The 56,103-nt window shown below is 64.1% G+C and carries 53 protein-coding genes and 1 pseudogene (2 of these 54 running past the window's edge); 30 read left to right on the forward strand and 24 right to left on the reverse strand.

Features of this window, described 5'->3' with window-relative positions:
• The 5 genes in view from LB520_RS21855 to LB520_RS21875 are tightly spaced (at most 1 nt apart) and all read left to right on the forward strand, a layout consistent with a single transcriptional unit that may run on beyond the window.
• Positions 1-296, forward strand: the end of a protein-coding gene (locus LB520_RS21855) for a carbohydrate ABC transporter permease (protein ID WP_095769195.1). The gene continues 610 nt to the left of window position 1, outside the view; only the last 296 of its 906 coding nucleotides appear in the window; the start codon falls outside the window, past its left edge; the stop codon is at positions 294-296.
• Position 297: 1 nt separating this feature from the next.
• On the forward strand, positions 298-1,254 hold the full coding sequence (locus LB520_RS21860; protein ID WP_095769196.1) for a carbohydrate ABC transporter permease: 957 nt from the start codon (positions 298-300) through the stop codon (positions 1,252-1,254).
• Positions 1,251-1,472, forward strand: a complete 222-nt coding sequence (locus tag LB520_RS21865) for a hypothetical protein (protein WP_095769197.1) — start codon at positions 1,251-1,253, stop codon at positions 1,470-1,472. The genes LB520_RS21860 and LB520_RS21865 overlap by 4 nt, the downstream gene beginning before the upstream one ends.
• Complete coding sequence (locus LB520_RS21870; protein ID WP_224639167.1) at positions 1,469-2,575, forward strand: ABC transporter ATP-binding protein; 1,107 nt, start codon at positions 1,469-1,471, stop codon at positions 2,573-2,575. The genes LB520_RS21865 and LB520_RS21870 overlap by 4 nt, the downstream gene beginning before the upstream one ends.
• Positions 2,575-3,678 carry an ABC transporter ATP-binding protein gene (locus tag LB520_RS21875; RefSeq protein ID WP_224639169.1) on the forward strand — a complete coding sequence of 368 codons (1,104 nt, stop codon included), beginning with the start codon at positions 2,575-2,577 and terminating at the stop codon, positions 3,676-3,678. The genes LB520_RS21870 and LB520_RS21875 overlap by 1 nt, the downstream gene beginning before the upstream one ends.
• A gap of 131 nt (positions 3,679-3,809) precedes the next feature.
• On the opposite strand, the gene LB520_RS21880 is transcribed toward LB520_RS21875, so the two are convergent.
• Positions 3,810-4,157 (reverse strand): GFA family protein, encoded by a 348-nt coding sequence (locus LB520_RS21880; RefSeq protein WP_224639171.1) that lies wholly within the window; start codon positions 4,155-4,157, stop codon positions 3,810-3,812.
• A 119-nt stretch (positions 4,158-4,276) separates the two neighbouring features.
• Here LB520_RS21880 and LB520_RS21885 point away from each other — a divergent pair, with 119 nt between their 5' ends.
• Complete coding sequence (locus LB520_RS21885; RefSeq protein ID WP_224639173.1) at positions 4,277-5,572, forward strand: amidase; 1,296 nt, start codon at positions 4,277-4,279, stop codon at positions 5,570-5,572.
• An 80-nt stretch (positions 5,573-5,652) separates the two neighbouring features.
• On the opposite strand, the gene LB520_RS21890 is transcribed toward LB520_RS21885, so the two are convergent.
• The 4 genes from LB520_RS21890 to LB520_RS21905 all read right to left on the reverse strand — a co-directional run bounded on the left by LB520_RS21890 (position 5,653) and on the right by LB520_RS21905 (position 9,635).
• Complete coding sequence (locus LB520_RS21890; protein WP_224639175.1) at positions 5,653-6,633, reverse strand: hydroxyacid dehydrogenase; 981 nt, start codon at positions 6,631-6,633, stop codon at positions 5,653-5,655.
• 179 nt (positions 6,634-6,812) lie between these two features.
• Positions 6,813-7,529 (reverse strand): FadR/GntR family transcriptional regulator, encoded by a 717-nt coding sequence (locus LB520_RS21895; RefSeq protein ID WP_095769202.1) that lies wholly within the window; start codon positions 7,527-7,529, stop codon positions 6,813-6,815.
• A gap of 2 nt (positions 7,530-7,531) precedes the next feature.
• Positions 7,532-8,701, reverse strand: coding sequence for a mandelate racemase/muconate lactonizing enzyme family protein (locus LB520_RS21900; RefSeq protein WP_224610806.1), 1,170 nt, complete (start codon positions 8,699-8,701; stop codon positions 7,532-7,534).
• A gap of 46 nt (positions 8,702-8,747) precedes the next feature.
• A complete protein-coding gene (locus LB520_RS21905; RefSeq protein WP_224639177.1) occupies positions 8,748-9,635 on the reverse strand; it encodes a sugar phosphate isomerase/epimerase family protein in 888 nt (295 codons plus the stop codon).
• 400 nt (positions 9,636-10,035) lie between these two features.
• On the opposite strand from LB520_RS21905, the gene LB520_RS21910 reads away from it, so the two are divergent.
• The 3 genes from LB520_RS21910 to LB520_RS21920 all read left to right on the forward strand — a co-directional run bounded on the left by LB520_RS21910 (position 10,036) and on the right by LB520_RS21920 (position 13,442).
• Entirely contained in the window at positions 10,036-11,091 is a 1,056-nt protein-coding gene (locus LB520_RS21910) for a sugar phosphate isomerase/epimerase family protein (protein ID WP_224639180.1), read from the forward strand.
• A gap of 145 nt (positions 11,092-11,236) precedes the next feature.
• Positions 11,237-12,424: a Gfo/Idh/MocA family protein gene (locus LB520_RS21915; protein WP_224639182.1), complete on the forward strand. Its 1,188-nt coding sequence runs from the start codon at positions 11,237-11,239 to the stop codon at positions 12,422-12,424.
• A gap of 166 nt (positions 12,425-12,590) precedes the next feature.
• Positions 12,591-13,442: a sugar phosphate isomerase/epimerase family protein gene (locus LB520_RS21920; RefSeq protein WP_224639387.1), complete on the forward strand. Its 852-nt coding sequence runs from the start codon at positions 12,591-12,593 to the stop codon at positions 13,440-13,442.
• A gap of 295 nt (positions 13,443-13,737) precedes the next feature.
• Here the strand turns inward: LB520_RS21920 and phnE (LB520_RS21925) are convergent, their stop codons facing one another.
• The 9 genes and pseudogenes from phnE (LB520_RS21925) to LB520_RS21965 all read right to left on the reverse strand — a co-directional run.
• On the reverse strand, positions 13,738-15,105 hold the full coding sequence (gene phnE, locus LB520_RS21925) for a phosphonate ABC transporter, permease protein PhnE (protein ID WP_224639185.1): 1,368 nt from the start codon (positions 15,103-15,105) through the stop codon (positions 13,738-13,740).
• Between the two features lies 1 nt (position 15,106).
• Complete coding sequence (phnE, locus tag LB520_RS21930; protein WP_140845166.1) at positions 15,107-16,060, reverse strand: phosphonate ABC transporter, permease protein PhnE; 954 nt, start codon at positions 16,058-16,060, stop codon at positions 15,107-15,109.
• A 56-nt stretch (positions 16,061-16,116) separates the two neighbouring features.
• On the reverse strand, positions 16,117-17,025 hold the full coding sequence (phnD, locus tag LB520_RS21935) for a phosphonate ABC transporter substrate-binding protein (RefSeq protein ID WP_095769301.1): 909 nt from the start codon (positions 17,023-17,025) through the stop codon (positions 16,117-16,119).
• A gap of 141 nt (positions 17,026-17,166) precedes the next feature.
• Positions 17,167-18,024 (reverse strand): phosphonate ABC transporter ATP-binding protein, encoded by an 858-nt coding sequence (gene phnC, locus LB520_RS21940; protein ID WP_140845169.1) that lies wholly within the window; start codon positions 18,022-18,024, stop codon positions 17,167-17,169.
• A gap of 116 nt (positions 18,025-18,140) precedes the next feature.
• Complete coding sequence (locus tag LB520_RS21945) at positions 18,141-18,851, reverse strand: DUF1868 domain-containing protein (protein WP_224639187.1); 711 nt, start codon at positions 18,849-18,851, stop codon at positions 18,141-18,143.
• Positions 18,852-18,987: 136 nt separating this feature from the next.
• Positions 18,988-19,602 carry a DapH/DapD/GlmU-related protein gene (locus tag LB520_RS21950; protein ID WP_224639190.1) on the reverse strand — a complete coding sequence of 205 codons (615 nt, stop codon included), beginning with the start codon at positions 19,600-19,602 and terminating at the stop codon, positions 18,988-18,990.
• Positions 19,599-20,306 (reverse strand): phosphonate C-P lyase system protein PhnL, encoded by a 708-nt coding sequence (phnL, locus tag LB520_RS21955; protein ID WP_224639191.1) that lies wholly within the window; start codon positions 20,304-20,306, stop codon positions 19,599-19,601. Before phnL ends, LB520_RS21950 begins: the two co-directional genes overlap by 4 nt.
• Positions 20,307-20,308: 2 nt before the next feature.
• A complete protein-coding gene (gene phnK / locus LB520_RS21960; RefSeq protein ID WP_224610823.1) occupies positions 20,309-21,085 on the reverse strand; it encodes a phosphonate C-P lyase system protein PhnK in 777 nt (258 codons plus the stop codon).
• A 131-nt stretch (positions 21,086-21,216) separates the two neighbouring features.
• Positions 21,217-22,050: pseudogene (locus tag LB520_RS21965) on the reverse strand (alpha-D-ribose 1-methylphosphonate 5-phosphate C-P-lyase PhnJ); the annotation flags it as partial.
• A 59-nt stretch (positions 22,051-22,109) separates the two neighbouring features.
• Between LB520_RS21965 and LB520_RS21970 the strand changes: the two are divergent.
• On the forward strand, positions 22,110-22,292 hold the full coding sequence (locus LB520_RS21970) for a hypothetical protein (protein ID WP_224532070.1): 183 nt from the start codon (positions 22,110-22,112) through the stop codon (positions 22,290-22,292).
• A 2-nt stretch (positions 22,293-22,294) separates the two neighbouring features.
• On the opposite strand, the gene LB520_RS21975 is transcribed toward LB520_RS21970, so the two are convergent.
• Genes LB520_RS21975 through phnG form a run of 3 tightly spaced genes read right to left on the reverse strand, consistent with a single transcriptional unit; the run spans position 22,295 to position 24,484 of the window.
• Positions 22,295-23,410, reverse strand: a complete 1,116-nt coding sequence (locus LB520_RS21975) for a carbon-phosphorus lyase complex subunit PhnI (protein ID WP_224639193.1) — start codon at positions 23,408-23,410, stop codon at positions 22,295-22,297.
• A gap of 1 nt (position 23,411) precedes the next feature.
• Positions 23,412-24,023, reverse strand: coding sequence for a phosphonate C-P lyase system protein PhnH (gene phnH / locus LB520_RS21980; protein ID WP_224639195.1), 612 nt, complete (start codon positions 24,021-24,023; stop codon positions 23,412-23,414).
• Entirely contained in the window at positions 24,023-24,484 is a 462-nt protein-coding gene (gene phnG / locus LB520_RS21985; RefSeq protein ID WP_224639197.1) for a phosphonate C-P lyase system protein PhnG, read from the reverse strand. Before phnG ends, phnH begins: the two co-directional genes overlap by 1 nt.
• A gap of 136 nt (positions 24,485-24,620) precedes the next feature.
• Here phnG and phnF point away from each other — a divergent pair, with 136 nt between their 5' ends.
• Positions 24,621-25,367, forward strand: a complete 747-nt coding sequence (phnF, locus tag LB520_RS21990) for a phosphonate metabolism transcriptional regulator PhnF (RefSeq protein ID WP_224639199.1) — start codon at positions 24,621-24,623, stop codon at positions 25,365-25,367.
• A 301-nt stretch (positions 25,368-25,668) separates the two neighbouring features.
• On the opposite strand, the gene LB520_RS21995 is transcribed toward phnF, so the two are convergent.
• From LB520_RS21995 to LB520_RS22015, 5 genes are all read right to left on the reverse strand, one after another.
• Positions 25,669-26,685 (reverse strand): zinc-binding alcohol dehydrogenase family protein, encoded by a 1,017-nt coding sequence (locus tag LB520_RS21995; RefSeq protein ID WP_224532066.1) that lies wholly within the window; start codon positions 26,683-26,685, stop codon positions 25,669-25,671.
• 68 nt (positions 26,686-26,753) lie between these two features.
• Positions 26,754-27,719 carry an ABC transporter permease gene (locus LB520_RS22000; protein ID WP_224639210.1) on the reverse strand — a complete coding sequence of 322 codons (966 nt, stop codon included), beginning with the start codon at positions 27,717-27,719 and terminating at the stop codon, positions 26,754-26,756.
• On the reverse strand, positions 27,716-29,269 hold the full coding sequence (locus LB520_RS22005; protein ID WP_224639213.1) for a sugar ABC transporter ATP-binding protein: 1,554 nt from the start codon (positions 29,267-29,269) through the stop codon (positions 27,716-27,718). The genes LB520_RS22000 and LB520_RS22005 overlap by 4 nt, the downstream gene beginning before the upstream one ends.
• A gap of 157 nt (positions 29,270-29,426) precedes the next feature.
• Complete coding sequence (locus LB520_RS22010; protein WP_224639215.1) at positions 29,427-30,422, reverse strand: ABC transporter substrate-binding protein; 996 nt, start codon at positions 30,420-30,422, stop codon at positions 29,427-29,429.
• Between the two features lie 338 nt (positions 30,423-30,760).
• Positions 30,761-32,266, reverse strand: coding sequence for a UxaA family hydrolase (locus LB520_RS22015; protein WP_224639227.1), 1,506 nt, complete (start codon positions 32,264-32,266; stop codon positions 30,761-30,763).
• Positions 32,267-32,621: 355 nt separating this feature from the next.
• Here LB520_RS22015 and LB520_RS22020 point away from each other — a divergent pair, with 355 nt between their 5' ends.
• The 6 genes from LB520_RS22020 (at position 32,622) to gndA (ending at position 38,750) form a co-directional block, all read left to right on the forward strand.
• Complete coding sequence (locus tag LB520_RS22020; protein ID WP_095769222.1) at positions 32,622-33,524, forward strand: GntR family transcriptional regulator; 903 nt, start codon at positions 32,622-32,624, stop codon at positions 33,522-33,524.
• A 318-nt stretch (positions 33,525-33,842) separates the two neighbouring features.
• Positions 33,843-34,190 (forward strand): hypothetical protein, encoded by a 348-nt coding sequence (locus LB520_RS22025; protein WP_224639228.1) that lies wholly within the window; start codon positions 33,843-33,845, stop codon positions 34,188-34,190.
• A gap of 88 nt (positions 34,191-34,278) precedes the next feature.
• Entirely contained in the window at positions 34,279-34,833 is a 555-nt protein-coding gene (locus LB520_RS22030) for a copper chaperone PCu(A)C (protein WP_224639229.1), read from the forward strand.
• Positions 34,834-34,863: 30 nt separating this feature from the next.
• Positions 34,864-35,382: a YcnI family protein gene (locus tag LB520_RS22035; RefSeq protein ID WP_224639230.1), complete on the forward strand. Its 519-nt coding sequence runs from the start codon at positions 34,864-34,866 to the stop codon at positions 35,380-35,382.
• 86 nt (positions 35,383-35,468) lie between these two features.
• A complete protein-coding gene (locus tag LB520_RS22040; protein ID WP_411969927.1) occupies positions 35,469-37,073 on the forward strand; it encodes a copper resistance CopC/CopD family protein in 1,605 nt (534 codons plus the stop codon).
• A gap of 189 nt (positions 37,074-37,262) precedes the next feature.
• On the forward strand, positions 37,263-38,750 hold the full coding sequence (gndA, locus tag LB520_RS22045) for an NADP-dependent phosphogluconate dehydrogenase (RefSeq protein WP_224639389.1): 1,488 nt from the start codon (positions 37,263-37,265) through the stop codon (positions 38,748-38,750).
• Between the two features lie 133 nt (positions 38,751-38,883).
• On the opposite strand, the gene LB520_RS22050 is transcribed toward gndA, so the two are convergent.
• Positions 38,884-39,930 (reverse strand): LacI family transcriptional regulator, encoded by a 1,047-nt coding sequence (locus LB520_RS22050; RefSeq protein ID WP_224639235.1) that lies wholly within the window; start codon positions 39,928-39,930, stop codon positions 38,884-38,886.
• Positions 39,931-40,314: 384 nt separating this feature from the next.
• Here LB520_RS22050 and LB520_RS22055 point away from each other — a divergent pair, with 384 nt between their 5' ends.
• The 8 genes from LB520_RS22055 (at position 40,315) to LB520_RS22090 (ending at position 48,298) form a co-directional block, all read left to right on the forward strand.
• Positions 40,315-41,553 (forward strand): ABC transporter substrate-binding protein, encoded by a 1,239-nt coding sequence (locus tag LB520_RS22055; RefSeq protein ID WP_140674079.1) that lies wholly within the window; start codon positions 40,315-40,317, stop codon positions 41,551-41,553.
• 85 nt (positions 41,554-41,638) lie between these two features.
• The gene (locus LB520_RS22060; RefSeq protein ID WP_224548181.1) at positions 41,639-42,532 is read left to right on the forward strand and encodes a carbohydrate ABC transporter permease; all 894 of its coding nucleotides are present in this window, start codon (positions 41,639-41,641) and stop codon (positions 42,530-42,532) included.
• Positions 42,525-43,457, forward strand: coding sequence for a carbohydrate ABC transporter permease (locus LB520_RS22065; protein ID WP_224639237.1), 933 nt, complete (start codon positions 42,525-42,527; stop codon positions 43,455-43,457). Before LB520_RS22060 ends, LB520_RS22065 begins: the two co-directional genes overlap by 8 nt.
• Positions 43,458-43,459: 2 nt before the next feature.
• Positions 43,460-44,560: an ABC transporter ATP-binding protein gene (locus tag LB520_RS22070; protein WP_224639239.1), complete on the forward strand. Its 1,101-nt coding sequence runs from the start codon at positions 43,460-43,462 to the stop codon at positions 44,558-44,560.
• 24 nt (positions 44,561-44,584) lie between these two features.
• Positions 44,585-45,337 (forward strand): sugar phosphate isomerase/epimerase family protein, encoded by a 753-nt coding sequence (locus tag LB520_RS22075; RefSeq protein WP_224639250.1) that lies wholly within the window; start codon positions 44,585-44,587, stop codon positions 45,335-45,337.
• A 5-nt stretch (positions 45,338-45,342) separates the two neighbouring features.
• Positions 45,343-46,485 carry a Gfo/Idh/MocA family protein gene (locus tag LB520_RS22080; protein ID WP_095769230.1) on the forward strand — a complete coding sequence of 381 codons (1,143 nt, stop codon included), beginning with the start codon at positions 45,343-45,345 and terminating at the stop codon, positions 46,483-46,485.
• Positions 46,486-46,596: 111 nt separating this feature from the next.
• Entirely contained in the window at positions 46,597-47,643 is a 1,047-nt protein-coding gene (mgrA, locus tag LB520_RS22085) for an L-glyceraldehyde 3-phosphate reductase (RefSeq protein WP_224639252.1), read from the forward strand.
• A 250-nt stretch (positions 47,644-47,893) separates the two neighbouring features.
• The gene (locus LB520_RS22090) at positions 47,894-48,298 is read left to right on the forward strand and encodes a Fur family transcriptional regulator (protein ID WP_042640862.1); all 405 of its coding nucleotides are present in this window, start codon (positions 47,894-47,896) and stop codon (positions 48,296-48,298) included.
• 240 nt (positions 48,299-48,538) lie between these two features.
• Here LB520_RS22090 and polA read toward each other — a convergent pair whose 3' ends face one another.
• The gene (polA, locus tag LB520_RS22095) at positions 48,539-51,502 is read right to left on the reverse strand and encodes a DNA polymerase I (RefSeq protein ID WP_224639255.1); all 2,964 of its coding nucleotides are present in this window, start codon (positions 51,500-51,502) and stop codon (positions 48,539-48,541) included.
• A 426-nt stretch (positions 51,503-51,928) separates the two neighbouring features.
• Between polA and LB520_RS22100 the strand changes: the two genes are divergently transcribed.
• From LB520_RS22100 to LB520_RS22120, 5 genes are all read left to right on the forward strand, one after another.
• Positions 51,929-53,314, forward strand: coding sequence for a M20/M25/M40 family metallo-hydrolase (locus tag LB520_RS22100; protein ID WP_224639257.1), 1,386 nt, complete (start codon positions 51,929-51,931; stop codon positions 53,312-53,314).
• 136 nt (positions 53,315-53,450) lie between these two features.
• Positions 53,451-54,071 (forward strand): ribonuclease D, encoded by a 621-nt coding sequence (locus tag LB520_RS22105; protein WP_095769235.1) that lies wholly within the window; start codon positions 53,451-53,453, stop codon positions 54,069-54,071.
• 39 nt (positions 54,072-54,110) lie between these two features.
• Positions 54,111-54,317, forward strand: coding sequence for a hypothetical protein (locus LB520_RS22110; protein ID WP_224639258.1), 207 nt, complete (start codon positions 54,111-54,113; stop codon positions 54,315-54,317).
• A 60-nt stretch (positions 54,318-54,377) separates the two neighbouring features.
• Positions 54,378-54,524 carry a hypothetical protein gene (locus tag LB520_RS22115; protein ID WP_095769237.1) on the forward strand — a complete coding sequence of 49 codons (147 nt, stop codon included), beginning with the start codon at positions 54,378-54,380 and terminating at the stop codon, positions 54,522-54,524.
• A gap of 48 nt (positions 54,525-54,572) precedes the next feature.
• A protein-coding gene (locus tag LB520_RS22120) for an acyltransferase family protein (protein WP_224639260.1) crosses the window boundary here: on the forward strand, positions 54,573-56,103 show its 5' portion. Its footprint extends 437 nt past the window's final position; only the first 1,531 of its 1,968 coding nucleotides appear in the window; it begins with the start codon at positions 54,573-54,575; its stop codon lies beyond the right edge, outside the window.

A 56,103-nucleotide genomic window follows, 5' to 3' on the forward strand; every position in this document is an offset into this window, starting at 1 on the left:
CGATCGACCGCGCCGGGTGGTGGTACACCTTCACTCGCATCACCTTGCCGCTGGTCTCGCCGATCCTTCTGATCGCGCTGATCTTCCGCACCATGGAAGCCTTCAAGACCTTCGACATTGCCTACACCATGACCACCCAGCCGACCGCCGAGCTGATCGCGATCCGGCTCTACAAGCAGGCCTTCCAGCAGTGGGATACGGGCAAGTCCTGCGCGCTGGCCTACATCGTGCTGATCATGGTGCTGGCCATCACCAACCTCTACGTGAAGTATCTCAACAAGGTGAAGGAGCGCTGACATGGCCGCCGTCCGCACTTCTTCCGAGGTCGCCTTCAACCGCATCGCCATCGCCGCGGTGCTGATCGCGACGCTGATCTTCCTGGCACCGATCTACTGGATCGCCTCGACGGCCTTCAAGCCGAAGGAGCTCGCCGTCAGCGTCCCGCCCACCGTGCTGTTCGAGCCTGAGGTGACGCCGTTCGTGCGGCTCTTCACCAAGCGCGTGCAGATGCAGAAGCCCGTCGATCCGCAAGTCTACGATGCCGCGCCCTGGTGGGAAAAACGCATCTATGACGGCGGCGAGCGGGTTCTCAAGGTCGGCAAGGACGTGCAGCTTTCGCAATATCCCGACCGGTTCATGAACAGCCTGATCGTGGCTGTGATCAGCACGGTGCTGGCTGTGGGCATGGGAACCTTCACCGCCTATGGCTTCTCACGCTTCAAGATCGCGGGCGAGGCGGACCTGCTCTTCTTCATCCTGTCGACCCGCATGCTGCCGCCGGTGGTGGTCGCAATCCCAATGTTCCTGATGTACCGGATGGTCGGCCTCAACGATTCGCATATCGGCCTGATCATCCTCTACGTTGCCTTTAACCTGTCCTTCTCGGTCTGGCTGATGAAGGGCTTCATGGACGAGATCCCGAAGGAGTATGAGGAAGCAGCACTCGTCGACGGCTATACGCGCATGCAGGCCTTCTTCAAGATCGTGCTGCCCGAGGCCGCGACCGGCATCGCGGCGACTGCCGTGTTCTGCTTCATCACTGCCTGGAACGAATACGCCTTTGCGCTGATCATGACCAACCGGCGCGCCCAGACGGCGCCGCCCTTCATCCCCTCGCAGATCGGCTCCGGCCTGCCGGACTGGACGACGATCGCGGCGGGTACCTTCCTGTTCCTGTTGCCGGTCGCAATCTTCACCTTCCTGCTGCGCAACCATCTGCTTCGCGGCGTGACGTTCGGAGCAATCCGCAAATGAGTTTTCGCTCCACCAACGAAAAGTACCTGCTGCCGGCCTCGCAAATCCTCATGGTGCTGGGCATCGTAGCGCTCTGCCAACCATGGAGCCTCGGCCTGCATTCATACGGTGTGACGATCATTCTGATCGGGCTGATCGGCTTCAACATCACGTCCAAGATCGCACCGGAGCAGAGCGAGGAAACCGGCGCCGCGACGCATGAGGGAGCCCGCCAGTGACGCAGATCGAACTTCGCGGCATCGAGAAATTCTTCGGTGCCGTCCAGGTCATCCATAATCTGAACCTGGCCATCGCCGACAACGAGTTCATCGTGCTGCTCGGCCAGTCGGGCTGCGGCAAGACCACAACGCTGCGCGCCGTGGCAGGGCTGGAGACGATCGACCAGGGCGACATCCTGATCGACGGCAAGCCGGTGCAGCACCTCAAGGCGGCCGACCGCGACATCGCCATGGTGTTCCAGTCCTTCTCGCTCTACCCGCATATGACGGTGTTCGAGAACGTCGCCTTTCCGCTGCGTGCAATGCGCATGAGCAGCGGCGAAGTCGACAAGTCCGTGCGCGAGGTCGCCCGGGTCCTGCGCATCACCGATCTGCTCGACAAGAGACCGTCGGCGCTCTCGGGCGGCGACATGCAGCGCGTGGCCATCGGTCGTGCGCTGGTGCGGCGCCCGAAGGCAATGCTGATGGACGAGCCGATCGGCGCGCTCGACGCCAAGCTGCGCGAGGAGATGCGCGCCGAGATCAAGCGCCTGCACGTCAAGCAAGGGTCGACCACGATTTATGTCACGCACGACCAGATCGAGGCGATGAGCCTCGCCGACCGCATCGTCATCATGCATGAAGGCTTCATCCAGCAGGTCGGAACGCCGGATGAGGTCTATTCGCATCCGGCAAACCTGTTTGTGGCGCAGTTCGTCGGCAGCCCGGTGATGAACATCGCCGAGGCCAGTGTCGCGGATCAGGCGGGCGCTGCCTCCGTAACCGTCGGCGATGCGCCGGCTGGCTTCGAGTTCCCGCGCCAGCTCCTGTCCAGGCTCAACGGGCATGCAGCCAATGGCGGCCTGACGCTCGGCATCCGCCCGGAGGGCGTACTCGTGCGGCACGATGCGGCGCCCGGCTACATGTCAGTCGAGGCGAGCATCATCGAGCCGCTCGGGTCCTTCGACATTGTCGATCTCAGGCTCGGCTCCACGATGCTGCGCGCCCGCACCAAGGCGGGCTACGTCTCGGGCCCCGGTGAGAAAGTCCATGTCCGCATCGATCCCGAGCAGGCGCACTTTTTCGACACGGCAAGCGGCAAGTCGCTGGGAGTAAGGCTGTAATGGCCCATATCGAACTGAAGAACATCACCAAGAAATACGGCAGCCACACCGCGCTGACGGGTCTGAACCTCGACATAGCCGACGGCGAGTTCTTCGTGCTGCTTGGCGAGACCGGCGCCGGCAAGACGACGACGCTACGCCTGATCGCCGGACTGGATAAGCCGACCGAGGGGCAGGTTCTCATCGACGGCGTCGACGTTGCCGACTGGGGCGCGGCCGAGCGCGACGTCGCGCTGGTGCTGCAGCAATATTCGCTTTATCCGCGCTACACTGTGCGGCAGAACCTCGAATTTCCGCTGAAGCCGAAGATCCGCCGGCTGCCGGATGCCGAGATCAAGGACCGTGTCGCGCGCGCCGCCCGCACGCTCAGGATCGAACATCTGCTCGACCGCAAGACCGACCGGCTTTCCGGCGGCGAGATGCAGCGCGTCTCGATCGGCCGAGCGATCGTGCGCAAACCGCGCGTGTTCCTGATGGACGAGCCGCTCTCGGCGCTCGACGCCAAGCTGCGCGAGGCGCTGCGCACGGAATTGAAGAACCTTCAGATGCAACTCGGCGCCACGTTCCTGTTCGTCACGCACGACCAGATCGAGGCTATGTCGATGGGCGACAAGGTCGGCGTGCTCAACCATGGCCGCATCGTGCAGACGGGCACGCCGCATGAGATCTACAACAATCCGCGCGACACCTATGTCGCGAGCTTCGTCGGCTCGCCGCCGATGAACCTCATCGACGGCAGGCTGGTCAACGACCGCGCGGTGATGGCGCCGGTGAATTTCGAACTGCCGCTCACAATTGGCGCCAAGAGCTTTGGCGGGGGCAGGACGAGCGGCGCGGCCGACGGTCGCCCGCTCGTCTTCGGCATCCGTCCGGAGGACGTCTATCTGGAGAGCGGGGCTTCGGTCGAGGCACGCGTGCACGATGTCGAGAACCATGGCGTGGAAAAGATCCTGACGCTCAGGGTCGGCGACACGATGCTGCGGGCCACGGTGCCGGCCAGGACCGACGTGGCTATCGAAGAGCCGGTGCGCTTTGCCTGGAACCCCGACAAGGTGGTGATGTTCGATAAAGGCAGCGGTGTGAGCCTGCGGCACGCCGGATAGAAGTCTTAGCCTGCTGACTTGCTCGCGGCGCTGTGGCCTTCCTGATGGGGCCAAGCAGACCGCCGAGTAGGCCGCTCGCCCTCGCGAGTATCGGCCCCGGCGGCTCTCACGAGCGCCGGGCCGGTCAATCTTCAAGCCGAGCGGCCGTCGAACTCGAACACTTCGATGCCGGCGATGTCGACGCCGTCGAGGCAGTTGATGTTGATATAGGCGGACCGTTCGTTGCCTTGGCCGACGTCCTCGGCAAAGGGGTGCATGCCGCATGTGCGGCAGAATCGGTGCGCGATTTGAGCCTTGCCGAAGGTGTAGCGGCCGAGGTCGTCGCCCCAGGCGACCAGATTGAGCTTTTCGTGCGGCACGGCCCACAAAAGCGCGCCCTTACGTGAGCAGATCGAGCAATTGCAGCGCACGGCTATGCCGAGCTCGCCTTCGACCTCGAACGCCACCTTGCCGCAGTGGCAGCTGCCTTTGTACAGCATCAGCATCTTTCCATCGCTGGCAGGGTGCAAAGGCACACTTGCCGGGTTATCTCTTCGCCGGCCAAGACCAGGCCGCACGGTTAAAAGACGTTGCAATTTTGCAAGGCCCGACATCGAAAATGCAATCCATCCGCGACCGTCTTGAAATCATCCTGTCACGTCTTGCCAATCGGGCGGGGGATGAGAAGGTCTATACGAAGCTCTATGCCGAGGCCGCGCGGGCAGCCGCCGATGCGTCCGATGCCCGCCGCAAGGCCGGCGTCAGCCTTGGGCCGCTCGACGGGCGCATCGTTTCGATCAAGGATCTGTTCGACGTCGCCGGCGAGCCGACAGCGGCCGGATCGCTGATCCGCGCCAGCGCCGAACCGGCGGCGCGGGACGCAGCGATCGTGCAAAGGCTGCGCCAGGCGGGCGCGGTCATCCTCGGCAAGACCAACATGACCGAGTTCGCTTTCACCGCGATCGGCGACAATCCGCATTACGGCACACCGGGCAACGCTGCCGATGTCGGCCTCATCCCGGGCGGCTCGTCATCTGGAGCCGGCGTTGCGATCGGCGAGGGCACAAGCGACATCTCGATCGGTTCGGACACCGGCGGCTCGGTGCGCATCCCCGCCTCGCTCAACGGCGTCGTCGGCTTCAAGCCGACGGCGCGGCGCGTGCCTTTGACGGGAGCCTTTCCGCTGTCGATGACGCTGGATTCGATCGGTCCGCTTGCCCGCAGCGTCGCCGATTGCGCGATCGCCGATGCGGTCATGGCGGGACAAGAGCCCGCCGGTCCTCAGCCGGGCTCGCTCGCCGGCCTGCGCGTCGGCATTCCACGCGGCGTCTTGTTCGGCGAAACGCAGGCGAAGGTCGCCGAAGTTTTCGAGGCCTGCATCGACAGGATCGGACGAGCCGGCGCCCGCGCCGCCGATTTGTCCATCGACGATCTTATCGCCGAGATGCGCGCAGCAACCAGGCGCGGGACGATCGCGTCCATGGAAGGCGCGGAGGTGCATGCCGATTGGCTGGCGGGCGGCGCCTCTGTGCCGGTCGATCCGCACGTCACCGGGCCATTGGCGCGCGCGCTGGCTGTCCCTGCCTCGGCCTACATCCGGACGATCCGCCGGCGCGCCGAGCTTGTGGCGGCCATGGCGCAACGGCTGGAGACGGTCGATGTTCTGGCATTGCCGACCGTGCCGATGGTCGCGCCGTCCATCTCCGCCATGGCCGGCGACGAAGCTCTGCGCGACAAGACGGAAGGACTGCTCTTGCGCAACACGCAGGTCGCCAACCAGTTCGACCTTTGCGCGATCTCGCTGCCGATGCCCGGCACGAACCTGCCGGCCGGATTGATGCTGGTGGGCAAACACGGGCATGACAGTCATCTGCTGCGCATTGCCGCCGCGGTCGAGGCTTTGCTTGGCCGGTGACTGCGCAGGCCATCAGGACGCAAGTCCGGAAAGGCTGGCCCGCATCTCAGGTCTACACCGTCGCGATGCTCGCCGCGGAACTATTCGCCGACCGGAAAACGCCGGCGATAGTGCTCGATAACTTCCGGATTGCGCAGATTGACGGGCAGCTTGCCGGCGAGCACCAGCAAGGCCTCGCCGGCGGCGCCGACACCCATGCGCATCATCGATTCCTCGGTGATGCCGGCCATATGCGGGGTGACGATGACGTTGTCGAAGCCGAAATAGGGATGGTTCGGCGGCAGCGGTTGGGTCGCAAAAACGTCGAGCGCAGCGCCGCCGATGCGGCCGGCACGCAGGGCTTCGATCAGCGCCTCGTCATCCACCACCGGGCCGCGCGAGACATTGATCAGCAGCGTGTTGGGTTTCATGCGGGCAATGCGCTCGCGACTTATGAGGCTGCGCGTTTCCTGCGTCAGCGGGCAGCAGAGCACGATGATGTCGCTCTGCTCGACCAGCGCATCGATCGACAGGAAGCCGACGCGTTCGGGCGCCGGACGCAGGCTGCGCGTGGTCGCCACGACATTGAGGTCGAAGCCGTGCGCGGCGATGTGGCCGACAGCCTGGCCGACCGCGCCGAGGCCGACGATGCCGATGGTCTTGCCGGCCAGCTCGCTGGTCGAGTTGGCGTGCTCGCGGCCGGCAAGCCAGCCCTTGGCGCGCAGGTCGCGGTCCATCACGCGGAAGCGCCGCAGCAGCGCAAGGGCGGTGAACATCACATGCTCGGCGACCGAGCGGGCGTTGACGGCGGGCACGTTCGCCACCAGCACGCCGGCGGCGGTCGCGGCCTCGACCGGGATCATGTCCAGTCCGGCGCCGTGGCGGATCGCGGCGCGCAGGCTCGAAGCACCCGCAAACAGCTCCGGGGGCAGCGGCGCGCGCACGATGATGATGTCGGCGTCGCGGGCCTCGGTGGTCAGTGTCTTGGCATCGAGCGCGGAAGCGATCGCAAGCCTCCCGGCGCCGGCCAGCATCGCCGTGGCGCGTGGGTGCAGCGGATGCGTCGACAGGATCTTGCGCATGGGGTTCCATTTCCGCATTTGTGCGATGCCAAGCTAAACGTCTGGCTGCAAAATGCTCAAGGGCATTTCGCCGTTTCACGGAACGGAGAACTGCCCTGTTCCTGTGGGTTGACGCAGTTTCGGACGAAAGGCTACGGCAAAGGTGCCGAACCTGACCGTCCACACCTTCCTGGAATTGCTTAAGCCTTTTCGAGTGCCGCGCTTTTCGGCTCCATTCCGCGGCCTTCGATGATCCCCTTCCAGTAGCTCTCGGCGCCCTGCAAATGAGCATTCATCAGGGCCTGGGCGAGGTTGCCGTCGCGGCGCAGCAGCGCTTCGTAGATCTGGATATGCTCGGCATGCGAACGCACCGAGCGTTCGGGATCGTTGAAATAGATCGGCAGGCGCTGCTCGCCCATCAGGTAATAGACGCTGCAGATGTTGTGGAAGACGCTGTTCTTGGTCGCGCGCACGATCTCGAGGTGAAACTCGCGATCTTCCTTGGCGAGGCCTTCGCCGGCGGCGATGCGCTCTTCGGAAGCCTTCAGGATCTCGCGCAGGCGCTCGAAGTTCTCCTCGGTGGCGCGCGAGCAGGCAAGCTCGGCCGCCTTGATCTCGTGGATCTTGCGCAGCTCGACGGTTTCGTAGATCTGCACCGGATCGAGCGGCAGGCCGGCGCGGGCGAACAGCGCCAGCGCTTCCACGCTCGCCTGCTTGGTGTCGATATAGATGCCGGATTTGGCGCGCCGCACGACAATGCGCATGGCCTCGAGGATGGCCAGCGCCTCGCGAATTTGGCCGCGGCTGACGCCGAAATGTTCCGCCAGCTCTCGCTCGGAGGGCGTGCGGCCGGACTCCTTGTCCGAGTTGGAAAAGAGATAGGCGGCGAGTTCCGCGAGAAGGTTCTTTTCTTTCATCGTCAAATACGTTGCGCGTGCGCCTCCAGGAATCGCTCGGAGATGGTGAATCCCAATCCAGGCTTTTCAGGGATCGCTATCATACCGTCCTTCGCCTCGACAGTCTCCTCGACGAGGTCGTGGATCATCGGGTTGGCGCCGAGCGAATATTCAATGGTGAAGCTGGCGGGCGAGGCGGCACACACATGCAGCCCGGCAAAGAAGCAGGGCGCGCCGGCCCATAGATGCGGCGCGAAGCGCAGGTTGAAGGCGCTGGCGATGGTGCCGATCTTCATCGCCTCGCTGATGCCGCCGCAGAAGGCGGGATCCGGCTGGAAGATGTCGGCCGACTTCAGCACAGCCAGATCGCGGAAGGCATAGCGCGTCGCCTCGCTTTCGCCGGTGGCGATCGGCGTCGATCCCGAGGCGCGCACGTCGGCCATGCCCGGCTTATCGTCGGCGGTCACCGGTTCCTCGAACCAGGCAAGGTCGAGATCGGCGGTGAGGTTGATGAAGCGCTTGGCCTCGGCGACGGTATAGGTGCCGTGCGCGTCGACCATCAGATCGACATCCGGCCCGATCGCCTGCCTTGCGGCGCGCACGCGCGCGGCCGAGACATGCGGGGCGCCGTCCATGGCGCCGATGCGCATCTTCAGCGCCTTGAAGCCGCCCTTGGCGATGTAGGATGTCAACTGCTCGCCGATGGCGTCGGCTGAGGCCCAGCCGCCCGAGGCATAGGCCTGCATGCGCTCGACCTTGCGGCCGCCGAGCAGCCGCCACACCGGCTGCCCCAGCGACTTGCCGAGGATGTCCCAGAGCGCGATGTCGACGGCGCTGATCGCCGCCACACTCATGCCGCGCCGCGCCAGCTGCGGCATGGCATGGCCGGCATGCGCCGCCGTCTCATGCCGCACGCCGTTATAGAGCATTTCCCAGATGATGCCGATGTCGGCCGGATCGCAACCGATCAGCTGCGGGCCGATCTCGTGGTTGAGCATATGGACGAGCGCGCCATAGCTGCCGGCGCTACCGGCGGCGTTCTTGCCCTCGCCCCAGCCGACAAGGCCGTCAGCGGTCTCGATGCGCAGAATGGCGGCGTCGAACGTCGTCACCTGACCGAAGTCGCTGCGATGCTGCTTCGCGACTTCGATCGGGATACGAACCCACCAGGCCTGGACGCTTTTGATGCGCATGTTTTCCCTTCGGCCCCTCCGCCCGCCGGGTGGAAGGGACAGGTTTCTACTTGATCAGCGGCAGCAGCGTTTCGGCGGTGATGCGCATCTGGTCGGTGTAGAATTTTTCCGTGAGCACGCTGGAGCCGTGGTCCTGGATGAATTTGAGCTGCTCGGGCGAGATGTCGACCGGATTGCGCTCGACCATCTCCGGATAGGGCGCCGCCGGGGTGCGGTCGACGGGCGCGACGAACTCGTTGGTCAGCGCGCCGTCATAGCCGACTTCCTTCAGCGTGCGCACAATCTTCGGCCAGTCGATCTGGCCAAGGCCGGCTGCGAAGCGGTTGTTGTCAGCGACATGGAAATCGAACAGGCGCTTTCCGACCTGACGGATCGCGTCATAGACGTTAAATTCCTCCATGTGGATATGGTAGGCGTCGAGGCAGACGCCGCATTCGGGGCTCACCGCATCGGCGAGCGCCAGCGCCTGGGCGCCGCGGTTGAAGAGGTAGGTCTCGAAGCGGTTGAGCGGCTCGACGGCGATCCTGACGCCGACCTTCCTGGCATGGCTGAAACATTCGCGCGTGGCATCGACCACCCATCCCCATTCCTCCGCCTCGGTGCCGTCCGGCACGACCTTGCCGACGGTCGCCGGCACCAGCGTGATGATCTCGCCATCGAGCTCGCTGACCATGGTGAGCACGTCCTTGACGTATTGGACGGACCGCTCGCGCTGGCCCTGGTCCCTGGCGGCGAGATTGCGCTCGCCGAGCATCAGAGTCACCGAGCCCCAGCAGCGGATGCCGTGCTCCTTCAGGAGCGCGCGCGTCTCCTTGGTCTTGTACTGCTCGGGCTCGCCGGAAATCTCGATCGATTCGTAGCCGAATTTCTTGATGCGCTTGAGCGTCACCTCCAGCGGTTCCGCCCGCATCCAATTGTGAGTCGAAAGATGCATGGTCTATCCTTCCCAGAATTCGCCTGTCACATTCTACCCCGCGACGCCTCCAGCAGAGGCGGCGTATGATTCCTCCCCAAGGCGTTGCCAGCATTTTCCTCGAAACTGGTTCGACCAATTGGGCCCTCCATGACCTCTACAGCAAATTTTGATGCACGGCAACAAGTGGGCGGCTGAAGCTCTATCAGCCGAGCAATAGTCTGATTTTACGTGGTAATTCCACTTATCTGTTTGCAAGCTCGGCTCGCCTCCGCGGTTTTCGGCCGCTTGACCGAATTCCGGGATTTGGTAATACCAGAATGGCGCAATGCATAGACGCCGACAGGGTTGACCAAACAGGCTGGCCCTCATTTCAATAGGCGCTATGCTTGGTCGCGAAAACAAACGAGGGAGGATGCCGATGCCGACGACGATGAAGGGCCCCGGCCTGTTTCTGGCGCAGTTCGCGGGCGACGCTGCGCCGTTCAATTCGCTGGGTTCCATCACCAAATGGGCAGCGGGGCTGGGTTACAAGGGCGTGCAGATCCCGACCTGGGACGCGCGCCTGTTCGACCTCGAGAAGGCGGCGTCGTCGAAGGCCTATTGCGACGAGGTGAAAGGCGTCTGCGCGGATGCCGGCGTCGAGATCACCGAATTGTCGACGCATCTGCAGGGGCAACTGGTCGCGGTGCATCCCGCCTATGACGCGCAGATGGATGGATTTGCGCCGCCATCCGTGCACAACAATCCCACGGCACGGCAAAAATGGGCTGTCGAGCAGATGAAGTTCGGCGCCAAGGCATCGCGCAATCTCGGGCTGAACGCCTCGGTGTCGTTCACCGGCTCGCTGGCTTTCCCTTACCTTTATCCGTTCCCGCAGCGCCCGGCCGGCCTCATCGAGGAAGCCTTCGGCGAACTCGGCAAGCGCTGGAAGCCGATCCTCGACGTCTATGAAGACAATGGGGTCGATGTCGGCTACGAGATCCATCCTTCAGAGGACGTGTTCGACGGCGCCACCTTCGAGATGTTCCTCGACGCGGTCGGCGGCCACAAGCGCTGCAACATCAACTACGACCCGTCGCATTTCCTCTTGCAGCAGCTCGACTATCTCGAGTTCATCGACATCTATCACGAGCGGATCAAGGCGTTCCACGTCAAGGATGCCGAGTTCAACCCGACCGGGCGGCAAGGCGTCTATTCCGGCTACCAGGGCTGGGTGAACCGTGCAGGGCGCTTTCGCTCGCTGGGCGACGGGCAGGTGGATTTCAGCGGCATCTTCTCCAAGCTCACCCAGTACAATTACGATTCCTGGGCGGTGCTGGAATGGGAGTGCTGCCTGAAACATCCCGAGGACGGCGCCGCAGAAGGCGCGCCTTTCATCCAGCACCACATCATCCGGGTGACCGAGAAGGCCTTCGACGATTTCGCCGCCGGCACGACCGATAAAAAGCTGCTGCGGGTGATGATGGGGATTTGACTGCAGCTCCCTTGAGGAGGTTCGGACCGCAGGTTCGGGTGGGGTTGAATCCCAAGTCGCAGCGGACTCTTACACCCCACCCCGACGCTGCGCATCGACCCTCCCTACAAGGCGGAGGGTGAGGAACTAAAGAGAGAGGACAAGAATGGTCGGCGCATCGAAATCGGAAGCGGGAGGCGGCCCGATCCGCTATGGCATGGTCGGCGGCGGGCAGGGCGCCTTCATCGGCGCTGTGCATCGCATCGCGGCGCGCATGGACAACGACTTCGTGCTGGTGGCCGGCGCGCTGTCGTCGGATCCGGCGCGGGCCAAGGCATCGGCCGAAGAACTCGGGCTCGATCCCGCGCGCAGCTACGGCTCCTATGCCGAGATGGCCAAGGCCGAAGCCAAGCGTCCCGACGGCATCGAGGCGGTGGCGATCGTGACGCCGAACAACGTGCATGTGCCGGCGGCGAAAGCCTTTCTAGAGGCGGGCATCCATGTCATCTGCGACAAGCCGCTGGCGACCTCGCTGGCCGAGGCGAAGAAGCTTGCCGCCCTGGTCGAAAAGACCGGCAAGGTGTTCGTGCTGACCCATAATTACACCGCCTATCCGATGATCCGGCAGGCACGCGAGATGGTGGCCAAGGGCATGCTCGGCGACATCCGCATCGTGCAGTCGGAATATCCGCAGGACTGGCTGACCGAGGACCTTGCCGCCACCGGCCAGAAGCAGGCCTCATGGCGTTCCGACCCCAAGCAGGCCGGCGCCGGCGGGGCGCTCGGCGACATCGGCACGCATGCCTATAACCTGGCTCGCTTCGTCTCGGGACTTGAGCTCGATACGCTGTCAGCCGATCTCGACGCCTTCGTGCCGGGGCGCCAGCTCGACGACAATGTCAACGTGATGCTGCGCTTCAAGCCGGTCGGCAATAAGCATCCGGCCAAGGGCATGATCTGGGCCAGCCAGGTCGCGCCCGGCCACGAGAACGGGCTGAAGCTGCGCATCTACGGCTCCAAGGGCGGGCTGGAATGGGTGCAGGCAGATCCGAACTATCTCTGGTACACGCCGTTCGGCCAGCCGAAGCAGCTGCTCACCCGCGCCGGCGCTGGCGCAATGCCGGTGGCGGCGCGCGTCAGCCGCGTGCCGTCGGGCCATCCGGAAGGCTATCTCGAAGGTTTCGCCAACATCTACCAGGAGGCCGCGCGCGCCATACGGGCCGCGCGCCGGAAGGGCGGCAAGCCGGCTAAGGATGTGGTCTTCCCGACTGTCGCGGACGGCGTCGAAGGCATGGCCTTCATCGAGGCTTGCGTGAGGTCGTCGAAGAAGAACGGGGCGTGGACGAAGCTGTAGGGGTGACGATATTCAGGTGAGGCCGGCCTGCAAACGGCGGCTTCCTGCGCTTCCGGTGCTCACGTACGAAAAGTACGCTCCGCTCCGGTTCTCGGAATCCGTCGTTTTCGACTCGGCCTGACCTGAATCTCGTCACCCCTCGGCCGAAGATGATGAGGGGATGTCGATGAAAATCGGCATGTGCATGTTCTTGTGGACCACCAGCGTCTCGAAGAAGCACGAGGCGCTGCTGAAGGACATCAAGGCGACCGGTTTCCACGGCGTCGAGATACCGGTCTTCGCGGGCGCGCCCGACGACTACAAGAAGTTGGGCGAGATGCTCGACCGCATCGGGCTGGAGCGTACCGCGGTCTCGGCCATGGGCGATCCGGCGATGAACCTGATCTCGCCGGATGCGGCGACCCGCAAGGCCGGCATCGACTATATGAAATGGGCGATCGACTGCAGCGCGGCCTTGGGCGCGGATACCCTCAGCGGGCCGTTGCATTCGACGCTCGGCGCCTTTTCCGGCAGCGGCCCGACGGCGGCCGAAAAGAAGCGCTCGGTCGCCTCGCAGCGCGCGATCGGCGACCATGCCGGCAAGAGAGGCGTGACCATCGGGCTCGAAGCGCTCAACCGCTTCGAATGCTATCTCGTCAACACCATGGCCGACCTGTGCGAACACATCGACGCGATCGACCGGCCGCACATCAAGGCCATGTACGACACGTTCCATGCCAATATCGAGGAGGCCGATCCGATCGGCGCCTATACAAAGCATCGCCGGAACGTTGTCCATATCCACATTTCGGAGAATGATCGTGGCGTGCCGGGGCGCGGCAACATCCCGTGGAAGGAGACGTTCTCCGCCATCCGCAAGAGCGGCTATGACGACTGGCTGACCATCGAATCCTTCGGGCGCTCGCTGAAGGATCTGGCGGCGGCGACGAAGGTGTGGAGGGATTTTGCGGAAAGCCCCGAGGCGGTTTATCGCGAGGGGTATCGGCATATCAGGGACGGGTGGAAGAAGGCGGCTTAGGGGCCCTGCGCCTGATCCATTTTCTATTTGCCGTGGCAACGGTTGCCAGGTGGTTCCCCCACTCCGTCTCGGCTTCGCCGAGACACCTCTCCCCCCTCCGGAGGGAGAGGAAAGGGAGCCTGGTGGCGCCGGGAGAGGAAAAAAGCCTCGGCCTTCGACGACAGGCGCGGATCGGACAGCTTGGCGCCTTTCCTCTACCCCGTCGATCGGGGGAGAGGTGTCGAGCGAAGCTCGACGGAGTGGGGGTCGACCTTTGGCGCAGGCGAGACGATGCTTGCGCTTCTGCGCCACAAGGTTACCCCTGCGTAGCCTGCAGCCGATTGTAATCGTGCAGCGTGCGGCTCAGCCTGCGGCGCAGGAAGTTCGAGATATTGTCGAAGATGAAGACGACGAGCAGCGTCAGCAGCACCATGTAGAAGACGTTGGCCCAGTTCGAATTGGTGCGCATCGCTTCCCATAGTTTCAGGCCGATGCCGCCGGCGCCGACGGCGCCGATGATGGTGGCGCCTCGGGTGTTCGATTCCCACTGGTAGAGCGTCTGGCTGATGAAGACCGGCACCACTTCCGGCAGCACGCCGTAGCGCTGCACCAGCAGGCCGTTGGCGCCGGTCGAAAGCACGCCCTCGCGCGGCTTGTCGTCGATGTTCTCCAGCGCCTCGGAATAGGTTTTGCCCAAGGTGCCGATCTCGGTGAAGAAGATCGCGGCGCTACCGGCCAGCGGTCCGGGGCCAAAGGCGCGGGTGAAGAACAGCGCCCAGATCAGCATGTCGACCGAGCGCATGAAGTCGAAGAAGCGCTTCAGCACCTGGCTGAGCAGCCCGCTCGGCGTGATGTTGCGGGCGGCGAAGAAGGCAAGCGGGAAGGCGACGATGCCGCCAAGCAGCGTGCCGAGGAAGGCCATGACGATGGTCTGCAGGAGCTTCGTCCAGACATCGCCATGCTGCCACTGCGCGTTATTCCAGATGTTGTCGGCGGCCAAAGCGAGGTTCGAGGTGCCTGGCTTGAGCTCTGGCCCGGAGGCGATGAGCGAGATGACCTCGCCGGCCGATTTGCCAAAGAAGGGCGAGCGGGTGTCGAAGACGAAATTTGCCCAGCCGAGGAAGCGCTTGCGCACCTTGACGCGATCGACGGTGACGCGCACCTCGCCGACAAAGCCCATCTTGGCGACGATCTCATCGTCATGGACGGTCACCCAGTCGGGCACCGGACCTGTCACCACCGGCTTGCCGCCGGTGAGCGATACCGGCACCGTCTGGCCGCTGGCGACGATCGTTGCCCTTGTCTTGTCGAAGGTGACGGACTTGTCCCGGCCGTCGATCAGGACGGTGAAGGTGCCGTCCGGATTCTTGATCACCCAGTCGGGATCGGGATGCTCGCCGAGCGCCGAGAAGCGCGGATATTTCGGCGTGATCTCGGGCTGGTCGAGCCGGAATTCCGGCTGCAGGTCGTAGCTGATCCATTGCGACAGGAAGAGCGGCAGCCGCTCCCAATGCGATTCGCGCAGCACCTGCGGCAGGCTGAAGAACCACAAGGCATAGGCGAGATAGAGCACGGTGCCGGCGATCAGCAGCAGCGGCCAGAAACGCTTATAGGCCGGCCGCTGGAATATCTGCGGATGGCGGCCTTCGATGGCGCTCAGTTCGGAGGCGGTCATGGCGGCCATTTCAAGCGCTCATCAGGAAGGCCTGCTCACCGACGAGCTTGCGGCGCAGCCAGGCGGAGAACTGGTCGACGAGGAAGATGGTGACGAAGAGCAAGAGCACCAGCGCCAGGGTCTTGGCGCCGAAGCCGCGTGAAATGGAAAGTTTCAGCTCCTCGCCGATGCCGCCGCCGCCAACCGCGCCCATGATGGTCGAGATGCGCACGTTGATCTCGATCCTGAGCAGCGTATAGGACATGAAATTGGGCAACACCTGCGGCAGGTCGGCGAAGCGCACGCGTTCGAACCAGTTGGCGCCGACAGCACGCAGGCCCTCTTCCGGGCGCATGTCGATGTTCTCGTTGATCTCGTAGAACAGCTTGCCCAGCGCGCCGATCGAATGCAGGCCGATAGCGATGATGGCGGCGACCGGGCCGATCGAGACGATGGCTGCGAACAGGCCGGCAATGACGATTTCGGGGAAGGCGCGCAGCAATTCCATGAAGCGCTTGACGATGAGCCGCAGGACCGGGCTCGGCGTCAGGTTGCGCGCGGCGATGAAGGAGAAGGGAACGGCGAAGACGAAGCCGATGAAGGTCGAGACCAGCGCCACGTTCACCGTGGTCAGCATCAGCTCGAAATATTCAGGGATGTAGAAGCCGCCCCAGATGTAGACGCGGCCAAGCGGGAAATTGAATTCCTGCGTGCCCTTGTCGTTGGGCGAGGCGATGTCGAACAGGGCGCGCCAAACATCGTTCCAGTCCTTCGGGACCAGCCAGCTCAGGAAATCGAGGATGTGCGGCAGCCGGTCGAAGAAATGGCCGGCATTGGCCTCGTCGGCGAACCACATGGTCGCGCACATGGCGACAAGCAGCAGGCCGACGCCAAGCGCGGTGTAGAAACGGCGCAGCGATGTCTGGCGCCGCCAGGCATCGGCCTGCTGGCGGGTGGCGTCGGAATGGAGTGTCGCTGATGTCATGATCGGGACATGCAAAAAGGGCGGCGTTTCGAACGCCGCCCTTTTTCCTGATGCCTTTAACCGCCGATGGCGGCTTTGCGGGCTTCGACGATGACGCTGTAGAAGTCAGGCTTCACCGGGACGTAGCCGGTGAAATCACCACCCTCGACGCCTTCGAAGCAGGCCTTGTCCTTGGCCGGCAGCGCGGTGAAGAAAGCGGTGAGCTTGGCGGTCATCTCGTCGCCGAGCGCGGTGCGGACAACCAGCGGGCCGTTCGGGATCAGGCCCGAGCGCCACACTTCGACGAAGTCGTTCGGGTCGACGGCGCCCTTGGCGACTTCCTTGTGGAAGGTGCCGGAGGTGTAGCCGTTCTTGAAATCGCCGATGCCGGAGGAATCGTCCACCGCCACGTCGACCTTGCCGTCGCGCACGGCCAGCACGTTGTTCTCATGGCCGCCGTTGAACTGGGTCGAGGCGAAGTAGGTTTCGTTGGAAGCGCCGGTGTCCTTCGGAATCTGGGTCAGCGGGATCAGATAGCCGGAGGTCGAATCCGGATCGGCATAGCCGAGCTTCTTGCCCTTGGCCGACTTGATGTCGGTGATGCCGGAAGACTTCAGCGCCAGGCCGATCGAGTAGTAGCCGGTCGAGCCGTCGGTCTGCTTGGTGGTGAGGATCGGCGTGACCGCCTTCGGGTCCTTGAGATAGACGCTGGCGTAACCGGAAGCGCCGAGCTCGGCGAAGTCGAGCGTGCCGCCGAGCAGGCCCTGGATAACGCCGTCATAGTCGGCGGCCGGGAACAGCGACACCTTTTCGAAGCCGAATTCCGACTTCAGGTGATCGGCGAGGCACTGGTAGTTGCGCAGGCGGTCGGTCTCGTTCTCACCGCCGAGGATGCCGACGCGGAATTCCTTGATATCAGCGGCATGCGCGGCGCTGGCCGCCATGGCGAGCAGCGAAACCGCCCCAAAAACCATCTTCCTGAACATTTTGTCTCTCTCCTGTTGCTCCGGCTGCGCGCCGGCGGCGTTCTGATTTTTCAAGTCTTGCCTTTGACGCTGGCGGGCGATCCGGGTTGCTCTGCTGAAGTCCACGATTTGCCCGCACCCGCTGGGGCCGGGACGGTGGATTCAGTAGCCAGGAAAGGCTGGTTCGAGCGGTCCGGCGGATGCGGTGATCTTCGGCTTGATGGTCACGGCGGTCGACGTGATGGCTTCCGAGATCTCGGCGCCGCTGGCATCGGCGCCGTAGACGGTGCGCACGGCATCGCGGTCGAGATCTTCCGGAGCGCCGTCGAAGACGACCTTGCCGGCGGCCATGCCGATAATACGGTTGCAATAGACGCGCGCGGTGTCCAGCGTGTGCAGGTTCGTCACGACGGTGATGCCTTCGCGCAGATTGATGTCGCGCAGCGAGTCCATCACCACCTTGGCGTTGAGGGGGTCGAGCGAGGCGATCGGCTCATCTGCCAGGATCACCTTCGGCTGCTGCATCATGGCGCGGGCGATCGCCACACGCTGCTGCTGGCCACCGGACAACGTGCCGGCCGGCTGCAGCGCGGTGCGGGCGATGTCGAGCCGCTCGAGCGCGGCCACAGCCTCGGCGCATTCGGTGCGTGTGAACATGCCGAGCAGATTGGAAACCGTCGAGCGATGATTGAGGCGGCCGAGCAGCACGTTGGTCAGCACGTCGAGGCGCGGCACGAGGTTGAACTGCTGAAAGATCATGGCGCAGTCGCGCTGCCAGCGCCGCAGCGGCGATCCCTGCAGGCTGGAAACCTCGGCGCCTTCAAAAAAAATCGCTCCTTGGCTCGGATCGATGAGACGATTGATCATGCGCAAAAGCGTCGACTTGCCGGCGCCGGAACGGCCGATGATGCCGACCATCTGGCCGCGCGGGATCGAGATGTTGATATCGCTGACGGCGGTGTTCTTGCCAAATCGTCGGGTTACGCCGCGGATCTCAAGCGTGGCCGATGATGCTGACATACCAAAACTCCAGTCCGTCGCGCTTTTGCAGGTCTGTTAACCTTCGCTAGCGCAGGCCGATGAAGCTGGGGTGTCGGATTGATGTCAGTTTTGTTACGTCCCACAGGCTTGGAGATTCAACCAAGCACCAGCAATTCCTCGAAATGCTTCATGTCCTTGAAGCTGCAGAAGGCCGGAGGCTTGAGCTCGATCACAGGAGCCTCGCGTTCGAGGAACGACAGGCAGTCATCGAACAGATCCTGCCAGGCTGCGGCTCGCTCGTCGGCTAGACGGCGGATCTGATAGGCGAAGGTGATGTGGAAGACATAAGCGTCGTGGTCCGGATGGCGGTAGCCGAACGGCACCGACAAGGCGTCGCGCCACAGGCGCAGGATGCGCTCGTCCTCAGCGGAAGCACCGGCAACCGTAAGGCCGTTCGGCGTGATGCCGACGGTCTTGATACGAAACGGAGGGCAGGCCTCGAAGCCCTCCAGGTGCTGCAGATAGAGGCGGGTCATGTCGTCGATGCTGGTGTCGAGCGGCACGTCGGAGGGCCAGTAGGGGAGCCGGCGCCGATATTCGATGACGCCCTGGAACAGGGTCATGTGCAGGCTGGAGATCGGCGTGAAGGCGAGGCGGTCCGCGTCCGGCATGGCGCGGATGCGCTCGCGCACCTCGATGATCGCGGCTTGCGAAGGCGAGCCGCCGACGAGGTGACTGACGACCGTGTTGCCGGGCTCGGAGAGGAAGTTGCCCGAGGTATCGTAACGGGTGCCGAGATGCACCGGCGCCGTCGGGTTGGTGCCTTCGAAAAATCCGGCGAGCGAGGGTCTGACTGTGGCGAGCATCGCGATCTCCTTGGGGAGATGGCGTCCTGTCCGAGTCATGTGTCAACGGTGTGAATGATGAATGGTGAATGGTGAATGGTGAAGGGTGAGAAGGGCTTCGTTGCATTCACTATTGACCATTCACCATTCACCTCGCCTAGCCGCCATGCTTCTCCAGGAACGCCTCCGCTGACAGCTCGCGGAAATCGTCGAGCGCAGCGCGCAGCCTTGCATGGTCCCAGTCCCACCAGGCTAAAGCCTGGTAGCGCTCGGCGGTGCGGCGGTCGAAGCGCTCGCGGATCGGCTTCGCCGGCACGCCGCCGACGATTGTGTAGGGCGCGACATCCTTCGACACCACGGCGCCCGCGCCGACCGCCGCGCCATCGCCGACGGTGACGCCGGGCAGGATGGTCGAGCCATGGCCGAGCCAGGTGTCGTGGCCGATGGTGACGCGTTTGGCGCGGCGCTCGGCGAAGAACGCGCTTTCATGTTCGGCGTCATCCCAATAATCGGAGGCGCGGTAGGTGAAGTGGTGCAGCGTCGGCCGCCATGTCGGGTGATTGGTGGCATTGATGCGCACGCTTGCCGCGATGTTGGAGAACTTGCCGATGGTCGCGCACCACACGGCGCAGTCCTGCATCATATAGGAATAGTCGCCGAGCTCGCATTCGGCGACGCGGCTGCGCTCGGCGATCTCGGTCCAGCGGCCGAGCGTCGAGTTTTCGACCTGCGCTGTCGGATGGATCAGCGGCGCCTCCGAAAGCTTCTTCATGCGGCGATCTTTCCGGCGGCAAAGGCCGTAACGTCGATGACGCGGTCGGTGACAGCCTCGCGCACGTCGAGGTCGTGGAAAATGCCGAGCAGGGCGACCCCCGCCGCCTTCTTGGCGGCGATGAGCTCGACCACGACATCGCGGTTCTTCGCGTCGAGCGAGGCCGTCGGCTCGTCGAGCAGCAGGATCGGATGCTCGGTGATGAAGCCGCGCGCGATGTTGACGCGCTGCTGCTCGCCGCCGGAGAAGGTCGCGGGCGGCAAGGCCCAGAGCCGTTCCGGCAGGTTGAGCTGCGCCAACAGGGCACGCGCTCTCGCCCGCGCGCTTTCCCTGTCCTCGCCGCGCTCGACCAGCGGCTCGGCGACGACGTCGAGCGCGGAGACACGCGGCACGGTACGCAGGAACTGGCTGACATAGCCGATGGTATGGCGGCGCACGGAAAGCACGGTGCGCGGGCTGGCCGAGGCGAGGTCGATCAGCCCGCCGCCATGCTGGACGATGATCTGACCTTCATCGACGGCGTAGTTGCCGTAAAGCATCTTCAGGATCGAGCTTTTTCCGGCGCCGGACGGGCCGCCGAGCACGGCGCATTCGCCGGCGCGGATCGAGAAGGAGACACCCGCCACCACCGGCAGCGTGACGCCGTCGCGCAGATGCATGGTGAAGCTTTTGGCGACATCGGAGACAACGAGAGGAGTGGCCATCATCACACCTGCAGGATGGAAGAAACGAGAAGCTGGGTATAAGGCGCGCGCGGATCGTCGAGCACGCGGTCGGTGAGGCCGCTTTCGACGACGCGCCCGTCCTTCATCACCATCATGCGTTGCGACAGCAATCGCGCCACGGCGAGGTCGTGGGTGACGACGATCGCCGCCAGGCCGAGGTCGGTGACCAGCCCGCGCAGCAGATCGAGCAGGCGCGCCTGCACCGAGACGTCGAGGCCGCCGGTCGGCTCGTCCATGAACACCAGCCGCGGCCCAGTCACCAGGTTGCGGGCGATCTGCAGGCGCTGGCGCATGCCGCCGGAAAAGGCGCGCGGCTCGTCGTCGATGCGGTCCTCGTCGATCTCGACGCGCGACAGCCAGTCGACGGCGGTGGCGCGGATCCTGCCATAGTGGCGGTCGCCGACCGCCATCAGCCGCTCGCCGACATTGGCGCCGGCCGACACTGTCATGCGCAGCCCGTCCGCCGGGTTCTGGTGGACGAAGCCCCAGTCGGTGCGCATCAGGAAGCGGCGCTCGGCCTCGCTCATGCGGTAGAGCTCGCGCCATTGGCCGTCGCGCATGCGATAGCTGGCCGTGCCGGAGGAGGGCAGCAGGCGGGTCGACAGGCAGTTGAGCAGCGTGGTCTTGCCGGAGCCGGATTCGCCGACCACCGCCAGAACCTCGCCCGGCCAGAGGTCGAAGGTGACGTTCTCGCAGCCGATGCGCGAGCCGTAGAATTTGGACAGCGCCGAGACGCGGAGCAGCGGTTCGTCGGTCATTCGGCCTCCTTACCCTTCCCCTTGTGGGGAGGATCGGCGCGCAGCGCCGGGGTGGGGATTGAAGAAAGAGAAGATTGGCCGTTTTCCCCACCGGCGCCTTCGGCGCGACCTCCCCACGAGGGGGAGGTAGATTCGGCGCGGCGCTTCTCGCAATGGTCGGTATCGGAGCAGACGAACATGTGGCCGCCATGGTCGTCGAGGATGACCTCGTCGAGATAGACATTCCCGGCGCCGCAGAGCGCGCAGGGCTGGTCGAAGGTCTGCACCTCGAAGGGATGGTCCTCGAAGTCGAGGCTGACGACGTCGGTGAAGGGCGGCACCGCATAGATGCGTTTCTCGCGGCCGGCGCCGAACAATTGCAAGGCGGGCGAGCGGTGCATCTTCGGATTGTCGAATTTCGGCGTCGGCGAAGGATCCATCACGTAGCGGCCCTCGACTTTGACCGGATAGGCGTAGGTGGTGGCGATGCGGCCGTGCCTGGCAATGTCCTCATAGAGCTTCACATGCATGAGGCCGTATTCCTCCAGCGCGTGCATCTTGCGCGTCTCGGTCTCGCGCGGCTCGAGGAAGCGCAGCGGCTCTGGGATCGGCACCTGGAAGACCAGCACCTGTCCTGCCGTCAGCGGATGCTCGGGGATGCGGTGCCGGGTCTGGATGATGGTGGCGGTTGCCGTGTCGGTGGTGACAGCGACATTGGCGACTTTCCTGAAGAAAGCGCGGATCGAAACGGCGTTGGTGGTGTCGTCGGCGCCCTGGTCGATGACTTTCAGCACGTCATCCGGGCCGATGATCGAGGCGGTGACCTGGACGCCGCCGGTGCCCCAGCCATAAGGCATCGGCATCTCGCGCGAGGCAAAGGGCACCTGATAGCCGGGAATGGCGATGCCCTTCAGGATGGCGCGCCGGATCATCCGCTTGGTCTGCTCATCGAGATAGGCGAAGTTGTAGGTGGCGATGTCGGTCATGGCGATCACGTCCGCTCTCTGCTATGAAATTGGCGCCCAAGACGCGGAAGGACGCCCGAATGGACTCTACCGGTTGGTTGCATCTTGGCGTGCTGCTGCTGGTGTTCGCCGGCTTCGCGACCTTTGCGCTGCGGAAAATGGTTCTCCCCGCGCCAAGGGAACCTCCGTACGGCGAGTCCTTCGGTGGCGGCGACTATACTGGCGGCTTCGACGGCGGCGGGCATTCCGGTAGCGGACACTGAAGTCATTCCGCCGCCTCGCGCTTCTCCTCGGCGGCCTTGTCCTCGTTTTCCCGCGCTTCGTATTCGGCGCGCATGCGGCGAACCAGGCCGAGCTCGGCCTGGAAGTCGACATAATGCGGCAGCTTCAGATGCTCGACGAAACCGGTGGCCTGGACATTGTCGGAATGCGAGATGACGAATTCCTCGTCCTGCGCGGCGGCGACGACATCCTCGCCAAGCTCCGTGGCGCGCAGCGCCCGGTCGCACAGCGCCATCGCCATCGCCTTGCGCTCGCTCTGGCCGAAGACCAGGCCGTAGCCGCGCGTGAACTGCGGCGGCGCCTTGGCCGAGCCCTTGAACTGGTTGACCATCTGGCATTCGGTGACGCGGATGGAGCCGAGCGGCACGGCGAAGGGCAACTCCGGCACGTCGAGCTCCAGCTCGACCTCGCCAATGCGTATCTCGCCGACAAAGGGATGGTTGCGGGCGTAGCCGCGCTGCGTCGAATAGCCGAGCGCCAGCAGAAAACCTTCGTCGCCGCGCGACAACGCCTGCAGGCGGATGTCGCGCGCCATCGGGAATTGCAGCGGCTCGCGCGTGATGTCGCCGGGCACGTGGTCAAGCGGCATCTCGCCATCGGCCTCGATCAGGCCTTCATGGGCGAGGATCGCCGAAACGCGCGGCATGGCCTCCGGCTCGGCCGGACGCTGCGCCGGCATCTCGACCTCGGCGCCGGCGGCAAGCTCGGGATCGAGCAGGCGGTGCGTATAATCGAAGGTCGGGCCGAGCACCTGGCCGCCCGGCAGGTCCTTGTAGGTGGCCGAGACACGACGCTCGACCTGCATGGCGCCGGTGTCGACCGGATTGGTGTAGCCGAAGCGCGGCAGCGTGGTGCGGTAGGCGCGCACCAGAAAGATCGCCTCGATCATATCGCCGCGCGCCTGGACGACGGCGAGAGCCGCGAGCTCGCGATCATAGAGCGAGCCTTCGCTCATCACCCGGTCGACGCCGAGCGCCAGCTGCTCGACAATCTGGTCGAGGCGCAGCGCCGGCACCGAACGGTCGCCGCGGCGGCGGTCGGCAAGCAGGCGATGCGCATTGGCAATGGCGGCTTCGCCGCCTTTCACCGCGACATACATGTCATGCCTCCATCGATTTGACGCGGGTGGTGCGCGGCAGGCAGGCAAGGTGGCCGGGCGCCGCCAGGATGATGTCGACGCCGCGCGGGAAACGCTGGTTGTTCTGCTTCCACTGCTCGACGAAATGGCGCGGCATGCCGGGAGGCGCGATCATCGACGTCTTTTCGATCCCCGGACCTTCGAGCAGCAGCGATGGGCCCGAGGCAAGATCGTCGACCAAGAGGATCAGCGTCGTCGAGCGGTCGGGATATTCTTGCGTGCCTTGCGCAAAACCATCGAGCGCCGCCATCTCCTTCGGATTGGCGATCAGGGCGAAATGTGCGTCGGCCGGCGTGTTTGCCGAGGGCGCGCCGGTGTGGAAGCCGAGCCAGGCCTTGACCGCGGCTTCCGCCTGCAGCGGCTGGTCGAGCCAGACCGGCGTGTCGTTGTCGCAGAGCGAGAGCGCCACGGCGCCGGCCGTCGCCGACAGCGGCGCCGGCGGGCGGGCGAGCTGCGGCAGCGGCTGGACGGTGCCGGGGCGGGCCATCGCGTCCATGATGGCGCTGAACACCGCCTGGGCGTTGAAGACCGGCTCTGCGAAGCCGCCGTCGATCGATTGCGTGGCGATATCCATCAGTCCTCTCCGCGCACCATGGTGAAGAAATCCACTTTCGTGGCCGCCGTTTCGACGCGCTTTGTCTCGCGCTCCGCAGCAAGCGCCGCGCGCAAGGGCGCGGCGAGCTTTGTCTCGACCGCTTCGCGGTGCGCCGGGTCCTGCCACAGCGCGTCGGCGATCGCCGCTAGCTTGGCTTGTCCCTTGTCGCGGCCAAGCGCATAGGAGTGGCCGACCTGGCCGGAGGGCAGCCGCACCGTGGCGCGGGTGACCGTCGCCTCGCCGACATTGAAGGGAGCGCCGCCGCCGCCGATCCGTCCGCGCACCGTCACCAGTCCGGTTTCGGGGCCGCGCAAAAGCTCGGCCTCGGAGGGCAGGCCCGACTCGTTCCACAGGCGAGCGATGTCATCGGCCGCGGCATGCGCCAGCGTCGCCATCAAGGCTTTCCGCCCGGCCTGCTCGCGCGCTTCCTGTCCTCGCATGGCATCGCTCCTTGCATAAAAAGTTTGTCTATTGATATAGACAACTATACAAATTATACTCACTTGGTATCGGGAGTCCATGACGGGTGGATGACAACGGTGCAAAAGTTAGGGTGAAGACGTTGGGGGCGGGGAAATGACCGGGCTGGCAAGCAGCATCGAGAGGCGCAATGGCGTATCGCTATGGCGGCAGATCGCCGACAGGATCCTGCAGGCGATCGCCAATGGCGATTTCGCCGAGAATACCGCGCTGCCGCCTGAAGTCGCGCTGGCCGAGCGCTATGGCGTCAACCGCCACACGGTGCGCAGCGCCATTGCAGCACTGGTGCAGGAAGGCGTGCTGAGGGCCGAGCAGGGACGCGGCACCTTCGTGTTGTCGCGCAAGCGGCTGTCCTATCCAATCGGCGCGCGGACGCGCTTCTCGACCGGGCTGCAGGGGCAGACGAGCGAGCGGCATATCGCGCTGCTATCGTCGTCGACCGAGCCGGCCGGCCGGCGCATCGCCGAGGCGCTGGGCATCGCCAAAGGCGCTGCCGTCATCCGCCTGGAGACGCGCGGCGAGGCCGACGGTCATGCGGTGTCGCGCGCGACGACCTGGTTCGATGCCAAGCGCTTCGCCGGCATCGAGGCGGCAATGGCGGAGACGGGATCGATCACCGCCTCACTGAAGCGCTTCGGCATCAACGATTATCTGAGGCATTCGACCGTGCTGTCGGCGCGCCATGCCGACGCAGACGATCTTGCAGCACTCGATCTGCAGCCCGGCGCCATCGTGCTGGTCACAATTGCAATCAACGTGACGCTCGACGGTGAGCCAATCCAGTTCGCGGAGTCGCGCTTTCCCGCGGAGCGGGTGGAGCTTAGGTTGTCGGCCGGCGATTAGGTCTACGATGTCTTCGGACGGCAATCCAAGAGGTCGTCATCCACGGGCGGAGCGACGCGAAGCGGAGCGCAGACCCGAGGATCCATTCCGTAACCTCGATCGTAGAGCGCAGCGGAGCAGAATTCTGGATCGCTGCAACGCGTCGGCGTCACGGAATGGATCCTCGGGTCTGCGCTGCGTCGCTACGCTCCTTGCTCCGCCCGTGGATGACGAAGGGATAGGCGCTTCGGTCAATCACCAAGACTGCAATTTGTTAGGGCGGACAACGGTCCAGTTCGTGAAACCTCGACGCGGGCCTTCCTCACCCGACCTCTATGACCGCCTTGATCAGTCCCGACTTCTCGTGCGTCCATCGGGCAAGGTCGCGCGGCGTTCCGGCGAGCGTGGTGCGATGGGTGACGAGCTTGTTCAACGGCACAGCGCCGTTGCGGATCGAATCTGCGACATGGTCGAAATCGGCCTTCAGCGCGTTGCGGCTGCCGACCAGCATCATCTCGCGCTTATGGAATTCAGGGTCGGAGAAGGTGATGTCGTCCTTGACGACGCTGACCAGCACCAGCGTGCCGCCATGCGCGACGTGGGCGAAGGCCGACTGCACGGACTGGGTGTTGCCAGTCGCGTCGAACACGAGGTCGAACCCTTCGCCGGCTGTTGCCTGTTGGACCAGCTCGGCAGCCGGCCTCTTCGAGCTGTCCAGCGGGGCAAAGCCGAGCTGCTTTTCGGCGAATCCGAGACGTTCGGCGCTCATGTCGAGCAGGCTGACATCCAGCCCGGCGATGCGCGCGAAGATCGCCGTGCCGAGGCCGATCGGGCCGGCGCCGATGACCAGCGTGCGCTGGCCGGGCAGCCCGAGCGAGCGGCGTACCGCATGCGCGCCGATGGCCAGGAATTCGACCGCCGCGGCGTCGGCCAGCGACAGGCCGTTCGTCGGGTAGAGGTTCTGCGCCGGCACCAGGATTTCGTCGCACATGGCGCCGTCGCGATGGACGCCCAGCACCTCGATCTTCACGCAGCAGTTCGGCTTGCCGCGCCGGCAGGCAATGCATTTGCCGCATGAAAGATAGGGATTGATGACGACCGGCTCGCCGACGCTGATCTCGACGCCTTCGCCCTTCTCGACGATCGTGCCGGCAACCTCATGGCCCATGATGCGCGGATAGGCCAGAAACGGGTGCTTGCCTTCGAAGATGTGGTAGTCGGTTCCGCAGATGCCGACATGGCTGACCGCAACGCGCGCCCAGCCGGGCGGCGGTGCGCCGGGCCCGGCGCGGTCTTCGAGGACAAGCTCGCCGGGCGAACGGCAGACAACGGCTTTCATATCGCAAATCCAGGCAAAGAGCGCCGGCGCCGCTCGAGCGGGGCCGGCGCGTTAGTTTCACGTAGGAGTCATTTGCCGCGACGACGCAGGCCGTCGAAGTAGACGATGACGATGATCAGCAGGCCGGTGATGACGCGCTGCCAGAAGGTGTTGACGTTGAGCAGGTTGGCGCCGTTGTTGATCGTCGAAAGGATGAAGGAGCCGATCAGCGGTCCATGCACGGAGCCGATGGCGCCGAACAGCGAGGTGCCGCCGATCACCGACGAGGCGATGGCCTGCAGCTCATAGGTGTCGCCCTGCGTCGGGTTGCCGATGCCGATGCGCGACGCCAGCAGCACGCCGACAATGGCCGCCAGAAGACCGGACAGGATATAGGCCATGAAGATGGTGCGCGGCACGTTGACGCCGGACAGGCGCGCGGCCTCGGCGTTGGAGCCGACCGAGAACAGGTAGCGGCCCCAGCGCGTGTGGTGCAGGAAGATGTAGGACGGAATGGCGACCAGGATCACCATCCAGAACAGGTAGGGAATGCCCGCGAGCGAGCCGCGCGAGAAAGCCTGGAACGAGTCGCTGTTGATGGAGATCGAGTTGCCGTTCGTCATCAGGAGGCCGATGCCGCGCAGCGAGGTCATGGTGGCCAAGGTGATGATGAAGGGCGGCAGGCCCATCTTGACGATGCCGAAGCCGTGGAAGAGGCCGATGGCGACGCCCACCAGCAGCGTGATCAGCACCGCGGCCCAGATCGGCCAGCCGGCGTTGATCAAAAGCGCGACAATGACGGTGGTGAAGCCGACCACCGCGCCGACCGACAGATCGATGCCGCCGGTGATGATGACGAAGGTCTGGCCGACGGCGAGGATGGCGATCAGCGAGCCCTGACGCAGAAGGTTGGTGATGTTGAGCGTCGTGGCGAAGGACGGCGTGGCGACGGCCAGCACGATCCACATCAGGAGCAAAAGGCCAAGCAGCGTCAGGCCGAACAGGGCGTTGAAATTGCGCTTGGGTTTTTCGGCGGGGATCGCCTCGGTGCTCATTTTTGTCCTCCCGACTTTTCTTGTTTCTCGGCCAGTGCCTGACCCAAAATATCCTCGTGGCTGGCGGTCCGGAAACCATGGGTCGCGACCAGCTTGCCGCGCCGGAACACGTGCAGCGTATCGGCAAGCTCATAGACTTCCGGCAGATAGGACGAGATCAGGATGATGCCGGCGCCCTTGGACAAGAGCGTCGAGAACAGGCGGTAGATCTCGGCCTTGGTGCCGACATCGACGCCCACCGTCGGCTCGTCGAAGATGAACAGCTTGGCGCCATGCGCCAGCCATTTGCCAATGACGATCTTCTGCTGGTTGCCGCCGGAGAGGCTTGAAGCCAGCGCATGGCGCGTCGGTGTCTTGATCCTGAGATCGGCGATCTGGCGGTCGGCCTCGGCCTTCTCCTTGGCGCCGGAGATCAGAAAATTGCTGGAGATGCGCTTGTAGATCGGCAGGTTGAGGTTCGTGCCGACCGGCAAATTGAGGCAGAGGCCCTGGTCGCGGCGGCTTTCCGGAGCCAGCGCCATGCCGAGCCGGATCGCGTCATGCTCGGAATTGACCTGGACCTCCTCGCCTTGCCATAGGATCTGGCCCGCCGATTTCCTGTGGCGGCCGTAAAGCGTGGTGACGAACTCGCTGCGGCCGGCGCCGATCAGGCCATAGAGGCCGACGATCTCGCCGGCGCGGACGGTCACCGAGACATTCTCGAAGCCTTTGCCCGAAAGGTTCCTCGTCTCGACAATCGTGGCGCCGGGGGTGAAATGTTCCTTGTGGTAGATCTGCTCGATCGAGCGGTTGATCATCAGCTTGACCAGTTCGGGCTCGTCGGTCTCGCCGATGTTGCGGGTGCCGACCAGAGTGCCGTCGCGCAGCACGGAAACGCGGTCGGCGAGCTCGAACACTTCCTCCATGCGGTGGCTGATATAGATGATGGTGACGCCTTCGCCCTTGAGCCGCCGGATCAGCTTGAAGAGCTGGTCGGCCTCCTTGCGGGTGAGGTAAGCGGTAGGCTCGTCGAAAATCAGGAATTTGGTGCCGCGCACGGTGGCCCGCGCCGCGGCGATCAATTGCTGCTGGCCGATGGTGAGATCGCCAAGCATGACATGCGCCGGCAAGTCGAAGCCCAGCCCGTCGATGATCTTCTGCGCGTCCTTGACCATGGCGCGCTGCTGCAGGAGGCCGAAGCGTGACTCCTCCTCGCCGAGGAACATGTTGGCGGCGACGGTGAGATGGCGGCAGAGCACCACCTCCTGGTGGACGGCGTTGATGCCCAGCGCCATCGCCTCATGCGGCGTGGCCAAGGCGGTCGGCTTGCCTTCCCAGATCACCTCGCCGGAGGTGCGCGGCATGACGCCGGTCAGGAGTTTTATCAGGGTCGACTTGCCGGCGCCGTTCTCGCCGACGATCGCGTGGATCTCGCCTGCCTTGAAGGCAAGATGCACAGGTTTCAGCGCATGCGTGCCGGGGTAGCGCTTTTCCAGGCCGTTGAGCTCGAGGATCGTCCTGCCCGGTTCCAGCGTGGGGGCCGGATGCGATTCCTGCGCCGTCGACGTCATGACAATCCTCCCAGATTGGCCTCAACCATTGGGTACGCAGCGATGCGTCTGGCGCGCATCTTGAAGGCGGAGCCTAAATCGGGCCGGCGAATTTCCAAATCGCCCCGATGGATGTTTCCGGGGCGCGAGGCCCCGGAAACGACTGTCGCGATGCTGCTCACTTGAGCTTCGGGTTGAGCAGCGCGTCGATCTTGGGATCCTTCATGTTGTCTTTGGTGACGAGGTTCGCGCCGGTGTCGACATTGGCCTCGACCTTCTCGCCCTTCGAGGCGGCCAAGGCGGTCTTGATGCCGTCATAGCCCATCCGGTACGGATCCTGGACGACCAGGCCCGAGATGACGCCGTCATTGAGGAACTTGATCAGCTTTTCGTCGCTGTCGAAGCCGATCAGCGCCACCTTGCCGCCGAGATTGTTTTCGGCGATCGCCTGGCCGACGCCCTGCGCCATGATCAGGTTCGAGGCGAAGATGCCCTTGAGGTCCGGATTGGCGGTGATCAGGTCGGTCGCGATGTTGAGGCCGGTGGTGGCCTGGCCGTCGGCATATTTGTCGGCGACAAGCTCGAGGCCCGGATACTTGGCCTTGATCTGTTCGATGAAGCCTTGCTTGCGCTGCTCGAGCGAGCCGGCGCCGGGAAGTGCCGTGATCAGCGCGACTTTGCCTTCCACCTTGCCGCCGTTGGCGGCGCCGATTGCGGCGGCGAGGCCGTCAGCGGCGACGCGGCCGCCCTGCACGTTGTCGGTGGTCAGGAAGGAGGTGAAGGCCTTGGAATCGGCGCCGGAGTCGATGCCGATGACCTTGACCTTGGAGGCAGCCTCGTCGATCGGCTTGCCGAGCGCCTTGAACTCGGTCGGCGAGATGACGACGGCCGCCGGGTTGCTGGCGACGGCGTTTTCCAGGATCGAGATCTGGCCGTTGACGTCGGTTTCGGCCTGGGCGCCGAGTTCCGGCACGTTGACGCCGAGATCCTTGCCGGCCTTGCGGGCGCCGGCCAGAACGATCTGCCAGTAGAAGGATGTGGTATCCTTGACGATGATCGGAATGGTCACGTCGGCCGCCGAGGCGGGCGCGGAATGCATCGCGCCGGCGAGCATCGAAGCGGCGGCCAAAGCCACGAAGGCGCGGCGGTTGAGAAGGCTGGTCACGAGTTTCATTAGGTTCCTCCCTAAGTCGCCTGGTGAAGGTTGCGGAAGCTCCATCTGGATAGGCGCGGCCCAAACAGAACTTTATCAATAAAAAACAGATACCGTTTTTTGATAGAGCATTGCCGTGACCGACGCAAGCGATGTCTGCTGCCGTGCGCGATGCGGGCTAAGTCCGTTCGGCTCGTCCCTGGGCAGTGCTCGGATGCTCCCGTTCCTCCTTATCGGCATGGAACAATAATTTCATATTTCTGTCAATATGGAATGTTCATTCCATAGAAAAGCCTGCACGGTTGTGAAGGTCGCCTCCTGTTGTCGGGGGGCGCTTCCGACGCGATAACGGCCTTTGATTAAAGCGTCGCGCCGAGGTGCCACGGCACGAATTCGTTGTCGCCGTAGCCGAACGCCTCGCTCTTGGTCTTGCGGCCGGACGCCGTCTCGATGATCAGCTCGAAGATCTCGCGGCCCATGCCGGCGATGGTCTTCTCGCCCGAGGCGATAACCCCGCAATTGACGTCCATGTCCTCTTCCATCTGGTGATACATGGTCGAATTGGTGGCGACCTTGATCGACGGCGTCGGCCGGCAGCCAAAGCAGGAGCCGCGGCCGGTGGTGAAGACGATGACATTGGCGCCGCCGGCGACCTGGCCGGTGGCCGAAACCGGATCGTAGCCGGGCGTGTCCATGAACACCAGGCCGCTGCCCGAGACTTTCTCGGCATAGCCGAAAACGCCGTTGAGCGGCGTCTGGCCGCCCTTGGCGACCGCGCCCAGTGATTTCTCGAGGATCGTGGTCAGGCCACCGCGCTTGTTGCCGGGCGAGGGATTGTTGTCGATCGAGGCGCCGTGCTTGGCGGTATGGTCCTCCCACCACTTCACAAAGCCGTCAAGCTTGGCGGCGATCTCGGGCGAGGCGGCGCGGTAGGCCAGCAGATGCTCGGCGCCATAGATCTCGGTGGTCTCCGACAAGATGCCGATGCCGCCGCAGTCTGCCAGGATATCGACGGCGGCGCCCAATGCCGGATTTGCCGTGATGCCGGACATGCCGTCCGAGCCGCCGCATTGCAGCCCGACGACGATCTCCGAGACCGGGATCGGCTCACGCTGCAGCTGGCCCACTTCCTCGGCGATCTCGGCCAGAACGCCCATCGCGCGCTCGACCGATTTGCGCGAGCCGCCGGCTTCCTGGATGTTGAAATGCCGCTTTCCCGCGGCCACGCCCTTCTGGCCGTAAAGCGTGAGTTGGTTGACCTCGCAGCCCAGGCCCACCATTAGCACGCCGCCGAAATTCGGATGGCGCGCATAGCCGGCTAAAGTGCGGTGCAGAACCATCATGCCGTCGCCGGTGGCGCTCATGCCGCAGCCCTGGCCGTGCACGATCGGCACGAAACCGTCGATGCCGGGATATTTCGGCAGAAGCGTGCGGTTGGCTTCGTCCGCAATGGCATGGCAGACGGTCGACGAGCAATTGACACTGGCGATGATGCCGATGAAGTTGCGCGTGCCGGAGCGCCCGTCGGCGCGGCGGTAGCCCAGGAAGGTGCGCTTGCGGTCGGCCTCGGTGGCGTGCTCGGCCTCGCTCGGCGGCACCACCGGCAAGCGGCCGCTCTCGAAAACCAGATTGTGCGAATGAACATGCTCGCCGGGCGCAATGTCTTGCGTGGCGCGGCCGATCGCCTGCGCGTATTTCACAACCGCTTCGCCCGCCGGGATCGGCTTGATCGCCACCTTGTGGCCCGGCTCGATCACGGCAGTCGCGGTTGCGCCGCCCGGCAATGGCGTTCCAATCTCGATGCGCCCGTTGGCAACGGCGACATTATCGGAGGGTGAGAGAAGGATGGTGTTTGCAACGTTCACGGGCGGCTGTCCTGGGTGATCCTGGGAATGCGGGCGGATTGACTTGCGCCCGTTTAAAGGTAATGTCTTTTATCGGGAAAAAACAATTTTGCGTCAATTGTTTTTTCGCTCGGTCGGCGCTCGTCTTTTGGACGCCTGCGCCGCCCGTTTGGCAAGCCGGCGAAAAGCGTTCCGCTTTTCGGAGGCCTGCGCCAGAGCAATTCCAGGAAAAGGGCGTAGCGGCTTTCCGTCCGGAATTGCGCAGAAACAAAGATTTAGCGCAGTTCGGCGATTCCGAGAAATGCTGAACTGCTCTAGGAACACCGATCATATCGCGTTTCCGGCAGGCCGCCGCAAGCGTTGGGGGATACGGGGCATGTCGAAAAGCAACAATGTCTACAAGGACGCCTTCAACCGCTGCCTCAGGTTGCTCGACGAGACCAAGAGCCTGCCGTCGGAGCCTGAGCTCGGCACGCTGCTCGGCGTCAGCCGCACCACGGTGCGCAGCATCCTTGCGCGCATGGAAGAAACCGGGCTTATCGACTGGAACAAGCGTAATAAGACCGTGCTCAGGGCGCCGCGGTCCGAGGACTTCTTCCCCGAGGAGGAGACCGACTCGCTGGCCGAGATCATCGAGCGCTCTTTCATGCGGCGTCTGCTTGCGGGAGGCGCCGAAGCCGGCATGCAGATCAACGAGCTGGAGCTGGCGCGCGAGATCGGCGTCGGCACTACCAGCGTGCGCGAATTCCTGATCCGCTTCTCGCGCTTCGGTCTGATCGAGAAGCGGCGCAACAGCCATTGGGTGCTGAAGGGTTTCACGCGCGCCTTCGCGCTGGAGCTGACCGAGATCCGCGAGATTTTCGAGCTGCGTTCGGCGGCGGCTTTCGCCGCCCTGCCGGAAGATAGCGCGGTATGGGCCGATCTTGACCGGCTGGAACTCGAGCATCGCCAGCTCGCCAGCGAGATCGCCACGCGCTTCAACGAATTCTCCGAGCTCGACGAGCGCTTCCACCGGCTGATCCACCGCGCCTCGCACAATCGCTTCATCGTCGACTTCTACGATGTCATCGCTATGATCTTCCACTACCACTATCAGTGGAACAAGGCTGAGGAGCGCCAGCGCAACGAGGTCGCTATCCAGGAGCATCTCGCCTATATCGCGGCGCTGAAATCGCGCGATCCCGGCAAGGTGGACGCCGCCTGTCGCAAGCACCTGAAGTCGGCGCGCCAGACGCTGCTGACCTCAATTCCCGAAGGGCGGCAGATGCAGCCCGCCTAGGGTCTGTCGAGATTCAGGTGATGCCGGCCTGCGAAGGGCGGCTTCCTGCGCTTCCGGTGCTCGCGTACCTTAAGTACGCTCCGCTCCGGTTCTCGGAAGCCACCATTCTCGGCTCCTGACCTGAATCTCGACAGACCCTAACGCATGTCGTCCAGAAGCGTGCAGCGGTTTTGGGACAACGACATGCATAAAAACAATCGCGTCGCGCCGCGTTGCCGCAGCGCGGTTTTGCCGATTTCCCGCGCGCATTCCCCGTGCTACCGTCGACGCGTTTCCGGGAGAGGCTTTGCGTTGGATATCCGGCTGAGACGATGGAGCATGCCGGCCGCGTTCGTCGCGGCGCTGCTTCTATTGCTTCAGTCCTCTCTCGGCGCTTTCGCCTTCGGCGCGCCTTCGCAGGTCGACGCCTTCGGCAATGTCATCTGCACGCATGAAGGCGCTGTAAAACTCCCCGGCGGCGATCCCCACCAACAACATCTGCCGGCCTGCTGCTCGCTCGGCTGCAACATGGTTTCGGCGGCGCATCTGCCGCCGCCGGAGGCCGGCGTCCTGGCCGGGACCCAGCTTTTCGAAGCCGTCGCCTTCCAGCTTCCGGCCTTCCGGCACCAGGATTTCGCCCGCGACCGCTCTCCGGCCAATCCGCGCGCGCCGCCGGCGATGGTCTGATCCGCGGAACCTTCCGCAGGCCTATTCATCCAAAGATCAGACTGTTCGCGGCCGCATTCCGGCGCGATCCCGTACTCATGGAGCAACCATGTCCAATCTTCTTCCCAAAGCGCAAGCCTTCGCCCTTCGCGGCGCGCCGCCGTTTCACCTCCCGCTGCGCGTTGGCCTTGCCGTGCTCAGCCTTTTCTTTCTCTTGGCCTGCATTCCCGCCGCCCTAGCGCATGAGTTCAAGGTCGGCGATCTCGAGATCGAGCATCCCTGGTCGCGGGCGACGCCGCCGGGCGCCAAGGTGGGCGGCGGCTATTTCACCGTGATCAACAACGGCAGCGCGCCGGACCGGCTGCTGTCGATCTCCTCCGACATCTCCGAAAAGGCCGAACTGCATGAGATGGGCGTCAAGGACGGCGTCATGACCATGCGGCCGGTCGAGGGCGGGCTGGAGATCCCGGCCGGCGGCAAGGTCGCGCTGAAGCCGGGCGCCTATCACCTGATGTTCACCGGCCTGAAGCGGCAGCCGAAGCAGGGCGAGAAATTCCCTGCGACGCTGACCTTCGAGAAGGCCGGCAGCGTCAAGGTAGAGTTCGCCGTCGAAGGCATCAGCGAGACGGGCAGTGGCGATATGGACATGGATCACGCCGACTAACCCGTCAACTCGAAATCAGAGGCACAATTCATGAAGAAGTATGTTTTGGCGGCGGGCGCGCTTTGCGCGCTCGGGACCAATGCCGCGCTCGCCCACATCACGCTCGACACGCAGGAAGCGGCCGTCGGCTCGACCTACAAGGCCGTCTTGCGCGTGCCGCATGGCTGCGAGGGCAAGGCAACGACCGCGGTGCGCGTGCAGATACCCGAAGGCGTCATAGCGGTGAAGCCGATGCCCAAGCCCGGCTGGACGCTGCAGGTCAAGAAGGGCAGATACGAGAAATCCTACCAGCTCTATGGCGAGACCTTGACCACCGGCGTGAAGGAAATCGACTGGAGCGGCGGCAATCTGCCCGACGAATTCTATGACGAGTTCGTCTTCCGCGCCTCGCTGGCGGCCGATCTGCCGGCCGGCCAGATGCTCTATTTCCCGGTGGTGCAGGAATGCGGCGACGCCGCCGAGCGCTGGATCGAGATCCCGGCGGCCGGCCAGGACGAGGACGCCTTGGAAACGCCTGCGCCCGGCATCAAATTGCTGCCGAAGAAATGATCTCTGTTGGCGCGCTCCCTCGGGGCGCGCCACCACATTCCCATCAAGACGGCATGAACGCAGCACAGTCTTTCCCCGCGAACCGCATGGCCGGCCGGCATATCGGCCTGCTTGCCTGGCTGTTCGCAGCGCTCATGACGATGGCGGTGCTGGCGATGCCCGGCCGAGCCTTGGCGCATGCGGCGCTCGTCGCGACCGACCCGGCTGACGGCGCCGTGCTGACGCAAAGTCCCGGCAAATTCTCGCTGACCTTCAGCGAGCCCGTCTCGCCGCTGGTGCTGACGCTTGTGCGGCCGGACGGCTCGCAGCTTGCGCTGACATCCTTCCGCCTCAAGGACCAGACCGTCGAGATCGACAATCCCGATGCGCTCAAATCCGGCACGCATGTGCTGAGTTGGCGGGTCGTTTCGGTCGACGGCCATCCGGTAGGCGGCTCGGCGCTGTTTTCCATAGGAGCGCCAAGCGCGGCACCAGTGGCGGGTGAGGCCGTCGACTGGACGCTGCGGGCAGCGATCTGGCTCGGCAAGCTGTTTCTCTATGCCGGCCTTTTTCTCGGCATCGGCGGCGCGTTCGCACTTGCCTGGCTCGCCGAGGACCGGTGCCGCGGCCGACGCTTCGTCAGCGCGGCGCTTCTTATCGGTCTCGTCGGAGCGCCGCTTTCGCTCGGCCTGCAGGGGCTGGATGCGCTCGGCGCGCCGCTCGCCCGGTTTGCGACACCGGCTGTCTGGAAGACCGCGCTCGAGACGAGCTTCGTCTGGACGGTGCTGCTCGGCCTGATCGCGCTCGGCTCGGCTTTGCTTTCTCTTGCCGGACCGTCGGGCTTGCGCAAGCTGGCGGCGTCTGTACCACTGCTCGGTGTTGGCGCGGCCCTTGCCGCGAGCGGTCACGCCAGCGCCGCCGAACCGCAATGGCTGACGCGGCCGCTGGTATTCCTGCACGGCACCGCGATCGCCTTCTGGGCCGGCGCGCTGGCGCCGCTCGGCCTCGCGCTGCGGCAGCAGCCGGCGGAAGCGAAGGTCTTTCTGCGGCGCTTCTCGCGCGCGATCCTGCCGGTCGTGGCTGTCCTTGCCGCCAGCGGCATCGTGCTGGCGATCATCCAAGTGCAGCAGCCGGCGGCGCTGATCCATACCGCTTATGGCCGGCTGCTGCTGCTCAAGCTCACGCTGCTGCTCTTCCTGTTCACGTTGGCCGCCATCAACCGCTGGACGTTGACCGCGCCCGCCGAGGCCGGCGACACCGAGGTGCAGCGGCGGATGGCGCGCTCGATCGGCATCGAGGTGGTCATCGTGCTTGCCATTTTCGGCGTCGCCGCCGGCTGGCGCTTCACCCCGCCGCCACGCGCGCTGGCGATCGCCGCCGCGCAGCCGGTGTCGATCCACGTCCATGCGCTGAAGGCGATGGCCGATCTCAGCATCACGCCAGGCCATGCCGGCGAGGTCGCCGCTTCGATTATGATCATGACCGGCGATTTCGGGCCTCTCGACGCCAAGGCGGTGACGCTGGTGCTGTCGAAGCCGGATTCCGGCATCGAGCCGATCAAGTGGCCGGCGAGAAAACCCGGCGACGGCACCTGGCGTATCGACAATCTCGCTATCCCGCTTCCCGGCCGCTGGAACGCCCGGCTCGATATCCTCGTTTCGGACTTCGAGGTGGTGAAGGTCGAGGCGCCAATTAATATTCGCGCAGAGTGAAATTGAGAGTGAATGGTGAATAGTGAATGGTGAATAGCAGGCGATTTTCGTTTCCGCGTCGCGACGACGTTCGCCTGTCCATTTCACTATTCACCATTCACCATTTCGCCCTCAGTCTTCACCCTTGGTCTCACCGACCTCGACACAATTCTGCGAGACGGTTGACGCCGCCGCCAAGGCCCGTCATTCATCTGGGAAAGGCGTTCTCCAGGACGCAGCCTACAAGAAGCATCCGAACGCAGGGAAGAAACGATGGAAAAAGCCGAAATCGGCCTGATCGGCCTTGGCACGATGGGTTCCAACCTGGCGCTCAACATCGCCGAGCACGGGCACCGCATCGCAGTCTTCAACCGCACGCCGTCGCGCACCGACGCCTTTGTCGAGAGTGCCGGTTCGCTGAAGGACATGGTCGTTCCCTGCTACAGCCTGGAGGAGCTCGCCGCCGCGATCCGGCCTCCGCGGCCGATCATCATCATGGTGCTGGCCGGCAAGCCGGTCGACGAGCAGATCGCGGCGCTGCGCGGCGTGCTGTCGGCCAACGACATCGTGATCGATGCCGGCAACGCCAATTTCCGCGACACGATGCGCCGCTTCTCGGAGCTGTCCGGCTCGGGCCTGACCTTTATCGGCATGGGCGTGTCGGGCGGCGAGGAGGGCGCGCGGCACGGCCCCTCGATCATGGTCGGCGGCACTGAGGAGTCCTGGAAGCGCGTCGAGAAAGTGCTGACGGCGATCTCGGCCAAGTTCAAGGGCGAGCCCTGCGCCGCCTGGCTCGGCACCGACGGCGCCGGCCATTTCGTCAAGACCATCCACAACGGCATCGAATATGCCGACATGCAGATGATCGCCGAGATCTACGGCATCTTGCGCGACGGCCTCGGCATGGCGCCGAAGGAGATCGGCAAGGTCTTCGAAGAATGGAACAAGGGCCGGCTCAATTCCTACCTGATCGAGATCACCGCAAAAGTTCTCGCCGCCGACGATCCCAAGACCGGCAAGCCGGTTGCCGACATCATCCTCGACCGCGCCGGGCAGAAGGGCACCGGCAAATGGTCGGTCATCGAAGCGCAGCAGCTCGGCATTCCGGCGACGGCGATCGAGGCGGCGGTCGCGGCGCGCGTGCTGTCCTCGATCAAGGATGAGCGGCAGGCGGCGGAAAAGGCCTATGGCAATATCGGCGTCGAAAAGATTTCCGGCGACAGCGGCGCGCTGCTCAAGGACCTGGAGTTGGCATTGTTCGCCGGCAAGATCGCGGCTTACGCGCAAGGTTTCGCGGTGATGAGCGGCGCCTCCAAGGAATTCAACTGGAATCTGCCCATGCCGACCATCGCCAAGATCTGGCGCGCCGGCTGCATCATCCGCTCGCAGATGCTGGACACGATGGCCGAGGCCTTCGGCTCAGGCAGCGCTTCCACCAATCTGCTGATGGCGCCGGCCTTCATTGCCATGATGAAGGAGGCGCATCCGTCGCTGAGGCGCATCGTGGCGCGCGCCTCCGAGGCCGGCTCGCCGGTGCCGGCGCTGTCGTCGGCGCTCGCCTATTTCGACAGCTACCGCCAAGGACGCGGCACCTCGAACCTGATCCAGGCGCAGCGCGACTTCTTCGGCGCGCACGGCTTCGAGCGCATCGGGGAAGAGGGGGCGTTTCATGGCCCATGGGGGAGTGGGGCCGCCTAGGGCCAGGTGAGGCCGGCCTGCAAATGGCGGCTTCCTGCGCTTCCGGTGCTCACGTACTTTAAGTACGCTCCGCTCCGGTTCTCGGAAGCCACCATTTTCGACTCGGCCTGACCTGCCCCTCAAGTCGCGCCAGTCAGCCGCGATAGGGCAAAACCTCGCTCGGCGTGCTGAGCGATTGCAGCGTGCCTGGATCGGCGCCGCCGATCCAGCCGAGCACGGCGCGGGCGAGCTCGGAGCCGGCGAGCCGGAAATTCTCGTTGACGACGAGCAGCTCTCGCCGGAACAGATGCAGCAGTTCCGACGATTGTTTCGACACCACGTCGACGTCGCGGCCGAGCTTCAGCCCGGCATCCTCGATGCCGGCCACGATGGCGAGTGTCGCGGCGGCGGCGCTGCTGACAAAGCCGTCCGGACGGTCCTTGCGCCGCATCAATTGCGCGGTCCGCATCCTGATCTGCTCGATCGACTGATCGATAGAGACGGTGTTGAACGGCACCTCGCTGGCACCCACCTCACTCAGCGCATCGGCAAAGCCGGCGACCGTATGGCCGTGATAGGTGAGGCCGGCCGGAGGCGTCACCAGGGCAAGCCGGTGGCGGCCCCTGCCGGCGAGGTAGCGGACGGCTTCGCCGGCAAAGGCATAATTGTCGAAGTCGTGATAGGGATGCACCAGCCCCATGTCGGTGCGGCCATGCGTGGCGAAGGGAATGCCGCGCTCCAGCATATAGCGCGCCCGTGGATCGTTGGGCTGGGTGCGCGAGATGATGACGCCGTCGGCCGAGCCCGTCTCGACCAGATAGCGCACCGGGTCCAGCGGATCCTGCGAGCGCGAATAGGGCGTGACGATCAGATGGTAGGGCGTGTCGGCGATCACCTCGGTGACGCCGTAGATGATGTCCGAGACGAAGCTCATGAGCTCGTGCTCGGTGTTCAGCACAAGCGATATCACGTTGGTCTTGCCGGTTCTCAAGCGCACGCCGGCGCGGTTCGGGCGATAGCCGATCTGCTTGGCGACGAGCTGGACGCGGCGCCTGGTCTCGGCGCCGATCTCGGGCGCATCCTTCAGCGCGCGCGAGACTGTCGTGACGCCCAGCCCGGTCATGAAGGCAAGCGTCTTCAACGTCGGCCGTTCCTTGCCCGACGTGTCGTCGTCGCCCTTCTTCGTTATCCGTCTATCCATCGTCCCGCCCGTCAGGCGCATAGCAGTCGCGGGGCCGACCGGCAATCGTGCGGCGGTGACATTTGCGCGACCTTCAGTTTGCGGCTCGGCTCAATATACTGAAACGTTACAGATTGCCAATCTTCGTGATCAACCGGCAAGGTCGCGCCGCCGGCATCGCGGATGCGGAGAGGAGCCGAAAGCCGCTGGAATCACAAAGAAATATCGGTCTGGGCCTTCTTTTGGCACCAATCGACTGATCTGACACCGACATTGCCGCCTCGGGAGAAAGATTTTGTTCGCGTCGCGAAAAAATCTTGGCCGGCCTCAAGGCGAGGGGTTGCCTGGGCGGATCATTTGCCGTATCGAAAATCTGTAACGTTTCAGATTCTGGGAGGAGCCGAAATGCGATACAAATTCCTGACTGCTGCCTTTGCCGCGACAGTTGCGCTCAATTTCGCCGGTCCGGCGGCCGCGACCGACCTGGAAGTCACCCATTGGTGGACTTCCGGCGGCGAGGCGGCAGCGGTGGCCGAGCTTGCCAAGGCTTTCGACGCGACGGGCAACCACTGGGTCGACGGCGCCATTGCAGGCTCCGGCGGCACGGCGCGGCCGATCATGATCAGCCGCATCACCGGCGGCGATCCAATGGGCGCCACCCAGTTCAACCACGGCCGCCAGGCCGAGGAACTGGTGCAGGCCGGGCTGATGCGCGACCTCACCGATATCGCCACCAAGGACAAGTGGACGGAGATCGTGCGGCCGAAGAGCCTGCTTGATAGTTGCACCATCGACGGCAAGATCTATTGCGTGCCGGTCAATATCCATTCCTGGCAGTGGCTGTGGCTCTCCAACGAGGCCTTCCAGAAGGCCGGCCTGCCTGTGCCGAAGGACTGGAATGAATTCGTGGCGGATGCGCCGGCGCTGGAAAAGGCGGGCATCATTCCGCTCGCGGTCGGCGGACAGGCGTGGCAAGCCTCGGGCGCCTTCGACGTGCTGATGGCCGCGACCGGGGGCACCGACACGTTCCTCAAGGTCTACAAGGACAAGGACGCCACCTTCGCGGCAGGCCCGGAGATCGCCAAGGTGTTCAAGGCGGCGGACGACGCCCGCAAGATGGCCAAGAACACCAATGTGCAGGACTGGAACCAGGCCACCAATCTGGTCATCACCGGCAAGGCCGCCGGCCAGATCATGGGCGACTGGGCGCAGGGCGAGTTCCAGGTTGCCGGCAAGACGGCCGGCAAGGACTATACCTGCCTGCCCGGCCTCGGCCTGAACGAAGTCATTGCCACGGGCGGCGATGCCTTCTACTTCCCGCTGCTCAAGGATGAGGCAAAGACGAAGGCGCAGGCGGTGCTCGCCGAGACCTTGCTCGATCCGAAGACCCAGGTCGCCTTCAACCTCAAGAAGGGCTCGCTGCCGGTGCGTGGCGACGTCGACCTCAACGCGGCGAACGACTGCATGAAGAAGGGCCTCGCCATCCTCGCCAAGGGCGCCGTCATGCCGTGGACGGACCAACTGCTTTCGCAGGACAGCCAGAAGCAGAAGGAGGACCTGTTCTCCGAGTTCTTCGCCAAGCCGGACATGACGGTCGAAGAGGCGCAGAAGCGCTTCGCCGCCATCATCGCTTCGGCCGATTGATCTACCGGCGCCCCGCCAGCTCCCGGTCCCTGCCTAACGGGGGTCGGGAGCATGATGTCCTCATTGCCCCAGCCCGGCTGTCGAGATGAGCAATAGCGAACGTCCCAACCAGCTTTTCCGTAACCTCAATGCGAAGATCGCATCGATTCCGATGGTGCTCACCGCGCTTGTGGTGTTCGTCGGCGGCACGGCCTGGACGGTTCTCTACTCCTTCACCAATTCGAAGCTGCTGCCACGGCTCAACTTCGTCGGCCTCGACCAGTATTATCGGTTGTGGGCGACGCCGCGCTGGCTGATCTCGATCGAGAACCTCCTGATCTACGGCGTGATCTCGCTGGTGTTCTCGCTGGTGATCGGCTTCGTCCTGGCGGCGCTCCTCGACCAGAAGATCCGCTTCGAGGATACGTTCCGCACCATCTTCCTCTATCCATTCGCGCTGTCCTTCATCGTCACCGGGTTGGTCTGGCAATGGCTGCTCAACCCGGATTTCGGCATCCAGCGCGTCGTGCGCGACCTCGGCTGGACGGGCTTCAGCTTCGACCCGCTCTATAATTCCAGCATCGTTATCTACGGCATTTCCATCGCCGCGCTCTGGCAGGGCACGGGGCTGATCATGTGCCTGATGCTTGCCGGCCTGCGCGGCATCGACGAAGACATATGGAAGGCGGCGCGAGTGGACGGCATCCCGATGTGGAAGACCTACGTGTTCATCGTCATCCCGATGATGCGGCCGGTCTTCATCACCACGCTGGTCATCATCGCCGCCGGCATCGTCAAGGTCTATGACCTCGTCGTGGCGCAGACCAGCGGCGGGCCGGGCATCGCCTCCGAAGTGCCGGCAAAATACGTCTACGACTACATGTTCTTCGCCCAGAATCTCGGCCAGGGTTTCGCCGCCTCGACCATGATGCTGCTCTCGGTGATGATCGTCATCGTGCCATGGGCCTATCTCGAATTCGGAGGCCGCCGGCGTGGTTGATGTCGCTGCCTCCCCATCTGATGCGGGCGTCCTTCGGCGCGACGAAGCCGGGCCTGCCGGCGCGAAGCCGCGGCATGCGCTCTCGCGCCGCAACATCTTCCTCTACGGCACGCTGATCGTGGTGGCGCTCTATTACCTTTTGCCGCTCTACGTGATGATCGTCACGTCGCTCAAGGGCATGCCGGAAATCCGCCTCGGCAACATCTTCTCGCCGCCGGTGGAAATCACCTTCGAACCCTGGGTGAAAGCCTGGGCGACCGCCTGCACCGGCCTCAACTGCGACGGGCTTTCGCGCGGTTTCTGGAATTCGGTGCGCATCACCGTGCCGTCGGTGCTGCTGTCGATCGCGATCGCCTCGGTGAACGGCTATGCCTTGGCCAACTGGCGCTTCAAGGGCGCCGACACCTTCTTCATCATCCTGATCGTCGGCGCCTTTATCCCCTACCAGGTGATGATCTACCCGATCGTCATCATCCTGCGCGAGGTCGGCATATACGGCACGCTGACCGGCCTTGTGATCGTGCATTCGATCTTCGGCATGCCGATCCTGACGCTCTTGTTCCGCAACTATTTCACGTCGATGCCGGAGGAACTGTTCCGCGCGGCGCGCGTCGACGGCGCCGGTTTCTGGGGCATCTATCTGCGCATCATGCTGCCGATGTCGCTGCCGATCTTCGTCGTCGCCATCATCCTGCAGGTCACCGGCATCTGGAACGACTTCCTGTTCGGCGTCGTCTACACGCGCCCCGACACCTACCCGATGACGGTGCAGCTCAACAACATCGTCAATTCGGTGCAGGGCGTGAAGGAATACAACGTCAACATGGCCGCGACGATCCTCACCGGACTCGTTCCGCTCATCGTCTATTTCATTTCCGGCAAGCTCTTCGTGCGCGGCATCGCGGCCGGCGCAGTGAAAGGATGATGATGGCAGCGGCAATCGCCAATCCCAGCGTTTCGATCCAGGACCTGTCGCTCAATTTCGGTGTGATGTCGGTGCTGAAAACGCTCAATCTCGACGTCGCCGAGGGCGAGTTCATCGTGCTTCTGGGACCGTCCGGCTGCGGCAAATCCACCTTGCTCAACTGCATCGCCGGCCTGCTCGACATTTCGGAAGGCCGCATCTTCATCAAGGGCAAGAACGTCACCTGGGAGGAGCCTAAGGACCGCGGCATCGGCATGGTGTTCCAGTCCTACGCGCTCTATCCGCAGATGACGGTCGAGAAGAACCTGTCCTTCGGTCTCCGCGTTGCCGGCCTGGCCAAGGACGAGATCGCCAGGCGCATCGCACGCGCCGCCGAGATCCTGCAGATCGAGCCGCTGTTGCAGCGCAAGCCCTCGGCGCTCTCCGGCGGCCAGCGCCAGCGCGTAGCGATCGGGCGGGCACTGGTGCGCGACGTCGACGTCTTCCTGTTCGACGAGCCGCTCTCCAATCTCGATGCCAAGCTGCGGGCGGAACTGCGCGTCGAGATCAAGCTGCTGCACCGCAAGCTCGAAAACACCATGATCTACGTCACCCACGACCAGATCGAGGCAATGACGCTCGCCGACCGCATCGCGGTGATGAAGGGCGGCGTCATCCAGCAGCTCGACGCGCCGCAGACCATCTACAACCGTCCGGTCAATCGCTTCGTTGCCGGCTTCCTCGGCTCGCCGGCGATGAACTTTGTCGACGGCCATTTGGAAAACGCCGATGGCGGCTGGCATTTTCTCGCCGACGGTCTGAAGATTCCACTCAGTACCTATGATTTCGATCGGCAGCCGGAACCCGGACCAGCCGTGTTCGGCATCAGGCCCGAACATGTGAGTCTGAACAGCGGCGCCGGCTGGCCGTTCTCGGCGGCCAGCAAAGTCGAAGTGGTGGAACCGATGGGCTCTGACACGCTGGTCTGGCTGCAGCTCGCCCAACAGAAATTCAGCGTCCGGGTTACCTCGGAGCGCACGCCCCGGAATGATGAGGCGGTGACCGTCGGCTTCGATCCGATGCGCGCTTCGCTTTTCGACGCCCAGACCGGCAACCGCCTTTAACCTCCCAAGCAGAACGGACAGGACATGAACTGGTCATTCCAACTCTACAGCGCTCGCAATTTTCAACCATGGAACGAAGTGGTGAAAATGCTCGGCGAGCTCGGCTACAGCCAGGTCGAAGGCTTTGGCGGCGTCTATGACGACCCGAAGGCGTTTCGCGCCGAGCTCGACAAGAACGGGCTTGCGATGCCGACCGGGCATTTCTCGATCGAGGCGCTGGAGAACGATTTCGACGGCGTGCGCAAGATCGCCGACGCGCTCGGCATCAGGCTGCTGATCTGCCCCTATCTGATGCCCGATCAGCGGCCGTCCGACGCCGCCGGCTGGCGCGGCTTCGGCGAGCGCCTGGCCAAGGTCGGCGAGGTGGCAAAAAAGGCTGGCTACGGCTTTGCCTGGCACAACCACGATTTCGAGTTCAAGGCGCTTGCGGACGGCTCGCTGCCGCAGGACCACATCCTGTCCGCGGCACCGGACATCGGCTGGGAAATGGACGTCGCCTGGGTGGTGCGCGGCGGCGCCGATCCGCTGCCCTGGATCGAGAAGCATGGCAAGCGGATCGTTGCCGTCCACGTCAAGGACATGGCGAAGCCGGGCGAGGGGCTGGACGAGGACGGCTGGTCCGATGTCGGTCACGGCACGATCGACTGGGCGGGCCTGTTCAAGACGTTGCGCGCCGAGAGCGCGGCGCAGTATTTCGTCATGGAGCAGGACAACCCCAACGACATCGAGCGCTATGCCCGCCGCTCAATCGCAGCAGCCAAGAGCTGGCAGGAGTAATCGAAATGGCAGAAAAACTTGGCATCGGCGTCATCGGCTGCGGCAACATCTCGAAGGCGTATTTCTCGCTGGCGCCGCTGTTCCGCGGCATCAAGATGCGCGCCTGCGCGGATATCAACATGGAGGCCGCGAAAGCGCGGGCGAAGGAGTTCAAGCTGCGCGCCGAGACGGTCAACGACCTGCTCAAGGACGACGAGATCGACATCATCGTCAACCTGACGGTTCCGGCGGTGCACTACGAAATCTCCAAAGCGGTGCTCGATGCCGGCAAGCATGTCTATTCGGAAAAGCCGTTCGTCTTGTCGATCGAGGAAGGGCTCGATCTCAAGAAACGGGCCGAGAAGAAGGGCCTGCGCATCGGTTCGGCGCCGGACACGTTCCTCGGCGGCGCGCACCAACTGGTCCGCGATCTCATCGACAGCGGCAAGCTCGGCGCGATCACCAGCGGCACCTGCCATGTGATGGGCCACGGCATGGAGCACTGGCACCCCAACCCGGATTTCTTCTTCCAGCCGGGCGCCGGCCCGGTGCTCGACATCGGGCCATACTATGTCACCAACCTGATCCAGCTGATCGGGCCGGTGAAGCAGGTGGCCGCCTTCGCAACGACGCCGGCCAAGGAGCGCACCATCAGCTCCAAACCGCGGGCGGGCGAGAAGATCCCGGTGAACACGCCGACCACCATCCATGCGCTGCTCGAATTCGCGAATGGCGCGGTGATCACGCTCAACACCAGCTGGGACGTCTGGAGCCATGGCCACGCGCCGATGGAGCTCTACGGCGAATTGGGCACCGTCTTCGTGCCGGATCCGAATTTCTTCGGCGGCGATGTACGCTTCACCGACTCGGCCAAGCCGGTGAAGAGGCTGCCCAAGTGGAATCATCCGTTCGGCGTGCCGAACGAGATGCACGGCCAGGGCATGATGGCTAATTATCGCACCGCCGGCCTTGCCGACATGGCAATCGCGATTGGCGAAGGGCGGCCGCACCGCTGCTCGATGGAGCTGGCGCTGCACGCCGTCGATGTCATGACAGGCATCCTGCGCTCGGGCGAAAGCGGCAAATATGTCGCCATGCAGACGACCTGCGAGCGGCCGGCCGCGCTCGGCGTCAAGGACGCGAAGGCGTTGCTGGCGAAGAAAAAGTAGGTGGCAACCCCTCTCCCCGTTCCGGCGGGGAGAGGGTAAGGGTTAGGGGCAAGCATCGATTCAAATCAGGTTGGCGGTGGTCGCCGCGCCGTTTCGATCCCGAGGATTCCCATGCCCTATGTCGCCGCCGAAAATCGCTACGAGAAGATGATCTATAACCGCTGCGGACGGTCCGGCCTGAAGCTGCCGGCGATCTCGCTCGGGCTATGGCACAATTTCGGCAGCGACACGCCGCACAGGACCAAGCAGGCGATTGTGCGCAAGGCCTTCGACCTCGGCATCACGCATTTCGATCTCGCCAACAATTACGGCCCGCCGCCCGGTTCGGCCGAAACCGCGTTCGGCGAGATCCTGCGCACCGATTTCGCCGCCTATCGCGACGAGATGATCATCTCGACCAAGGCCGGCTACGAGATGTGGGCCGGTCCGTACGGCGAATGGGGCGGCCGCAAATATGTGCTGGCCAGCCTCGACCAGAGTCTCAAGCGCATGGGGCTCGACTATGTCGATATCTTCTATTCGCACCGTTTCGATCCCGAGACGCCGCTCGAAGAAACGATGGGTGCGCTCGACTACGCGGTGCGCTCGGGCAAGGCGCTCTATGCCGGCATCTCGTCCTACAATTCGCAGCGCACGCGGGAAGCAGCCGACATTTTGCGCCAGCTCGGCACGCCATGCCTCATCCACCAGCCGAGCTATTCGATGCTCAACCGCTGGGTCGAGGAGGATGGGCTGCTCGACACGCTGGAGGGGCTCGGCATCGGCTCGATCGTGTTCTCGCCGCTGGCGCAGGGCATGCTGACCGACAAATATCTCGGCGGCATCCCCGAGGGCAGCCGCGCATCTCAGGGCAAGTCGTTGCGACCGGCCTTCATCAACGACAAGTCGATCGCCAACATCAAGGCGCTCAACGCCATTGCCGGTCGCCGCGGCCAAACCTTGGCGCAGATGGCGCTGGCCTGGGTGCTGCGCAAAGGCCGCGTGACCACGGCGCTGATCGGGGCCAGTCGGCCGGAACAGGTCGAGGATTGCGTCGGCGCGCTCAAGGTGCTCGAGTTCTCCGACACCGAGCTCGCCGAGATCGACAGCCACGCCCGCGAGTCCGACATCAACCTCTGGGCGGCTTCGGCCGAACGCAAGGGGCCGCCGCGCAAGTAGCGATTAGAGCAATTCCAGGAAAAGTGTGAGCGGTTTTCCGCCCGGAATTGCCCCAAAACAAGGAGATAGGGCATTTCGCCGTTTCCGTGAAACGGTGAAATGCCCTAACTGGCGAACCATCTCGTCGGGGCGCGCACCAGAAGGGATGCGCTGCGGAAACAGTGGCAAAATCGCTCGTTCGTCGTTATCTCAGGGGAATTGAAGTCGTTCGCATGCGAGATATGCCGCGAGCGTCGATTGGGCGAACAAGATGACGGCAAGAGATGCGCTGACCAAGAACCAGCTCTGCGTGCTCGAGAAGCTCGAGGCGTCCAGCGGACCGCTCAGCGCCTATACTTTGCTCGACCAGCTGCGCGAGCGCGGTTTCCGCGCGCCGCTGCAGGTCTACCGGGCGCTCGACACGCTGGTGAAGTCCGGCTTCGTGCACCGGCTCGAAAGCCTAAACTCCTTCGTCGCCTGCGCCGAGCCGCACGACCACAGCCATTCGATGACGGCCTTCGCCATTTGCGACAATTGCGGCCAGGTGACCGAGATGTCCGACCACGATGTCGGCCACCGGCTGGACGAATGGGTGCGCTCGACGGGATTTGCCGCCAAGAAGGCGGTGATCGAGTTTCGCGGTGTGTGCGCCAAGTGCAGGGCCGAAGCGGCGTAAGCCTTCACTTCGTCATACTAGGGCGGAGCAAGGAGCGAAGCGACGCGCGCAGACCCTAGTATCCATTCCGTGACATACACGCACCGCCACGGTGCAGAATCTGCATTGACAAGCGGCGTGCTCGGCAAGCTATCCACAACCGCCGCGCACTACGGCGCGCGTCGCGGCATGGATCCTCGGGTCTGCGCGCGTCGCTTCGCTCCTTGCTCCGCCCGTGGATGACGAACGAACGTGAGACGCCTAATGCGCCTCGTCCCAGTTGTCGGCGGCCCGCGCATCGACATGCAGCGGCACCGACATCGAGACCGCCGGCATCGGCGCATTCTCCATCACCTTGCGCACCACGGGGATCGTCGCCTCGACCTCCGCTTCCACCGTTTCGAAGATCAACTCGTCATGCACCTGCAACAGCATACGGGCGGAGAGCTTCGCCTTGTCCAGCGCTTCTTCCATATGCACCATGGCGCGGCGGATAATGTCGGCGGCGGTGCCCTGGAGCCTGGCGTTGATTGAGGCGCGCTCGTTGAAGGCGCGCACCGACGGGTTGGAAGCCCTTATCTCCGGATAGTGGATGCGGCGGCCGAAGATTGTCTCGACGAAACCGTTCTCCCGCGCATAGGCCTTGGTCTCCTCGATATAGTCCCGGATGCCCGGAAAACGCTCGAAATAGCGTTTGATGTAGGCGCCCGCCTCTTCGCGCGGGATCGACAGCTGGTTGGCGAGGCCGAAGGCCGAGATGCCGTAGATGATGCCGAAATTGATCGCCTTGGCGCGCCGGCGCACTTCCGAAGGCATGCCTTCGACCGGCACATTGAACATTTCCGACGCGGTGATGGCATGAATGTCGGCGCCGTCGGCGAAGGCCTGCTTGAGCTGTGGGATCTCGGCGACATGGGCAAGCACGCGCAATTCGATCTGGCTGTAGTCGGCCGAGACCAGCTTGTGGCCTTTCTCCGCAATGAAGGCGGTCCTGATCTTGCGGCCTTCCGCCGTGCGCACCGGGATGTTCTGCAAATTGGGATCGGAGGATGACAGCCGCCCGGTGGTGGTTGCTGCCAGCGCATAGGAAGTGTGGACGCGATTGGTGCCGGGGTTGATGAAACCGGGCAGCGCGTCGGTATAGGTCGACTTCAGCTTGGTGAGCTGGCGCCAGTCGACGATCTTGCGCGGCAGCTCGTGGCCCTCGGCGGCGAGATCTTCTAAAAGCTGGGCCGAGGTCGACCATTGGCCGGTCTTGGTCTTCGAGCCGCCTGGCAGCCCCATCTTGCCGAACAATATGTCGCCGAGCTGTTTCGGCGAGCCGATGTTGATGCGCTCGCCGACGATCCCGTAGATCTCTTCCTCGACGCGGGCCGCGCCTTGAGCCAGCTCGCCGGAAAGCCGCGACAGGATCTGGCGGTCGACCGAGATGCCGCGCTGCTCCATGCGGGCAAGCACGGGCACAAGCGGCCTTTCCAGACGCTCATAGACGGAAACGAGGCCCTTGGCGGCAAGCCTCGGCTTCAGCACCCGCCAGAGCTGCAGCGCCAGATCGGCCTGCTCGCCGGCATAGGCAGTCGCGCGTTCGATATCGACCTGATCGAAGCCGATGGCGCTCTTGCCCGAGCCGGCGAGTTCCTTCTTCGAGGCAGGCGCGTGGCCGAGCCATTTCTCCGACAGCGAGACGAGGTCGTGACCGCCGGATGTGCCGGCATCGAGCACGTAGGAGATCAGCATTGTGTCGTCGAACGGACCGATCTCGATGCCGTGCCGGCTCATCACGACGATGTCGTATTTCATATCCTGGACGATCTTGAGGACCGATCGGTCCTCAAGCAGCGGCTTCAGCAGCGCCAGCGCCTTGCGGACCGGGATCTGGTTCTCCAGCATGCCGCCGCCGAGCAGATCGCCATTGCCGCTCTTGTGGGCGAGCGGCACATAGACGGCGCGGCCAGGCGCGAGCGCCATGGACAGGCCGATCAGGTCCGCCCGCATCGGGTCGGACGAGCTGGTCTCGGCGTCGAACGCAAGGACACCGGCGTCGCGGGCTTCGGCTATCCAGGCCTCGAGCGCGGCCGTGTCGCGGATGGGGGCATAGGCCGAAGGGTCGATCTTGCGAGCGGCCGCCTGCTCCAGCCGCAGGGCAGAGAGGAGCGATGGGGTATCGCCTTGTGGCGGCGCGTCCTCGCCCCTGACCGGCGCCGCCGGCTTTGCGGCATCGTTCGGCGCGGCCGCCGGCCTTGGCACCGGCGGGGCGCCGGCGCCGACATCGGGGCCATGCGCGGTATCGGCGCGCTCGATGGTGACGGCGGTGGCCTGGACGTCGCCAATGTCGGTTGCGGTCGCTTCGGCGACGCGTCGGGTCAGTGTGGTGAACTCCATCGTCTTCAGGAAGCCGATCAGCTTCGGGCCATCCGGCGCATGCAGGACAAGATCGTCCAGCCCTTCCTTCAGCGGCACGTCGTTCTTCAACGTCACCAACTCGCGCGAGATGCGCGCCTTATCGGCATTGGCGATGATGGTCTCGCGCCGTTTCTCCTGCTTGATCTCCGAAGCGCGCGCCAGCAGCCCGTCAAGGTCGCCGAACTGTTCCAGCAATTGCGCCGCGGTCTTCGGGCCGATGCCCGGCACGCCCGGAACATTGTCGACCGAGTCGCCGGTCAGCGCCTGCAGGTCGATCATCTTTTCGGGCGGCACGCCCCATTTCTCGATCACCTCGGGAATGCCGATCTGGCGATCCTTCATCGGGTCGTACATGCCGACCGTCGGACCGACCAACTGCATCAGATCCTTGTCGGAGGAGATGATGGTGGTATCAGCGCCGGCTTCGCAAGCCAGCCGGCAATAAGTCGCGATGATATCGTCGGCTTCAAAACCCTCCGTCTCTATGCAAGGGACATTGAAGGCTGCGGTCGCCTGGCGGATCAGGCCAAATTGCGGGATCAGGTCTTCCGGCGGCGCAGAGCGGTTGGCCTTGTATTCGGGGTAGAGATCGCTGCGGAAGGTTTTCGACGAATAGTCGAAGATGACGGCGAAATGCGTCGGCACCACGCCGACATCGGTGTTGCGGGCGTCCTGCATCAGCTTCCACACCATGTTGCAGAAGCCGAGCACGGCGCTGGTCGGCAGGCCGTCGGATTTGCGGTTGAGCGGCGGCAGCGCGTGATAGGCGCGGAAAATGTAGCCGGAGCCGTCGACGAGGAAGAGGTGATCGCCTTTTTTCATGCCGGCAGGGATAGCGCGGCCCGGCTTCGCGGTCCATGGCTAAGGCTGTGGAACCCACCGGTTCGGGCAACACCCCTGACACATCCTGTCCGGCTGGAAATTTGCCGCTCACGGGTATGTTACAAAAGTGTAATTTTCGTGCCCTTGAATCGCCATGTTCACAGACCCAAATACACGTCATCGGCAGTTTTTCGCCGAAGTCCGGAGTAAGGCCCGTCCCCCGCCTATCCCGGGCAAACTGCGGCAGCCTATCCCCCCTCTCCGGGCTGCCGCAACGTTTCGAGTGGAGACCGCCGTGGTTCCCCCTCCACCACGGCGGTTCTTTTTTGCCTTCAGGCAAGCCTTTGCCGCTTGGTCCAATGATCGCGGGCTTTTCGTTTTCGGCATGGCCCTTTAGGGTCTGCCCAAAATCGAAAGGCAAAAAGCATGTCCAGAATTTCCCCCGTCCTCGACCGTCTCGACCAGAATCTCGACCAGAGCCTGGAGCGGCTGTTCGGCCTGCTCGGCATCAAGTCGATCTCCACCGATCCGGCCTTTGCCGCCGATTGCCGCGCGGGCGCCGAATGGCTGGTCGCCGAGCTCAAGCTGATCGGCTTCGACGCCAGTGTGCGCGATACGCCCGGACATCCGATGGTGGTGGCGCATCACGAGGGACCGGCGGGCGCGCCGCATGTGCTGTTCTATGGCCACTATGACGTCCAGCCGGTCGATCCGATCGAATTGTGGGGAACCGATCCGTTTGCGCCTTCGATCAAGGAGATCGAGCCCGGCCGCAAAGTGATCACCGGGCGCGGCTCGGCCGACGACAAGGGGCAGCTGATGACCTTCGTCGAGGCCTGCCGCGCGTGGAAGCAGGTGCATGGCAACCTGCCTTGCCGCGTCACCATCCTGGTCGAAGGCGAGGAGGAATCCGGCTCGCCGTCGCTGAAGCCGTTCCTGGAAGCCAACGCCGCCGAGCTGAAGGCGGATTTCGCGCTGGTCTGCGACACCAGCATGTGGAACCGCGAGACGCCGTCGATCTGCGTGTCGCTGCGCGGCATGGTTGGCGAGGAGATCACCGTCAAGGCGGCCAATCGCGACCTGCATTCGGGCCTCTATGGCGGCCCGGCCGCCAATCCGATCCGCATCCTGGCCAAGGTGCTGGCGGATATTCACGACAAGGACGGCCGCGTCACCATTGCGGGCTTCTATGACGGCGTCGAGGAGACGCCTAGCCAAGTGCTGAAATCCTGGGAGGGACTTGGCGAGACGGCCGAGACCTTCCTCGGACCGGTCGGCCTCTCCATTCCCGCCGGCGAGAAGGGCCGCTCGGTGCTCGAGCTCACCTGGGCGCGGCCGACCGCGGAATTCAACGGCATCATCGGCGGTTATACCGGCAAGGGTTTCAAGACGGTAATCGCGGCGCAAGCGTCGGCGAAAGTGTCGTTCCGGCTCGTTCACAAGCAGGATCCAAAGAAGATCCGCGCCGCCTTCCAGACCTTCGTGCGCGAACGCATTCCCGGCGACTGCTCGGTCGAATTCCACCCGCATGGCGGCTCGCCGGCGATCCAGCTCTCCTACGACTCGCCGTTCCTGGCCAAGGCCAAGGATGCGCTGTCCGACGAATGGGAGAAGCAGGCGGTCACCACCGGCGGCGGCGGCTCCATTCCCGTGGTCGGCGATTTCCAGACCTATCTCGGCATGGAATCGCTGCTGGTCGGCTTCGGCCTCGACGACGACCGCATTCATTCGCCGAACGAGAAGTATGAGCTGACCTCGTTCCACAAGGGGCAGCGGTCCTGGGCGCGCATTCTCGACGCGCTGACCCGCTGAGCGAAAATCACGAAAACCTTGAAATTCAACTTTCTGTTGATTTTTCTTCGGATCGCGGCGAGGACGAATTAGCTAGCGCGAAGTGCCGCGGCGTTGCGAGGATGCGCAACGCCGCAGCCGCGACCGGGAGAAGAGAATGACCGATATCCGTTTCCACAAAAACGATCTGCCCGACCTGTCGCGCTACAATGTCGGGGCGGTGGCCATCGACACGGAAACGCTGGGGCTCAACCCGCATCGCGACCGGCTCTGCGTGGTGCAGATCTCGCCCGGCGACGGCAGCGCCGATGTCATCCAGATCGCACCAGGCCAGAAGGAGGCGCCGAACCTCGCCAGCCTGTTGCGAAACAACACGATCACCAAGCTGTTTCACTACGGCCGCTTCGACATCGCCGTGCTCTATCATGCCTTCGGCGTGATGGCCGAGCCGGTGTTCTGCACCAAGATCGCCTCACGGCTCACCCGCACCTATACCGACCGCCACGGGCTGAAGGATCTCTGTGGCGAACTGCTCGGCATCGGCCTGTCCAAGGTCCAGCAATCCTCCGACTGGGCGGCCGAGACGCTCTCGCCCGAACAGCTCGAATATGCCGCCTCGGACGTGCTCTACCTGCACAGGTTGCGCGAGGTGCTGGGCGCGCGCCTGGCGCGCGAGAACCGCACCAAGGAGGCGGACGCCTGCTTCCGTTTCCTGCCGACGCGCGCCAAGCTCGACCTTATGGGCTGGGCTGAGGAAGATATTTTCGCACATAGTTGAGGGACGAAGGTCCGTCGACCCAGCCCGTGGAGAAGTGAAATGGCAGAGCGCAAACCGATCGCGAGCGCGCCCAAGGACGGCTCCAAAGTCATGATCATGTGGAAGGACCGCGACGGTGTCGTCAATGAATCCGTCGGGCAATATCGCGACGGCGGCTGGTGGGTCTACACCGACAGCGACACGCAGAAGAAAGTCGAACCGACGAGCTGGCGGCCGGCAACCGATGATGGGGACGACGGCCAGTAGGCGATCCTCACCTGACAATTTCAGGGCGGGCGCGAGGCTTGGCCGCAACAAGGGGGCGCAATGAGACAGAACACGCTCTATCTCATCATCGGGGCGCTGGTCGCGATTGTCATCGCGCTCGGCATCTATGTCTATCGCGAGCAGACCAGGCCGAAAGGCGTCGAGCTCAAGATCGACGACAAGGGCATTTCGATCCAGCAGAATTGACCATGGTGGCCAGCCGGGAGGCCGGCGCGGTGAGGGGCTAGACCGGCTTTGCGAGACGACATTGCGCCGGGGGGATTTCGGCCGGAGATACAGGGGCTGCGCGGGCTTGCCGTCGCCTTTGTGGTGATTTTCCACATCTGGCCGGCAGCACTCCCCGGCGGCTATGTCGGGGTCGACATCTTCTTCGTCATCTCCGGCTTCCTGATCACCGGCCTGCTCACCCGCATGGCGCTCAGCGAGGACGGCATCTCGCTCGTCGGCTTTTACACGCGCCGGGTCAGGCGGCTGCTGCCGGCGGCGATCGTCGCCCTCCTGGTCACGCTCGCTGGAACGCTGCTGTTCGTGTCGGACGCATGGTGGGAAGAAACCGCCAAACAGGTGATCGCAAGCGCGCTCTACATGCAGAACTGGCGGCTTGCCGAACAGGCCGTGGATTATCTCGGCGCCGAGGACGGGCCGAGCCCCGTGCAGCATTTCTGGTCGCTGTCGATCGAGGAGCAGTTCTACATCGTCTGGCCGCTGCTGATGATGGCGGCCCTGTGGTGGGCCAGGCGTCGCGGGGCCTCACCCGTGCAAATGGTCACCTTCATGCTCGGCGTGGTCATGGCGGGCTCACTGGCGGCTTCCGTCGCTCTCACCCGATCCGATCCGGCATGGGCCTATTTCGTCACCCATACGCGGGTCTGGGAGCTGGCCCTTGGCGGGCTGCTGGCACTGACCCCCGACCGCTTCCGGCCAAACGGTCGCGTGCGGACAGCGATGGCTGTCGCCGGCATCTTTGCGGCGCTCGCATCGGCGATGCTGTTTTCAAGGTCGACCGATTTTCCGGGCTTCAAGGCACTGCTGCCGACACTCGGCGCGGCCTTGATCATTGCGGCCGGTAGCGTACGCATCGGCCGCTTCCGCGGCCTCGACATCGCCATGCTGCGCTATATCGGCGATCGCTCCTATTCGATCTACCTGTGGCATTGGCCGCTGATCATTTTTTACGCCGCGCAGCGCGGCGCCATCGACCTTGCCGATGGTCTTCTGCTGATCGTCGCCACCCTGGTGGTTTCCGAACTCTCCTACCGCTTCGTCGAACAGCCCTATCGCCATTCGCGCTCGTCCCCGGCATGGCGGCCACTGATCGACGGCACGGTGGCGGTGGGGTTGTGCGTGGCGGTGGCCGGCGGACTCGTCTACGCGATCGACCGCCAGCCCATCGACACCGGACTGATCGGAACGCCGAATTATCCGGGACCTGCGGCCTTGCTGGCGAACGCTGTCGTCCCCCAGGGCGTCAAGCCGCTGCCGCCCTTGAGCAAGATAGGCAGCGACGTGCCCGTCATCTACAGGATGAAATGTCATCAGGAACAGAAGGGAACTGACGCGACCGGTTGCCTGCTCGGCGACCCGACGGGGACAAGGACCATCGTCGTGATGGGCGATTCCCACGCGGCGCAATGGGTGCCGGCAGTCGACAAAATCGCCAAGGACAGAAAATGGAAGCTCGTCGCCTTCACCAAGGCGGCATGCCCGGTAACCCGGGTCACTATCCTTGACGACGGCAAGCCGTATCAGCAATGCGCGCTGTGGC

Source organism: Mesorhizobium sp. CA12 (assembly GCF_020165255.1).
GTDB lineage: Bacteria > Pseudomonadota > Alphaproteobacteria > Rhizobiales > Rhizobiaceae > Mesorhizobium.

Excerpts from the sequence above, each read along its gene's own strand:
- LB520_RS22080 (WP_095769230.1), top strand. The coding sequence starts at position 45,343 with ATGGCAGAAAAACTTGGCATCGGCGTCATCGGCTGCGGCAACATCTCG.
- LB520_RS22075 (WP_224639250.1), top strand. The coding sequence starts at position 44,585 with ATGAACTGGTCATTCCAACTCTACAGCGCTCGCAATTTTCAACCATGG.
- phnH (WP_224639195.1), bottom strand. The coding sequence starts at position 24,023 with ATGGATATCGCCACGCAATCGATCGACGGCGGCTTCGCAGAGCCGGTC.
- phnF (WP_224639199.1), top strand. The coding sequence starts at position 24,621 with ATGACCGGGCTGGCAAGCAGCATCGAGAGGCGCAATGGCGTATCGCTA.
- LB520_RS22050 (WP_224639235.1), bottom strand. The coding sequence starts at position 39,930 with ATGGATAGACGGATAACGAAGAAGGGCGACGACGACACGTCGGGCAAG.
- LB520_RS22035 (WP_224639230.1), top strand. The coding sequence starts at position 34,864 with ATGAAGAAGTATGTTTTGGCGGCGGGCGCGCTTTGCGCGCTCGGGACC.
- LB520_RS21895 (WP_095769202.1), bottom strand. The coding sequence starts at position 7,529 with ATGAAAGAAAAGAACCTTCTCGCGGAACTCGCCGCCTATCTCTTTTCC.
- LB520_RS21885 (WP_224639173.1), top strand. The coding sequence starts at position 4,277 with ATGCAATCCATCCGCGACCGTCTTGAAATCATCCTGTCACGTCTTGCC.
- LB520_RS21890 (WP_224639175.1), bottom strand. The coding sequence starts at position 6,633 with ATGCGCAAGATCCTGTCGACGCATCCGCTGCACCCACGCGCCACGGCG.
- LB520_RS21975 (WP_224639193.1), bottom strand. The coding sequence starts at position 23,410 with ATGTATGTCGCGGTGAAAGGCGGCGAAGCCGCCATTGCCAATGCGCAT.
- LB520_RS22105 (WP_095769235.1), top strand. The coding sequence starts at position 53,451 with ATGACCGATATCCGTTTCCACAAAAACGATCTGCCCGACCTGTCGCGC.
- LB520_RS21905 (WP_224639177.1), bottom strand. The coding sequence starts at position 9,635 with ATGCATCTTTCGACTCACAATTGGATGCGGGCGGAACCGCTGGAGGTG.
- LB520_RS22000 (WP_224639210.1), bottom strand. The coding sequence starts at position 27,719 with ATGAGCACCGAGGCGATCCCCGCCGAAAAACCCAAGCGCAATTTCAAC.
- LB520_RS22020 (WP_095769222.1), top strand. The coding sequence starts at position 32,622 with ATGTCGAAAAGCAACAATGTCTACAAGGACGCCTTCAACCGCTGCCTC.
- LB520_RS21880 (WP_224639171.1), bottom strand. The coding sequence starts at position 4,157 with ATGCTGTACAAAGGCAGCTGCCACTGCGGCAAGGTGGCGTTCGAGGTC.
- LB520_RS21875 (WP_224639169.1), top strand. The coding sequence starts at position 2,575 with ATGGCCCATATCGAACTGAAGAACATCACCAAGAAATACGGCAGCCAC.
- phnC (WP_140845169.1), bottom strand. The coding sequence starts at position 18,024 with ATGTCAGCATCATCGGCCACGCTTGAGATCCGCGGCGTAACCCGACGA.
- LB520_RS21900 (WP_224610806.1), bottom strand. The coding sequence starts at position 8,701 with ATGCGCATCAAAAGCGTCCAGGCCTGGTGGGTTCGTATCCCGATCGAA.
- LB520_RS21995 (WP_224532066.1), bottom strand. The coding sequence starts at position 26,685 with ATGAAAGCCGTTGTCTGCCGTTCGCCCGGCGAGCTTGTCCTCGAAGAC.
- LB520_RS22030 (WP_224639229.1), top strand. The coding sequence starts at position 34,279 with ATGTCCAATCTTCTTCCCAAAGCGCAAGCCTTCGCCCTTCGCGGCGCG.
- phnE (WP_140845166.1), bottom strand. The coding sequence starts at position 16,060 with ATGACATCAGCGACACTCCATTCCGACGCCACCCGCCAGCAGGCCGAT.
- phnL (WP_224639191.1), bottom strand. The coding sequence starts at position 20,306 with ATGGCCACTCCTCTCGTTGTCTCCGATGTCGCCAAAAGCTTCACCATG.
- LB520_RS21970 (WP_224532070.1), top strand. The coding sequence starts at position 22,110 with ATGGACTCTACCGGTTGGTTGCATCTTGGCGTGCTGCTGCTGGTGTTC.
- LB520_RS22100 (WP_224639257.1), top strand. The coding sequence starts at position 51,929 with ATGTCCAGAATTTCCCCCGTCCTCGACCGTCTCGACCAGAATCTCGAC.
- mgrA (WP_224639252.1), top strand. The coding sequence starts at position 46,597 with ATGCCCTATGTCGCCGCCGAAAATCGCTACGAGAAGATGATCTATAAC.
- phnG (WP_224639197.1), bottom strand. The coding sequence starts at position 24,484 with ATGCGAGGACAGGAAGCGCGCGAGCAGGCCGGGCGGAAAGCCTTGATG.
- LB520_RS22010 (WP_224639215.1), bottom strand. The coding sequence starts at position 30,422 with ATGAAACTCGTGACCAGCCTTCTCAACCGCCGCGCCTTCGTGGCTTTG.
- LB520_RS21910 (WP_224639180.1), top strand. The coding sequence starts at position 10,036 with ATGCCGACGACGATGAAGGGCCCCGGCCTGTTTCTGGCGCAGTTCGCG.
- LB520_RS22115 (WP_095769237.1), top strand. The coding sequence starts at position 54,378 with ATGAGACAGAACACGCTCTATCTCATCATCGGGGCGCTGGTCGCGATT.
- LB520_RS21920 (WP_224639387.1), top strand. The coding sequence starts at position 12,591 with ATGAAAATCGGCATGTGCATGTTCTTGTGGACCACCAGCGTCTCGAAG.
- polA (WP_224639255.1), bottom strand. The coding sequence starts at position 51,502 with ATGAAAAAAGGCGATCACCTCTTCCTCGTCGACGGCTCCGGCTACATT.
- LB520_RS21915 (WP_224639182.1), top strand. The coding sequence starts at position 11,237 with ATGGTCGGCGCATCGAAATCGGAAGCGGGAGGCGGCCCGATCCGCTAT.
- LB520_RS21950 (WP_224639190.1), bottom strand. The coding sequence starts at position 19,602 with ATGAAGAAGCTTTCGGAGGCGCCGCTGATCCATCCGACAGCGCAGGTC.
- LB520_RS22060 (WP_224548181.1), top strand. The coding sequence starts at position 41,639 with ATGAGCAATAGCGAACGTCCCAACCAGCTTTTCCGTAACCTCAATGCG.
- LB520_RS22110 (WP_224639258.1), top strand. The coding sequence starts at position 54,111 with ATGGCAGAGCGCAAACCGATCGCGAGCGCGCCCAAGGACGGCTCCAAA.
- LB520_RS22055 (WP_140674079.1), top strand. The coding sequence starts at position 40,315 with ATGCGATACAAATTCCTGACTGCTGCCTTTGCCGCGACAGTTGCGCTC.
- LB520_RS22090 (WP_042640862.1), top strand. The coding sequence starts at position 47,894 with ATGACGGCAAGAGATGCGCTGACCAAGAACCAGCTCTGCGTGCTCGAG.
- phnE (WP_224639185.1), bottom strand. The coding sequence starts at position 15,105 with ATGGCCGCCATGACCGCCTCCGAACTGAGCGCCATCGAAGGCCGCCAT.
- LB520_RS21860 (WP_095769196.1), top strand. The coding sequence starts at position 298 with ATGGCCGCCGTCCGCACTTCTTCCGAGGTCGCCTTCAACCGCATCGCC.
- phnD (WP_095769301.1), bottom strand. The coding sequence starts at position 17,025 with ATGTTCAGGAAGATGGTTTTTGGGGCGGTTTCGCTGCTCGCCATGGCG.
- LB520_RS21945 (WP_224639187.1), bottom strand. The coding sequence starts at position 18,851 with ATGCTCGCCACAGTCAGACCCTCGCTCGCCGGATTTTTCGAAGGCACC.
- phnK (WP_224610823.1), bottom strand. The coding sequence starts at position 21,085 with ATGACCGACGAACCGCTGCTCCGCGTCTCGGCGCTGTCCAAATTCTAC.
- LB520_RS22070 (WP_224639239.1), top strand. The coding sequence starts at position 43,460 with ATGGCAGCGGCAATCGCCAATCCCAGCGTTTCGATCCAGGACCTGTCG.
- LB520_RS22040 (WP_411969927.1), top strand. The coding sequence starts at position 35,469 with ATGGCCGGCCGGCATATCGGCCTGCTTGCCTGGCTGTTCGCAGCGCTC.
- LB520_RS22005 (WP_224639213.1), bottom strand. The coding sequence starts at position 29,269 with ATGACGTCGACGGCGCAGGAATCGCATCCGGCCCCCACGCTGGAACCG.
- LB520_RS21865 (WP_095769197.1), top strand. The coding sequence starts at position 1,251 with ATGAGTTTTCGCTCCACCAACGAAAAGTACCTGCTGCCGGCCTCGCAA.
- LB520_RS22025 (WP_224639228.1), top strand. The coding sequence starts at position 33,843 with ATGCCGGCCGCGTTCGTCGCGGCGCTGCTTCTATTGCTTCAGTCCTCT.